The organism is Pseudomonas sp. KBN12P06040 (genome assembly GCF_037574965.1).
GTDB classification, from domain to species: Bacteria; Pseudomonadota; Gammaproteobacteria; order Pseudomonadales; family Pseudomonadaceae; genus Pseudomonas; species Pseudomonas aeruginosa.
Map to the genome: position 1 here is coordinate 169,375 of NZ_JBBELS010000002.1, position 50,875 is coordinate 220,249.

Annotated in this window: 77 protein-coding genes (2 of these 77 running past the window's edge); 9 read left to right on the plus strand and 68 right to left on the minus strand. The window is 56.5% G+C overall.

Annotation, left to right across the window (positions count from 1 at the left end):
• The 13 genes from VQ067_RS31255 to VQ067_RS31315 all read right to left on the minus strand — a co-directional run.
• On the minus strand, window positions 1-396 hold the beginning of the coding sequence (locus VQ067_RS31255; protein ID WP_010792613.1) for a hypothetical protein. Its footprint begins 981 nt before the window's first position; only the first 396 of its 1,377 coding nucleotides appear in the window; it begins with the start codon at window positions 394-396; its stop codon lies beyond the left edge, outside the window.
• 105 nt (window positions 397-501) lie between these two features.
• A complete protein-coding gene (locus VQ067_RS31260; RefSeq protein ID WP_010792614.1) occupies window positions 502-714 on the minus strand; it encodes a PRTRC system protein C in 213 nt (70 codons plus the stop codon).
• Between the two features lie 11 nt (window positions 715-725).
• Window positions 726-1,220 (minus strand): PRTRC system protein E, encoded by a 495-nt coding sequence (locus VQ067_RS31265; protein WP_010792615.1) that lies wholly within the window; start codon window positions 1,218-1,220, stop codon window positions 726-728.
• Window positions 1,221-1,253: 33 nt separating this feature from the next.
• Window positions 1,254-3,086, minus strand: coding sequence for a PRTRC system ParB family protein (locus VQ067_RS31270; protein ID WP_340080969.1), 1,833 nt, complete (start codon window positions 3,084-3,086; stop codon window positions 1,254-1,256).
• A gap of 147 nt (window positions 3,087-3,233) precedes the next feature.
• Window positions 3,234-3,647: a hypothetical protein gene (locus VQ067_RS31275; protein WP_038405153.1), complete on the minus strand. Its 414-nt coding sequence runs from the start codon at window positions 3,645-3,647 to the stop codon at window positions 3,234-3,236.
• 384 nt (window positions 3,648-4,031) lie between these two features.
• Complete coding sequence (locus VQ067_RS31280) at window positions 4,032-4,496, minus strand: hypothetical protein (RefSeq protein WP_010792618.1); 465 nt, start codon at window positions 4,494-4,496, stop codon at window positions 4,032-4,034.
• A gap of 8 nt (window positions 4,497-4,504) precedes the next feature.
• Window positions 4,505-4,867, minus strand: coding sequence for a hypothetical protein (locus VQ067_RS31285; protein ID WP_010792619.1), 363 nt, complete (start codon window positions 4,865-4,867; stop codon window positions 4,505-4,507).
• Entirely contained in the window at window positions 4,864-5,499 is a 636-nt protein-coding gene (locus tag VQ067_RS31290) for a hypothetical protein (protein WP_010792620.1), read from the minus strand. The genes VQ067_RS31285 and VQ067_RS31290 overlap by 4 nt, the downstream gene beginning before the upstream one ends.
• A gap of 303 nt (window positions 5,500-5,802) precedes the next feature.
• Window positions 5,803-7,314: an IS66 family transposase gene (gene tnpC / locus VQ067_RS31295; protein WP_023105887.1), complete on the minus strand. Its 1,512-nt coding sequence runs from the start codon at window positions 7,312-7,314 to the stop codon at window positions 5,803-5,805.
• A gap of 63 nt (window positions 7,315-7,377) precedes the next feature.
• Window positions 7,378-7,713: an IS66 family insertion sequence element accessory protein TnpB gene (gene tnpB / locus VQ067_RS31300; RefSeq protein WP_340080970.1), complete on the minus strand. Its 336-nt coding sequence runs from the start codon at window positions 7,711-7,713 to the stop codon at window positions 7,378-7,380.
• Complete coding sequence (gene tnpA, locus VQ067_RS31305) at window positions 7,710-8,045, minus strand: IS66-like element accessory protein TnpA (protein ID WP_023105889.1); 336 nt, start codon at window positions 8,043-8,045, stop codon at window positions 7,710-7,712. Before tnpA ends, tnpB begins: the two co-directional genes overlap by 4 nt.
• A 286-nt stretch (window positions 8,046-8,331) precedes the next feature.
• Window positions 8,332-8,664, minus strand: coding sequence for a hypothetical protein (locus VQ067_RS31310; protein WP_021018441.1), 333 nt, complete (start codon window positions 8,662-8,664; stop codon window positions 8,332-8,334).
• Window positions 8,661-9,059: a hypothetical protein gene (locus VQ067_RS31315; protein WP_019484869.1), complete on the minus strand. Its 399-nt coding sequence runs from the start codon at window positions 9,057-9,059 to the stop codon at window positions 8,661-8,663. Before VQ067_RS31315 ends, VQ067_RS31310 begins: the two co-directional genes overlap by 4 nt.
• A 787-nt stretch (window positions 9,060-9,846) precedes the next feature.
• Here VQ067_RS31315 and VQ067_RS31320 point away from each other — a divergent pair.
• Window positions 9,847-10,017, plus strand: coding sequence for a hypothetical protein (locus VQ067_RS31320; RefSeq protein WP_153274580.1), 171 nt, complete (start codon window positions 9,847-9,849; stop codon window positions 10,015-10,017).
• Between the two features lie 1,004 nt (window positions 10,018-11,021).
• On the opposite strand, the gene VQ067_RS31325 is transcribed toward VQ067_RS31320, so the two are convergent.
• Complete coding sequence (locus VQ067_RS31325; RefSeq protein WP_155362354.1) at window positions 11,022-12,116, minus strand: replication protein; 1,095 nt, start codon at window positions 12,114-12,116, stop codon at window positions 11,022-11,024.
• A 131-nt stretch (window positions 12,117-12,247) separates the two neighbouring features.
• On the opposite strand from VQ067_RS31325, the gene VQ067_RS31330 reads away from it, so the two are divergent.
• A complete protein-coding gene (locus VQ067_RS31330; protein WP_121784796.1) occupies window positions 12,248-12,607 on the plus strand; it encodes a histone-like nucleoid-structuring protein, MvaT/MvaU family in 360 nt (119 codons plus the stop codon).
• Between the two features lie 47 nt (window positions 12,608-12,654).
• On the opposite strand, the gene VQ067_RS31335 is transcribed toward VQ067_RS31330, so the two are convergent.
• Window positions 12,655-13,089, minus strand: a complete 435-nt coding sequence (locus VQ067_RS31335) for a hypothetical protein (RefSeq protein ID WP_010792689.1) — start codon at window positions 13,087-13,089, stop codon at window positions 12,655-12,657.
• A gap of 157 nt (window positions 13,090-13,246) precedes the next feature.
• Here VQ067_RS31335 and csrA point away from each other — a divergent pair, with 157 nt between their 5' ends.
• On the plus strand, window positions 13,247-13,423 hold the full coding sequence (gene csrA, locus VQ067_RS31340; RefSeq protein ID WP_010792690.1) for a carbon storage regulator CsrA: 177 nt from the start codon (window positions 13,247-13,249) through the stop codon (window positions 13,421-13,423).
• A 940-nt stretch (window positions 13,424-14,363) separates the two neighbouring features.
• Here csrA and VQ067_RS31345 read toward each other — a convergent pair.
• The 17 genes from VQ067_RS31345 to VQ067_RS31420 all read right to left on the minus strand — a co-directional run bounded on the left by VQ067_RS31345 (window position 14,364) and on the right by VQ067_RS31420 (window position 23,096).
• Window positions 14,364-14,810, minus strand: a complete 447-nt coding sequence (locus VQ067_RS31345; protein WP_010792692.1) for a hypothetical protein — start codon at window positions 14,808-14,810, stop codon at window positions 14,364-14,366.
• Window positions 14,807-15,511, minus strand: coding sequence for a hypothetical protein (locus VQ067_RS31350; RefSeq protein ID WP_010792693.1), 705 nt, complete (start codon window positions 15,509-15,511; stop codon window positions 14,807-14,809). The genes VQ067_RS31345 and VQ067_RS31350 overlap by 4 nt, the downstream gene beginning before the upstream one ends.
• Window positions 15,512-15,517: 6 nt before the next feature.
• The gene (locus VQ067_RS31355; RefSeq protein WP_010792694.1) at window positions 15,518-15,763 is read right to left on the minus strand and encodes a hypothetical protein; all 246 of its coding nucleotides are present in this window, start codon (window positions 15,761-15,763) and stop codon (window positions 15,518-15,520) included.
• 45 nt (window positions 15,764-15,808) lie between these two features.
• On the minus strand, window positions 15,809-16,729 hold the full coding sequence (gene rdgC / locus VQ067_RS31360) for a recombination-associated protein RdgC (protein ID WP_010792695.1): 921 nt from the start codon (window positions 16,727-16,729) through the stop codon (window positions 15,809-15,811).
• A gap of 112 nt (window positions 16,730-16,841) precedes the next feature.
• Complete coding sequence (locus tag VQ067_RS31365) at window positions 16,842-17,069, minus strand: hypothetical protein (RefSeq protein ID WP_010792696.1); 228 nt, start codon at window positions 17,067-17,069, stop codon at window positions 16,842-16,844.
• A 12-nt stretch (window positions 17,070-17,081) separates the two neighbouring features.
• A complete protein-coding gene (locus VQ067_RS31370) occupies window positions 17,082-17,768 on the minus strand; it encodes a hypothetical protein (RefSeq protein WP_010792697.1) in 687 nt (228 codons plus the stop codon).
• 11 nt (window positions 17,769-17,779) lie between these two features.
• On the minus strand, window positions 17,780-17,989 hold the full coding sequence (locus VQ067_RS31375) for a hypothetical protein (RefSeq protein WP_010792698.1): 210 nt from the start codon (window positions 17,987-17,989) through the stop codon (window positions 17,780-17,782).
• 52 nt (window positions 17,990-18,041) lie between these two features.
• On the minus strand, window positions 18,042-18,452 hold the full coding sequence (locus VQ067_RS33560; protein ID WP_010792699.1) for a helix-turn-helix transcriptional regulator: 411 nt from the start codon (window positions 18,450-18,452) through the stop codon (window positions 18,042-18,044).
• Window positions 18,449-18,904, minus strand: a complete 456-nt coding sequence (locus VQ067_RS31380) for a hypothetical protein (RefSeq protein WP_019437999.1) — start codon at window positions 18,902-18,904, stop codon at window positions 18,449-18,451. The genes VQ067_RS33560 and VQ067_RS31380 overlap by 4 nt, the downstream gene beginning before the upstream one ends.
• Complete coding sequence (locus tag VQ067_RS31385) at window positions 18,901-19,617, minus strand: hypothetical protein (protein ID WP_019438000.1); 717 nt, start codon at window positions 19,615-19,617, stop codon at window positions 18,901-18,903. Before VQ067_RS31385 ends, VQ067_RS31380 begins: the two co-directional genes overlap by 4 nt.
• A 512-nt stretch (window positions 19,618-20,129) precedes the next feature.
• On the minus strand, window positions 20,130-20,531 hold the full coding sequence (locus VQ067_RS31390) for a hypothetical protein (RefSeq protein WP_010792702.1): 402 nt from the start codon (window positions 20,529-20,531) through the stop codon (window positions 20,130-20,132).
• A gap of 91 nt (window positions 20,532-20,622) precedes the next feature.
• Window positions 20,623-21,003 carry a WGR domain-containing protein gene (locus VQ067_RS31395; protein WP_121784795.1) on the minus strand — a complete coding sequence of 127 codons (381 nt, stop codon included), beginning with the start codon at window positions 21,001-21,003 and terminating at the stop codon, window positions 20,623-20,625.
• 130 nt (window positions 21,004-21,133) lie between these two features.
• Window positions 21,134-21,376: a hypothetical protein gene (locus VQ067_RS31400; protein WP_010792703.1), complete on the minus strand. Its 243-nt coding sequence runs from the start codon at window positions 21,374-21,376 to the stop codon at window positions 21,134-21,136.
• Window positions 21,377-21,523: 147 nt separating this feature from the next.
• A complete protein-coding gene (locus VQ067_RS31405) occupies window positions 21,524-21,979 on the minus strand; it encodes a hypothetical protein (protein WP_010792704.1) in 456 nt (151 codons plus the stop codon).
• A gap of 75 nt (window positions 21,980-22,054) precedes the next feature.
• A complete protein-coding gene (locus VQ067_RS31410; protein WP_019438003.1) occupies window positions 22,055-22,450 on the minus strand; it encodes a response regulator in 396 nt (131 codons plus the stop codon).
• Window positions 22,451-22,551: 101 nt separating this feature from the next.
• Window positions 22,552-22,773 (minus strand): hypothetical protein, encoded by a 222-nt coding sequence (locus VQ067_RS31415; protein WP_021018443.1) that lies wholly within the window; start codon window positions 22,771-22,773, stop codon window positions 22,552-22,554.
• Window positions 22,770-23,096 carry a hypothetical protein gene (locus VQ067_RS31420; RefSeq protein ID WP_010792706.1) on the minus strand — a complete coding sequence of 109 codons (327 nt, stop codon included), beginning with the start codon at window positions 23,094-23,096 and terminating at the stop codon, window positions 22,770-22,772. Before VQ067_RS31420 ends, VQ067_RS31415 begins: the two co-directional genes overlap by 4 nt.
• A gap of 150 nt (window positions 23,097-23,246) precedes the next feature.
• Here VQ067_RS31420 and VQ067_RS31425 point away from each other — a divergent pair, with 150 nt between their 5' ends.
• Window positions 23,247-23,579 (plus strand): MarR family transcriptional regulator, encoded by a 333-nt coding sequence (locus VQ067_RS31425; protein WP_019438004.1) that lies wholly within the window; start codon window positions 23,247-23,249, stop codon window positions 23,577-23,579.
• Between the two features lie 44 nt (window positions 23,580-23,623).
• On the opposite strand, the gene VQ067_RS31430 is transcribed toward VQ067_RS31425, so the two are convergent.
• The 13 genes from VQ067_RS31430 to VQ067_RS31490 form a co-directional block, all read right to left on the minus strand.
• The gene (locus VQ067_RS31430; protein WP_019438005.1) at window positions 23,624-24,196 is read right to left on the minus strand and encodes a hypothetical protein; all 573 of its coding nucleotides are present in this window, start codon (window positions 24,194-24,196) and stop codon (window positions 23,624-23,626) included.
• 34 nt (window positions 24,197-24,230) lie between these two features.
• Window positions 24,231-25,349, minus strand: a complete 1,119-nt coding sequence (locus tag VQ067_RS31435) for a tetratricopeptide repeat protein (protein WP_121784794.1) — start codon at window positions 25,347-25,349, stop codon at window positions 24,231-24,233.
• Between the two features lie 129 nt (window positions 25,350-25,478).
• On the minus strand, window positions 25,479-26,006 hold the full coding sequence (locus VQ067_RS31440; protein ID WP_019438006.1) for a DUF262 domain-containing protein: 528 nt from the start codon (window positions 26,004-26,006) through the stop codon (window positions 25,479-25,481).
• 101 nt (window positions 26,007-26,107) lie between these two features.
• Window positions 26,108-26,344, minus strand: coding sequence for a YheU family protein (locus VQ067_RS31445; RefSeq protein WP_019438007.1), 237 nt, complete (start codon window positions 26,342-26,344; stop codon window positions 26,108-26,110).
• A 76-nt stretch (window positions 26,345-26,420) separates the two neighbouring features.
• Window positions 26,421-27,476, minus strand: a complete 1,056-nt coding sequence (locus tag VQ067_RS31450; RefSeq protein ID WP_021018446.1) for a COG3904 family protein — start codon at window positions 27,474-27,476, stop codon at window positions 26,421-26,423.
• Between the two features lie 8 nt (window positions 27,477-27,484).
• Window positions 27,485-27,817 carry a hypothetical protein gene (locus VQ067_RS31455; RefSeq protein WP_010792712.1) on the minus strand — a complete coding sequence of 111 codons (333 nt, stop codon included), beginning with the start codon at window positions 27,815-27,817 and terminating at the stop codon, window positions 27,485-27,487.
• An 80-nt stretch (window positions 27,818-27,897) separates the two neighbouring features.
• Entirely contained in the window at window positions 27,898-28,413 is a 516-nt protein-coding gene (locus VQ067_RS31460; RefSeq protein ID WP_171886844.1) for a hypothetical protein, read from the minus strand.
• Window positions 28,414-28,721: 308 nt separating this feature from the next.
• Window positions 28,722-29,126, minus strand: a complete 405-nt coding sequence (locus VQ067_RS31465; protein ID WP_019484866.1) for a hypothetical protein — start codon at window positions 29,124-29,126, stop codon at window positions 28,722-28,724.
• A gap of 17 nt (window positions 29,127-29,143) precedes the next feature.
• Window positions 29,144-29,704 (minus strand): hypothetical protein, encoded by a 561-nt coding sequence (locus VQ067_RS31470; protein WP_019438011.1) that lies wholly within the window; start codon window positions 29,702-29,704, stop codon window positions 29,144-29,146.
• Window positions 29,701-30,042 (minus strand): hypothetical protein, encoded by a 342-nt coding sequence (locus tag VQ067_RS31475; RefSeq protein WP_010792715.1) that lies wholly within the window; start codon window positions 30,040-30,042, stop codon window positions 29,701-29,703. The genes VQ067_RS31470 and VQ067_RS31475 overlap by 4 nt, the downstream gene beginning before the upstream one ends.
• A 744-nt stretch (window positions 30,043-30,786) precedes the next feature.
• Window positions 30,787-31,242 (minus strand): hypothetical protein, encoded by a 456-nt coding sequence (locus VQ067_RS31480; protein ID WP_010792716.1) that lies wholly within the window; start codon window positions 31,240-31,242, stop codon window positions 30,787-30,789.
• 533 nt (window positions 31,243-31,775) lie between these two features.
• A complete protein-coding gene (locus VQ067_RS31485) occupies window positions 31,776-32,303 on the minus strand; it encodes a hypothetical protein (RefSeq protein ID WP_010792717.1) in 528 nt (175 codons plus the stop codon).
• A 1,224-nt stretch (window positions 32,304-33,527) separates the two neighbouring features.
• Window positions 33,528-34,169 (minus strand): hypothetical protein, encoded by a 642-nt coding sequence (locus tag VQ067_RS31490; RefSeq protein WP_121784793.1) that lies wholly within the window; start codon window positions 34,167-34,169, stop codon window positions 33,528-33,530.
• A 75-nt stretch (window positions 34,170-34,244) separates the two neighbouring features.
• On the opposite strand from VQ067_RS31490, the gene VQ067_RS31495 reads away from it, so the two are divergent.
• The gene (locus VQ067_RS31495; RefSeq protein ID WP_021018453.1) at window positions 34,245-34,946 is read left to right on the plus strand and encodes a YcbK family protein; all 702 of its coding nucleotides are present in this window, start codon (window positions 34,245-34,247) and stop codon (window positions 34,944-34,946) included.
• Window positions 34,947-34,961: 15 nt separating this feature from the next.
• Here the strand turns inward: VQ067_RS31495 and VQ067_RS31500 are convergent, their stop codons facing one another.
• The 4 genes from VQ067_RS31500 to VQ067_RS31515 all read right to left on the minus strand — a co-directional run bounded on the left by VQ067_RS31500 (window position 34,962) and on the right by VQ067_RS31515 (window position 37,447).
• Window positions 34,962-35,624 carry an OmpA family protein gene (locus VQ067_RS31500; protein WP_010792719.1) on the minus strand — a complete coding sequence of 221 codons (663 nt, stop codon included), beginning with the start codon at window positions 35,622-35,624 and terminating at the stop codon, window positions 34,962-34,964.
• A gap of 75 nt (window positions 35,625-35,699) precedes the next feature.
• The gene (locus VQ067_RS31505) at window positions 35,700-35,981 is read right to left on the minus strand and encodes a hypothetical protein (protein ID WP_010792720.1); all 282 of its coding nucleotides are present in this window, start codon (window positions 35,979-35,981) and stop codon (window positions 35,700-35,702) included.
• 18 nt (window positions 35,982-35,999) lie between these two features.
• Window positions 36,000-36,509, minus strand: a complete 510-nt coding sequence (locus tag VQ067_RS31510; protein WP_010792721.1) for a hypothetical protein — start codon at window positions 36,507-36,509, stop codon at window positions 36,000-36,002.
• Between the two features lie 86 nt (window positions 36,510-36,595).
• The gene (locus tag VQ067_RS31515) at window positions 36,596-37,447 is read right to left on the minus strand and encodes a hypothetical protein (RefSeq protein WP_010792722.1); all 852 of its coding nucleotides are present in this window, start codon (window positions 37,445-37,447) and stop codon (window positions 36,596-36,598) included.
• A 120-nt stretch (window positions 37,448-37,567) separates the two neighbouring features.
• On the opposite strand from VQ067_RS31515, the gene VQ067_RS31520 reads away from it, so the two are divergent.
• Window positions 37,568-37,855 (plus strand): hypothetical protein, encoded by a 288-nt coding sequence (locus tag VQ067_RS31520; RefSeq protein ID WP_170831735.1) that lies wholly within the window; start codon window positions 37,568-37,570, stop codon window positions 37,853-37,855.
• A gap of 9 nt (window positions 37,856-37,864) precedes the next feature.
• Here the strand turns inward: VQ067_RS31520 and VQ067_RS31525 are convergent, their stop codons facing one another.
• The 3 genes from VQ067_RS31525 to VQ067_RS31535 are packed head-to-tail and all read right to left on the minus strand — an operon-like array spanning window position 37,865 to window position 38,823.
• Window positions 37,865-38,251 carry a hypothetical protein gene (locus VQ067_RS31525; protein WP_010792724.1) on the minus strand — a complete coding sequence of 129 codons (387 nt, stop codon included), beginning with the start codon at window positions 38,249-38,251 and terminating at the stop codon, window positions 37,865-37,867.
• Window positions 38,244-38,543, minus strand: a complete 300-nt coding sequence (locus VQ067_RS31530; RefSeq protein ID WP_010792725.1) for a hypothetical protein — start codon at window positions 38,541-38,543, stop codon at window positions 38,244-38,246. The genes VQ067_RS31525 and VQ067_RS31530 overlap by 8 nt, the downstream gene beginning before the upstream one ends.
• On the minus strand, window positions 38,536-38,823 hold the full coding sequence (locus tag VQ067_RS31535; RefSeq protein WP_010792726.1) for a hypothetical protein: 288 nt from the start codon (window positions 38,821-38,823) through the stop codon (window positions 38,536-38,538). Before VQ067_RS31535 ends, VQ067_RS31530 begins: the two co-directional genes overlap by 8 nt.
• A gap of 168 nt (window positions 38,824-38,991) precedes the next feature.
• Between VQ067_RS31535 and VQ067_RS31540 the strand changes: the two genes are divergently transcribed.
• Window positions 38,992-39,813, plus strand: a complete 822-nt coding sequence (locus VQ067_RS31540) for a glycosyltransferase family 2 protein (protein WP_121784792.1) — start codon at window positions 38,992-38,994, stop codon at window positions 39,811-39,813.
• A gap of 46 nt (window positions 39,814-39,859) precedes the next feature.
• Here VQ067_RS31540 and VQ067_RS31545 read toward each other — a convergent pair whose 3' ends face one another.
• From VQ067_RS31545 to VQ067_RS31600, 12 genes are all read right to left on the minus strand, one after another.
• Window positions 39,860-40,057, minus strand: a complete 198-nt coding sequence (locus VQ067_RS31545) for a hypothetical protein (protein WP_010792728.1) — start codon at window positions 40,055-40,057, stop codon at window positions 39,860-39,862.
• Between the two features lie 33 nt (window positions 40,058-40,090).
• On the minus strand, window positions 40,091-40,756 hold the full coding sequence (locus VQ067_RS31550; protein WP_010792729.1) for a hypothetical protein: 666 nt from the start codon (window positions 40,754-40,756) through the stop codon (window positions 40,091-40,093).
• 58 nt (window positions 40,757-40,814) lie between these two features.
• Window positions 40,815-41,315 carry an Arc family DNA-binding protein gene (locus tag VQ067_RS31555; protein WP_019438019.1) on the minus strand — a complete coding sequence of 167 codons (501 nt, stop codon included), beginning with the start codon at window positions 41,313-41,315 and terminating at the stop codon, window positions 40,815-40,817.
• A 106-nt stretch (window positions 41,316-41,421) separates the two neighbouring features.
• Window positions 41,422-41,700: a DUF5983 family protein gene (locus VQ067_RS31560; protein WP_010792731.1), complete on the minus strand. Its 279-nt coding sequence runs from the start codon at window positions 41,698-41,700 to the stop codon at window positions 41,422-41,424.
• Window positions 41,701-41,760: 60 nt separating this feature from the next.
• On the minus strand, window positions 41,761-42,330 hold the full coding sequence (locus VQ067_RS31565) for a hypothetical protein (protein WP_010792732.1): 570 nt from the start codon (window positions 42,328-42,330) through the stop codon (window positions 41,761-41,763).
• A 23-nt stretch (window positions 42,331-42,353) separates the two neighbouring features.
• Complete coding sequence (locus VQ067_RS31570; protein ID WP_010792733.1) at window positions 42,354-42,818, minus strand: hypothetical protein; 465 nt, start codon at window positions 42,816-42,818, stop codon at window positions 42,354-42,356.
• A gap of 20 nt (window positions 42,819-42,838) precedes the next feature.
• Window positions 42,839-43,219, minus strand: a complete 381-nt coding sequence (locus tag VQ067_RS31575; protein ID WP_010792734.1) for a hypothetical protein — start codon at window positions 43,217-43,219, stop codon at window positions 42,839-42,841.
• Window positions 43,220-43,301: 82 nt separating this feature from the next.
• Window positions 43,302-43,583, minus strand: coding sequence for a hypothetical protein (locus tag VQ067_RS31580; protein ID WP_010792735.1), 282 nt, complete (start codon window positions 43,581-43,583; stop codon window positions 43,302-43,304).
• A 233-nt stretch (window positions 43,584-43,816) separates the two neighbouring features.
• The gene (locus tag VQ067_RS31585; protein WP_021018455.1) at window positions 43,817-44,446 is read right to left on the minus strand and encodes a hypothetical protein; all 630 of its coding nucleotides are present in this window, start codon (window positions 44,444-44,446) and stop codon (window positions 43,817-43,819) included.
• A gap of 287 nt (window positions 44,447-44,733) precedes the next feature.
• On the minus strand, window positions 44,734-44,988 hold the full coding sequence (locus VQ067_RS31590) for a hypothetical protein (protein ID WP_019438022.1): 255 nt from the start codon (window positions 44,986-44,988) through the stop codon (window positions 44,734-44,736).
• Window positions 44,989-45,029: 41 nt separating this feature from the next.
• A complete protein-coding gene (locus tag VQ067_RS31595) occupies window positions 45,030-45,626 on the minus strand; it encodes a glutathione binding-like protein (protein ID WP_010792737.1) in 597 nt (198 codons plus the stop codon).
• Window positions 45,627-45,711: 85 nt separating this feature from the next.
• Window positions 45,712-46,824 (minus strand): COG3904 family protein, encoded by a 1,113-nt coding sequence (locus VQ067_RS31600; protein ID WP_038405156.1) that lies wholly within the window; start codon window positions 46,822-46,824, stop codon window positions 45,712-45,714.
• 358 nt (window positions 46,825-47,182) lie between these two features.
• Here VQ067_RS31600 and VQ067_RS31605 point away from each other — a divergent pair, with 358 nt between their 5' ends.
• Together VQ067_RS31605 and VQ067_RS31610 are read left to right on the plus strand one after the other, a co-directional pair.
• Window positions 47,183-47,398 (plus strand): hypothetical protein, encoded by a 216-nt coding sequence (locus VQ067_RS31605; protein ID WP_010792739.1) that lies wholly within the window; start codon window positions 47,183-47,185, stop codon window positions 47,396-47,398.
• Window positions 47,399-47,406: 8 nt separating this feature from the next.
• The gene (locus tag VQ067_RS31610; protein ID WP_021018457.1) at window positions 47,407-47,607 is read left to right on the plus strand and encodes a hypothetical protein; all 201 of its coding nucleotides are present in this window, start codon (window positions 47,407-47,409) and stop codon (window positions 47,605-47,607) included.
• Window positions 47,608-47,732: 125 nt separating this feature from the next.
• Here VQ067_RS31610 and VQ067_RS31615 read toward each other — a convergent pair whose 3' ends face one another.
• From VQ067_RS31615 to VQ067_RS31630, 4 genes are all read right to left on the minus strand, one after another.
• Window positions 47,733-48,908, minus strand: a complete 1,176-nt coding sequence (locus VQ067_RS31615; RefSeq protein WP_010792740.1) for a phosphoadenosine phosphosulfate reductase domain-containing protein — start codon at window positions 48,906-48,908, stop codon at window positions 47,733-47,735.
• A gap of 73 nt (window positions 48,909-48,981) precedes the next feature.
• Window positions 48,982-49,593 (minus strand): hypothetical protein, encoded by a 612-nt coding sequence (locus VQ067_RS31620; protein WP_010792741.1) that lies wholly within the window; start codon window positions 49,591-49,593, stop codon window positions 48,982-48,984.
• Window positions 49,594-49,654: 61 nt separating this feature from the next.
• Window positions 49,655-50,236, minus strand: coding sequence for a hypothetical protein (locus VQ067_RS31625; RefSeq protein ID WP_010792742.1), 582 nt, complete (start codon window positions 50,234-50,236; stop codon window positions 49,655-49,657).
• Between the two features lie 3 nt (window positions 50,237-50,239).
• Window positions 50,240-50,875, minus strand: partial view of a hypothetical protein gene (locus VQ067_RS31630; RefSeq protein WP_010792743.1) — the 3' portion only. The gene runs 114 nt beyond the window's last position; only the last 636 of its 750 coding nucleotides appear in the window; its start codon lies beyond the right edge, outside the window; its stop codon occupies window positions 50,240-50,242.

Here is a 50,875-nt window from a genome sequence, read left to right on the forward strand (position 1 = left end):
GCACGCCAGCGTGGTTTGCGCTGCGGGTTGGAGTTCGTACGCTGGGGTTCCAATGAGCTTGGTACGTCGCTTGACTCCAGGAATCAGCCCGACCTTTGAGAACCCAATTCGGGATTCAATGGCCCCGATCACCTCGTTGGTGACCAGGTGCAAGCCATAGTCGTTTGGATAGGCGTTGAGCCAATCCAACTCCTTGTCACTGATCAGGCCGCCTTCATGCGCATCAAGACAGAAGGCAGCATGGCTCTTGCGATCTACAAGGTGGCTGTATTCGCCAAAAGCGCGGCTATGGGCCTCCCGCATGGCCGTGGTGACCTGCGGGAGAGCCAGAGGGCTCAGCGCGGAACTTGGGAATTGATAGTTCCGGGAGAAGCTGGAGAGTTCAAGAGCGCCCATAGCCGCCTCAACTGTTCGTTGGATAGATCGTGGTCGGGGTTGGTCGGGACGGAGCGGGCGGAGGAATCTCCGTCCGCCCACGCCATGAGGGTGGAGAGGGCGTCCTTAACCCTTGTCTCCGAAGCTGGCTTCACGGAATTCATAGACATAGCGGTCGCCCTCAGAGATAGGTTCAACAATCTTGGCGCCTACCAGTCGTGGGAACTGGCGGCTGTAGTGCTTCAGCACGTCGCTCGGCTCCATGCTCGGATCGGGATCGTCCAAGTCGCGCCCGGCATAACGGAACACTCGGTCCAGGGTGACGATTGCGATGCTCATCGTGTCGCTCCTCAGAATCGTTCAGCGAGATTGGCGAAGGGGGCGGGAGCCGCCGCTTGGGACGGAGCTGGGGAGGCGGACGGCTTGGTTGCCGGCTCAGAGCCACTTTCCAGATCGGAATCGTCGCTATCGTCCTCTGCTGCAGCGCTGTTCCCTTTCGCGGCGGTGGGTGCGCTAGGAGCAGGCTTCGATGCTTGCACTGCCGCCTCGCTCAGCTTGCGGATTTCGTCCAGGGCGGACATGCCGTGGTTCACTACTTCCGCATGACTGCGGACACGCTCGAACAGCGCGGTTTCCACTTCTTCCGGGGTGCCCGACAGCATCATCGGCTTGGCGATGGCTGCGCGCAGTTTGATCTCGGCTTCGGAAGCCTTTGCAGGGGTGGGGCCGATGTTTGCACTCAGCACCACTTTCACACGGCCTCCTTCGAGGCCGGAGACGTCGATGTTGATGCGTTTGTTGCTGTCGGTCAGCGCCTGGCTGATAGCGGTGAAGAAGGTGTTCATTTGAGCGGCTCCTTGGTTTCGATGAGGTTATTGTTAGGCCGAGCGACGTGTGCCAGAACCGGCCTGAACAGAAATCTCAAATGCTTCGGGGAGATACCCGGCCCAAGAGAATTCTTTGAATTCCAGTACCGCTTTGATCAGGGTGTCTGTTTTCTCGGTCGAGAGCTTGACGAAAGCCTTGTCGCCGTGGACCTCGTTGTACTTCGCCTCGAATCCCGAGCGCTTGCAGTCCGCGATAATTCCCGCTTTCACCAGAGATTTGAGGTAGTTCTCGCTCATCTGGAAATGTTCAACCGGCTGCATGCCTTCATGTTTGATGTAGGCAATCGACTGACTACCCGGCAGCGACTTCTCGAAAGAGTCGGCGCTATCGTTACGGAAGGTGGTGCAGGAGGCGAGATTGGTCAGCAGCTCCAGCAGCTCTGATTCCTCCAGCTTGGCCAGTTCTACCTCCACATTGCAGCGGCTGCTGTCCAGCATGGCTTCAGGCATGCCCAGCTTCTTCTTGATCCGGTTGGCCAGCTCGTGAGGCAAGCTGCTGCGCATCTCCAGGTACATGCTGACGACGGCGATGGCCAAGGCGAGCCTGCGATTGCCTTGAACTGCCTTGGAACCCATTTGGCCATAGAGGTTGAATGCCTCACGGCGAATGGACTTTTTCAACGCCTGCGGTTGTGCAGGCTTGTCCTTGCTCTTGCCCGCAGCTTGTTTCGATGCCGGAGTGGTGGCCGAGGCAGTTTTGGACAGCGGTTCAGTCGAGCGATTGTTAGCCGGCTCATGGGGGTTTTGCTGCCCAGCCGCTTCTGCGAGTGCGGCCTTGTAGGCTTCACGCATGTCCTTGTTGCAGTTACGGTCGAAGCAGTAGCCTCCTGCAACGGTCCCTTCGTGACCCGCTGTGGTACTCACGACGGCCCCATAGTTGGAGCAGGACAGGCAGGCCGTGATCTGGCTATCACCAACGCCATTCGGCCCTTTCGCTTCCAGTTGGACATAGCCGTCCTTTGGCAGTGTCAGGTCGGTATGCACTACCCCGAACTCGTCACGGGCCTCGATGAGTTTGACCTCGATCAGTTGGCTAGCTTTCTGATTCCAGCAGGTGGCGTTCTGGCATTTGGCACCGGCTACTGAGGTATCGAACAGGTCCACGTAAGCAGCCGAGTTGTGGCGGCATGACGCGCAGTCCTTGGTATCGAAGCGAGCGGACGAGATATCGCGGGCAATCGTAAAGAGACGGTCCTGGGTGTCTTTAACCGTCAGGTTTTGATCGATGATCTTGGCCAGGATGGGCGCCTGCTCGCTTTCCACCAGACGGCACAGCAATTCAGCGTGGCCGATCTTAATTTGACCTTGCAGCAGAGCATCGCGGACTTCCGGGCAGGCGCGGGAAAGCATGATCCGACTATCGAGGCGGGTACGGGACCAGCCAAGCAGCTTCATCACCTCCGCGTGATCGTTGCCACAGTCAGCCAGAACAACAACGGCATGCTGTGCTTCTTCAATCGGGGTCAAATCCGCACGTTGCATGTTCTCGATGGCCGCGATGATCCGTGCTTGAGCCTCAGTGAGGTCACGGATGATCGCTGGGATTGTCAGGAGTTCCAGATCGACGGAAGCCTGCCAGCGGGTGTTGCCTGCGACTACCTCATAGTCGAACTCGGGCTCATCAACCGGGCGGATGATGATCGGCTGCTGTACCCCATGCTGACGGATGCTCTCTTTGATCTGAGAGTAGAGAGCGGTGTTCCGGCCCTTACGGGGATCGACTGTAGGGTTGCGGCGAATGCGGGCAACAGCTACATGCTGCATATCGGCCTGTTCTGCGGAGGCTGCGTCTTGGGTGGGGATGTGCTGAATCACGGCGGTCATGGTGAGTGCCTCTGTGTGTTTGCGATGGGCAAACTTTCAGGGGTATCGGTGTGTGGCAGAACCGGGCCGCAATTATTTTCCGCAGGGCAGGGCCTAGCGGCTTGGGCTTTGATGTCCCCGCTTCCAAACCGATATGGAGGGTTGAACTTATCGGCGGCTGGATGGATTCCGTTGCATGAACTCGGGAAGGGTGACGCCTGAGAACGCTTCCTCATCGAGGAGCGGGAAATCGTCTATTCGCTTCCGGATGTGCTCGCCCCAACGATTTATCGCGGCCATCTGCTTTGGAGTGAGCATCCAGAAACGGTGGAGGTGCGTTTGCATCTGCTCCAGGAACTCGCGTCGATCCTTATTCGTGTGCTGAACCGCCTCCACAAGCCAGTGGTTGAGGCCAATGCAGCGTTTGACGTTGATTGGGCTCAGGACCGATTTGTTGGCCGCCGCGTTACGCATAGCGCCGCCGATCTGCTTGCGGAGATCATCTTCGATCTCTCCGCTTTGTTTGTACTCGTCGTGAGCCAGCTTCAACACCTTCGATACAGCGAACTTGAAGCCGTTCATTGCTTCACATCGGAGGCGAACGTATTGCACTACCTCGTCTATGGGCGGGAGAGGAGGGCGTTGTGGGCTAGAGGTTGGTGAACTTCCAGCCCCTATCTCTGGAGCTGGACTTGCCGGTGTTGGGGCCGATTCGTTGTGCTGCGCTGGTTCGTCAGCCACAACCAGTAGGGCCAGGCGCGATACATCAAGCAGCCGCTCTTCCGGCTGCCCCAGATGCTTCTTAGCGCAGCTGGGGCCAGCGAAAGCTTCGGTACCGACCTCATCGGTGATGACGATGCCCTTTTCACTGTGCAATGGCCGACGACAAAAAGTGCAAATGGCCAGGGGAGGGAGGAAGTCTCTACGCAAATAGCTCCAAGTCATCTCGATTCCCTCCCGTTTAGGTCAGCGCTGCATTTTGAGCAAGACGGTCCATTTGCCGTCTATGACCATTGGCTTGGTCTTGTTGGGCTGCAGCCGAACAGTGTCAGACAAGGCGGTGTTCGTCAGCTTGACCTCCTGATTGGTCCCGCACTTGAGTTTTGCGCCGTCATTGATGGCGCTGAGAGCGGAAACCATCCCCAACACCTCGATCGGCTGTTCAGTTCCTTCGATCGGAAGCGAACGCAGCTTCAGCACCAGTCCCGTCTTGTATTCACCATCACGGCAGATTTCGCGCTTCGTCGCCGGGTCGACAAATGCAGCGTGGTAGCGATGAGAATCACGGATGTCCAGCTCGTGAGCTTGGCCGTCGAACGGCACAATGAACACCTCCGGCTCATTGGTACCCACGATGACAGAGACTTGAGCTTGGCTTGCCTCGGCACTGCCAGCAATTACAAGAAGCAAGGGGAGAAGTCGCTTGATCACTGAGGTCCTCACAGTTTTTCAGCAAAGGTGCGGGTGATGAGACGCCAGGCCGCTTGTTCCATGAACGAGTCATGGTCCAGCTGGTCTTTGGGGGTTGCTTTCAGGTCTTCGGCTGAGACCACCAATACTTCCACCTGGGCAGGTCCCCAGCTGGTAATTGGTGCCAACCCATAGCCATCCTTCAGGATGTTGTAGAGGAATTCCTCCTTGCCTACCGGGTACTCGATGCGGATGAAGCTTGGGTGCAAACTCTCGTAGTAGCCCAGGATGTACTCCAGAAGCTCATTGGCAGTCAGTTTGCTGAACGGGCAAGCCAGTGCTTTACCTTCAAATTGCAGAACCGACTTTGTCGCCGCAGCGAGTTGGGTCATAGGGCCTCCGCAGACACAGTCACCCGAATCGGATCAACTGTCCCGAAGTCATACCGAACGACCTCACCACTCTCGCCGGCAAACCGAATATTCAAGCGATCCAACCGGATCAGTGGATTGGTGCTGCTGTTCAGGTCAGCCTGCGGTACGTACATCCGATCCACCCCGAGGCAGAAGCTGATCGTGTTGTCCGAGATCTGAGGGCTTGCAGCACGGATGAAGAATCCTTCGGGGTAATGGAAAAGTTCGCCTGTTTTCACCAGCCCATTTGTGTCGACACCCAGCAGCCAAGACCGCTCCTTCTGAAAGTCTTTCATGACTACCTGATGCCCATTGTTCGAAGGCAGAACGAAGTCCAGGTCCTGACCGTGGCTCGAATCCGAGCCGCTATGGAGATTCACTTTCAGCCGGAAGCCAGTCATTTGCTTCAGCCCGGTCGGTTGATACGGCTCCCCATCCCGCCAAAATTTGGGGCACTGATCCGAAGGACCATCAGTACGCTCGACAACCTGGACAGTCCCGGAGTGAGCCTTCGATTCGTAACTGTAGGAGGTCTCTTGCAACTCCTTGTTAGCGCAACCCGACAAGGCTACGGCCAGAGCAGCGAGAGGAACGAGCGTGATGATTCGCATAGTGGTCCTTTTCGAGTGCCAGGGCGGAATTGCCCGCTCCTGGATTGTTGGTTTCCGAAACCAGAACGATTTTAACGATCCAGCATATGGATTCACGCCAAAACGCGGGCTTGAAATCCAGGCTTGCTGATTGGCTTGAATGCGGCTGACGGGCTGTCAGAGTCGGAGTTTTCCGTAGAGGAGGGGACATGAGCACTCCGCAAGAAATGGCCTGGCTCACGACGATTTCTGTGCCCACGGTGCAAGCTGGAGAGAAGTATGTGCGCCTTACAGGACTACCCGATAACCGTAAGCGAACGGGCATCACACCTTGCCGGCGGATACCCAGTTGTGCGGCAGCAGCTCGGCCAGGGCGCTGGCCTTCTGCGTCGGCAGGCGCGTGAGCACGTCCTTCAGGTAGGCGTACGGATCGTGCCCGTTCAGGCGGGCTGACTGGATCAGCGTCATCAAGGCTGCGCCACGCTGGCCACTGCGCAGAGAGCCGGCAAACAGCCAGTTGGCACGCCCCAGGGCCCAGGGGCGGATCTGGTTCTCGATCCAGTTGTTGTCGATGGGCAGGTTGCCGTCATTCAGGTAGCGCACCAACGCTGCCCAGCGCTTGAGGCTGTAGTCGAGTGCCTTGGCGATCGCGCTGCCTTCCGGCACCTTCTGCCGCTGCCCAAGCATCCAGCTATGCAGGCCATCGATGATCGGCCTGGCTTTGTCCTGGCGCAGTTGCCGTCGCTGTGCGGCGAGCAACTCTCGCCCTTCGCGCTCCACCTCGTACAGCTGACCGATGTACTGGAGGGCCTGCTCGGCCAGTTGGCTCTGGTTGGCGGCATGCAGGTCGAAGAACTTGCGCCGTGCATGGGCCATGCAGCCGATCTCGGTCACGCCTTGCTCGAAGCTGGCCTTGTAGCCGACGAAGTCGTCGCAGACCAGTTTGCCCTGCCAGTCGCCCAGGAAGCTGCGCGCGTGCTCGCCAGCCCGGCTCGGCCTGAAGTCGTAGACCACGGCCTTGAGGTCGGCGAAGGGGCTGGGTGCATAGGCCCAGACGTAAGCCCGCTGGGTCTTCTTCGTGCCCGGGGCGAGCATCTGCACCGGGGTTTCGTCGGCGAGGATGACGTCCTGCTGGAGCAGGCAGTCGCGCAGGGCATCGACCAGGGGTTGCAGCTGGACACCGCAAGCGCCGACCCATTGCGCCAGCGTGGAACGCGCGATAGCCAGCCCGGCGCGGGCGAAGATCTTTTCCTGGCGGTATAGCGGCAAGTGATCGGCGAACTTGGCCACCATGACCTGAGCCAGTAGCCCGGCAGTCGGGATGCCCTTGTCGATCACCTGCGCAGGCACTGGGGCCTGGATCAGCGTTTCACACTGGGCGCAGACCCACTTGCCACGGATATGCCGCTCGACGGTGAAGGTGCCCGGGGTGTAGTCGAGCTTCTCGCTGACGTCTTCACCGATGCGCTTGAGCTGGCAGCCGCAGGCACACTGGGTGCTGTCCGGCTCGTGAAGTATCAGCGTGCGCGGCAGTTCGGCCGGCAGCGGCGCTCGCTTGGGCTGCTGCCGTGGCTCGCGCTTGGCGGGCTCTGGTCGGGCCGTTTCAAGCTCTGCCTCGATGGCGGCGATGTCGGCCTCGATCATCTCGTCCAGCAGATTGAGCTGGTCGGCATTGAGCTGCTCGCTGCGGCGGGCGAAGCGGTGGCGCCGCAGCACGGCGAGTTCGTGGTTCAACCGCTGGTTGAGCGTTTCCAGGTGATCGACGCGCTGACTCAACTGCGCGGCCAGTTGGCGCAGTTGCTCGGGTGTCAGGTGATCGAAAGCGGCAGGACTCATGGCGCCGAGTGTGCGGATTGTCGGCCCCCTCGGCGATAGGCCATTGGCCTAATTGCGCCCCGGCTACAGGAGTCTGATCTCGGCATTGGGCCCAAGACGCTGCCAAGGTAGGCTGACCACCAGGGCCTGCAACTGCTCGGGACTGAGTTCCAACTGCTGTCCCTGCCAATTGCCCGACCAGGCGAAGCGCCCTCGATTGAGCCTGCGAGCAGCCAGCCAGATGCCGAAGCCATCGTGCACCAGCACCTTCATCCGATTGGCGCGCTTGTTGGTGAACAGGTAGGCGCAGTGCGGCTGCGCCGCACCGAAAACTTGAACCACCCGGGCCAACGCGGTTTCGGTGCCGGCGCGCATGTCCAGCGGCTCGGTGGCGAGCCAGATGCGCTCGATGCGGATCACTTCAGTAGCTCGCGCAGAAAGCGGGCGCAGCCTTCAGGGTCCTTGCCCGGCCACTGCACCGACAGTTTGCCGGCCCGATGGGGAATTGCGATCTGGATGGCCCTGTCGGCCGCACTCGGGGTAGCCGGCACGCTCGGGACGAGAGGAATTGGAATAAAACCTGAGGGTACCGCGGGCAGCTGTGCCTGCTGGCGGCGAATCCACTTGTGCACGAGATTGGCGTTGAGGCCGTGGCTCAAGGCCACGCCGGCAACCGAGGCGCCGGGCTGGGTACACTCCTCGACGACCTGGGCCTTGAAAGATTTGGGATAGGAGCGGCGTTGGCCTGGCACGGGAGATCCTCCGCAAGGGGCTTGAAATGGTGTCCACCAAAAACAGGTGGACACCATGCCGCTAGCTGGAAGAACCGGGGAGGTGTGTTGGCCAGACGCTTACCGATAACCGTAGGAAGGACGCTTGGAAGACGATCACGAGTAACCATCCTGGGTTAGCGGATCTCCTTCGGTCACCTGAGCTAAAGGAAGTCGTCGCGTTCTTCGACGCAGACATTTACGTCGATGCGGAGGTGGTGCCTGCTTTGCCGGCGGAGCCACTCAAAGGGCGAAAGCAGGCCGTACCCTAAAACGGTCTTGCCAACTCATCCTTGAGCGCGTTGAAGCGAGCTCGACGTTCTTCAGGGGTCAGTGAAGCCTCCTCCCCATCTTCATTGGGTATGAGATTTCCTATATCGAGCTGAGCTGTAGGCGCGGGAACGTCAGGGAGTGACACCTCTGGAGGACTCTCCCCGAATTGCTTCATCAGCAATTGTATCGCGGCATGTAAGTCCTTCTGTCCTTCGAGACTTTGGCAACCTGCGAGTTGATGACAGAGGTTGTCGATGGATTGCCTGATTTCATCTGGCGATGGCATCTCACTCTGCAGCCATTGCTGAGCTTGACCTAGAGCGTTCATTGGGGCGACACCTGGCTGGGCCGGGCAAGCATTGCTCGGATGTTCTGAATTGCCTTGGCTTTCTCCTCCATGGTCAAAGGTGGAGTTGGTTGAACGTCAGGACAAAGCGGGGACAGATCTATCACCGAGGCCGTCGTCACGGCCGCTTTGTCGGTTTGGGCACCCTGGTGCTCTTCCGGTGCTTGGTACAGATCGAACATTTCACCGCCAGCGTCCACGTACCCTTCAATCAGTGCCTCGAGAGCTGTTCGACCGTCCTGCGGGTCGATCGACTTATCCTTCTGGGTTTTCTTGACCAGCCTCAAATGAGCGTCCTGGATTTCCTCGAGAGTTCGTGGAGCAGAAAGCCAGGTCTTTGCCCGGCTGGTGAGGGAGTTCTGGCTGTTGTTGGGCATGTGGTTCACCTCCTGAATTGGTAGGTGGATTCCCTCATGATGCTGCTTGTGCCAGAACCCTCAAGACAAAGGAAATATAAGGAAAAAGGAAGAATATAGGAGAGACTCGCAAATCCCTTTAGAAACAAGGGGTTGAGCGAAGAATCGTGAGGCAAACCTGCCTAGAATCATGAGCCAATCCTCACTATGCCTGGTCGGCCTCAAGAGAATCGTGGACCAAACCTTCACTGTATAGAATCGAATCGTGGAGCAGACCTGACTATGCCATCCCGAAACGTGGAGGAAACCTGAGTAGCCGAGCGGCTTTATCGACCCTAGCCCTGTAGATAAGTACCCCATAAAACCCCTGAGTGGAGCAAACCTCAGTACAACCGTGGAGTGAACCTGACTACTGGATAAACCGGTTAGGACGGATTATCCCGGTTGAGCGGATCAGGAATCGATCGCTGGAGCAGTGGGGATCGTGGAGTAAACCTCAGTATCTTTCGGTGGGCCCCCACGCTGGGAAATTTATCCGGTTGGTTACTGCATACGTGATGCTGCCGAGAACGAAGGGGAATCGTGGGCGAAACCTGAGTAGTAGGAGCCTTCATTAGCGCAGGGTATCGAGCTACATACCCGGTACTGGACCGTGGGGTAAGCCTCGGCGCCGCCGGCGGAAGGGGTAAAGGGCATGACTCAAATCGTGGACGAAGGCTGAGTGTATGCCGGAGGCTGACCGGGACCTGAATCATGGACGGAAGCTTCGTGCGCACCGTTGGCCAGGCCGCGGGCCCAGATCCAGATCATGGGCGAAGCCTCGGTGCTGGCGGCGGCCGAGATACAGGTCATGGTCCAGATCGTGGACGAAGCCGCGGTGTACGCCGGGGGCTGGTTGCGGGCCGGGGCCAGAATCATGGACGGAGCCTTCGTGTGCGACGTTGGCCTGGCGCGGGTCCAGGCCAATATCGTGGGGTGAACCTCAGTGTGTCCCGGGGCTGGCCCGTAAGGCTGACCAAACATCAATCGTGGACTAAACCTCAGTGCTCGATGAGTCCGGAAGTGATGGTGGATCAAAACCAGGAGTGGGAGAAAGGAGGAATCATGTTCCAAACCTCAATAGGGATGCACTAAGGTTTGGCTACCAACTAACGTGGCCAGTCATTCGACCTGGCTCAGAACCCATCGACCAGTCGGTAATGTGTTTGAGACCGGCAAGCGTCGAACCTGGAGCCATAACAACCGGTCTGACTGACCCTATCCCAATGTTGACGAGGTGAAGTACCGAGCCCAATCGCTCGAGCAATTTGCGTATGCCTCGGGTACCGATCCTGCGTCGTGAGCTTCTCCAGTCCGTCTCTGATAATGCGCGATCATTGCACATGCTCAGGATTGCATATCGGGCCTGCTCCAAGACCATCTTGGCCTCAGGGACCTCTAGGCACATTTCATACACCGCAACCCGACAAGCAGTGTCGAGGCAAAGCCATCCCGCTTCATTGAACAGCCGCTCTGAGGTACAAGTCGGATGAGTAGGAGACATTTCCTTATGGCTCCATTCCCCTTCCATGGAATTGAACTGTGGTGTTGCGTAGAGGGCGGACGGCCATTCACTGTCCACGCGGCCATATACGTAGCCTGGTCCGGTGTACTGGACAACTGTGTAGTAGTCCTGAATACGCTCGATCAGTAGGGCTGTCGCCCTACGGACATGGTCTGCAGTGACCTCGTCCACCAATCCAAACTGAGCGCGAATCTTCTTGCGGTTTAAAGGTGCTAGTGCCCCACATTCACGAGCACTAGCAATTGTTTGTGCGGGGGATGGCGCGGCCGACATCTACTTACCTCCTGAGCGATAGGCAGATTGTCTAAGAGAAGAATTGGTGCCAGAAGGTCGTTCCCAGGGGAAGAAACGTGGACTAAACCTGAGTAGTGGAAGGTCCAGCGGAGGTGCCGGCAGGTGAGCTGCCGGCAGACGACAGGTCAACGCGCCCGCTTTGCCATCAACTGAATTTCTCGACGAGCTTCCGCTTGGTGCCCTTTGATGATAGTGGAAACAAACTCATTAGTAGGCCAGAGTTTGTAGGTATAGTCTTTTGCTCCTTTCCCTTTTGATTTGGCAATTTTGGTGTGTTCGTAACGCTGGATAGCCTTCTCTTTAACTAACTGCTCCAACGCAATGTTCATTGCGCGAAAGTCTTCCGGCATGCGGTTTGAAAGTCCTCGGGCTGTGTTGGATAAGAAATCTACCAGTGAAAAAGTATACGGATGGCTTGGAGATGCGTTTCGCCATTTGAAGGAAAGCATCCTGTATAGGACACGAGCAATGCCATTCGTTAGCCCCATGGATGTTGTGTATTGATAAAGCCGGTAATCACCATTTGCGATGCTTCTTGAAATAAGCGGGTGAAGAACAGCTTTGCAAAGCACTGAACTCTCAGGGTCGTCATCCGGAGAGGGCTGCACGTATGCGGAGCTTCTTTTATTTCTACTACGAATAGCTAGGAAAGGAAGGTAGGTCGATTTAATGTCAATCACCTCGCCATCCGCCGTCCGAGTCTGGATAGTAAGAGGAGCTTCGCTGAGGATTTCTAAGGCTTCCCGGAGCTCTGCGTACGTATAAGTATGCTTCTGCGACTGAAGCTCTTTCTGTAGTTCATAAAGAGTAAATTGAACAGAGCACTCAGCCTCGTTAAATTTGGCATTGCCTTGAGTTGAAAATTTGCGAAGTGCCTCTTCAACGAACTCCTCACGAGCGCCGGGGAAAACACCAACATCTTCTACTTGCTTAGATAGCTTGCCATCCACCTTGAGCCGTTTCTGCATTGGAACGGCTTTAAGAATTACACGAAACGGCTCCCCGTTAATCGTACCTTCCTTAACAATAGTCATTTCGGCGACTGAACGTACAGTCTTCCCAGACCATGCGAACCGTGGAAGCGCATCGTAAATGCTCACCAGATTTCCCAGATCGTTATCATCGAGAGTGATCTGGTATGCCGAGAACAAGGGCAGGGTTGATGATGCCGCAGGCTCCTGGATTCTTTTTCCAGTAGCTTTGCTTCTGATGCTATTCAAACGGGCTACGACTCCCGTTTCTTTCCTCGAGAGGGATTGCGAATTACAATCGAGGCCTGTGAGCAAGTCGTTCTGTGATTCGATTACATCCATAGCGGCATGCCATTTACTACAACAGGAAGGGGTACAAAATGGTTTCGAAAGTCCAGCAGGTTGTAGCGATTGAAGCTCAGATCCAGGATCTTCAAAAGCAACGAGAAGAGATCATCAACAGCCCTGGATACCAATCCGAGGCCGAGTTCAACGGCAAGCTGAATGAGCTCCTTGGCTCCTACGGAAAAGGCTTGAAGGACGTCATCGCCATTCTTGATCCAGACCGGCGAGCGCCAGAGAAAGTCGATCGCAAAGGTGCTCGTCGTGCTCGCACGCTGAAGCGCTTCAAGAATCCTCACACCGGGGAAGTGGTTGAAACCAAAGGTGGTAACCACAAAACCCTGAAGGAGTGGAAGGAAAAGTGGGGCGCCGATACTGTCAAGGGCTGGGCACAGTAAGCTGCCAGTGACCGAGGGGCCAATTGAGGCCCCTTTTTCATTTCCCTTCACGGCGTTGCTCGATCGATCAGCGTCAGCACCCTGAAGGTGCAATCTGATACGCCTTCCGGTGCACTTAATGCGAGATCAACCGCTTTTTTGAACTCGACAGCATGGGAGCGCTGTGTGTCCAGCATGCGCGAGATGTCGATGTACTGATCCGCCGTTATCTCGTCCTTAGGAGAGCAAATGTGATAGCCCCCTTCGATGGTGACGTCCGACAGCCTTTTCGCCGCCGTGGAGATGTCGAACTTGGCGGGGGCCTTCAGAAAATCCTCCTGAATTGAAGCCTTCACGATCTCATCGCTCGACTCTGTGGAGGTGGTTACCGGCAACGCGCCTGGCGTTGTGTGGCTGTACTGAATCGCACCAATCGTAGCCGCGATAGAGGCTGCGAAACTCACGATGAGTATCAGTCGTTTGTGGGGGATTACCTGCTTCACATGCTGATCCGGCAAATGATGACTGGCCGAGATTAACCAGTGGGCGGATGATTCCAAGTCAAAACGCAGTCCTGAAATCCGCCCCCCCTCTTTGCTGGTACCAGGACTATTCAGTCGTTAAGGTGAGTCATGGATCAACCACCAAAGAAGGTGCCCTATGCTCATCCTGACCCGTACCGTCGGCGAGACCATCAACATCGGTGATGACATCACTGTAACCGTGGTGGCTAACAATCAAGGTCACATTCGCTTGGGGATCAATGCCCCGAAAGATGTGCCAGTCCATCGCGAAGAGATCTATCAGCGTATCCAGGAAGAAAATGTTGCTCGGTAATCTGATGCGTTCTTCTCTCATCATCTGGGCAGCTCTGGTGTCTGGGTGCGCCGCGGGTTGGATTCAGAGCCCGAGCTCAACCACACGTAACCTGGTCGAGGACCTCAAATTAGAGGGGTTCGTCTGCAAGGCGAAGTGGTCAGCGATAGAGTGCCGCCAGGAAACGCCATACGTGAAGAAGGCCCCCAAGATATGCACATCGGAAAAAGGGTGTGTAGAGCAGCCGGGTGAGCTGATTACCAACGTCTACTTGATCGAACAAGACGCCTATGGCATCCCAGCCGTAAGGCAGTGGGTGGAATCTGAGCCCTCACCAAATTGAAGAAATACGACAAAAAAGCCCGGCTCACTGCCGGGCTTTTTCCATCATGCAAGACGCCAAATCAGCGATACGGGTATCTGAGGAGAGGTGTTCCTCGTGCCACCGGCCATGCTCATCACATACGGCCCGAATGATCGAGAGCCTAAGCGGCGCACCCTCCGGCTGCATCGTGATTGTGAGTGCTCGGGGGCCAACCATCTGATCAGTATCAGGGGCCAGGCGAAAGCTGATTCGCAACGAATCTGCTGTGTCCCCGGCAAGGATGGTTCCGCGGTAATACCGACCCAGTTGCTTTGACAGGATGTTGAATAGCGGTACCGCGACTGTCGTTTTCCAGTCAGCTGCAGCACGATGCTCTCGATCAAGGTTGTCCCTTCGATGACGAGCAAGGCTTAGCCGGGTTTCCAGCCGACCACCTGAACGACGGGTGGATGATTCCAACCGTCGAATCTGGGTGTCGAGCTGAAGTGCATGTGACTGACGGCGCTCAACGCTATCGTTATAGCGATGAAGGAGTGCAGAGACTTTCAATTTCCCCTCGCAGCCGCGCGGATAGGAGGCGCGACAGTAAATGTGCGGACCCGTCAAAATGATCAAGTACGCATCGATTTTAAGTTGCTATTTGTCGGCAGTATTCACCGCCTTGTTGATGTAGGCGGTCAGCCCTGGCAGGTCCTCCGACATTGCATACACATCACGGTTAAGCCCCTTCATGTTGAACCGACCGTAGACTTTGCCGCCGGCGGGCATTTTGAGTGGGTTGGTCAGTGTGGCCATAGCCGTCACCTTGACCTTCTGTGGTTCCTTTTCCAGAACACATTCGCCAGCTTTCTCCAGGGCCGTGGCGGAGGCTTGGAAGTAGGACTGGAACGCATTCTGTCCGCCACCCTTCATCGCAAGCGTGCTCCCTTCGTAAAGCAGGAAAAGCGACTCCGGAGATTTGCAGAGAATAGCCTCTACACGCAGTTCCGAAGAAACCGGGTTCTTGAACTCAAGCAGATCCGCCGCGCCGGCTGCCATGGGACTAAGAGTCAAAAGTGCGGCAAAGGCCGCGCGCATGTTCATAGGAAATCGAATCCGCTGGTGGGTAGAAATGGGACGATGCAACCGCTGTGGCAGCGGTAGACGGTTGGGGAATAGCCAAGCTGCTTCGCTTGCTCAGCAGCTGAAAATGGACTGTTGGTATGCTCCAGCTCCAGGAGTTCTACTGAGTTTTCGGTTTGATGCCAGAGCTTGAAGTAGACCGAGCCACGCTGATCGTCCTTCGTGCTGCTATCCATCAGCATGACGAGGGCACACCGAGGGAAGCGCTCGATGGGAGCTGACATAGCGTAGGCAGCTGAGAAGTTCTGGACTGTCTCGATCCACGGGTAGGTGACCTCGCCGAAAGCGATATCGATCAGATCCTGTGCCGTGCAGTCCCAAGGCAAGTAGAAGTAGGTGATCTCACAGTCGTCGTGCGGCGTGGCGGACGGTTTGCATGCCATGAATTTGGCACCCACCATCACAGGAAAAACCGGCATGTCGGTGACACCCCTTGCCAGAGGTTTGAACCAAATAATCGAGGATTGATTACCACGCTCAAGCCTCAGTTCGAGCATGTCCGGTTCTGCCTCTTTCCACTCGGTGACATCGATACCGGTGAAATTGAATAAGACCTTCAGTCCTTGAACCACCTGGTTCCAGGCGATGATTTCCGTGCGACCTTTGGAAATGATCTCAAGCGCAGGCCGAGCGCACAGGTTTCTGGTGACGTCTTGAGTCATGGACTCTTAATCCTCATCGTTGGTAAGGGCCCGCTTTGCCACTAGAGCAGAGACCGGGTCCTTGGTAGCGCTTTCGATGTCAGCCAGTGCCTTACGCAGATCCCTGATGCGAGACTCGTCGAGGTCAGAACGCTGATCACCTGCTGCGGTATGGGCAGCTAGCAGAAGGTCCAGTACCTGCTCCATCGCTAGGGTGTCAGGTAGCTCGTCGGTACCGAGATGGTTCATTGCGAACTGCTTGGGGCTGAACATTCAGTGCTCCTGGAAAAATGCCCATCGATAGATGGGCATTCTAGGTTAGACGCCTTGCGGAACCTCGATACCGCCTAGTGCCTCGAAGAGTGCTGGTAGGAACTCGGCGAAAGTCAGCATCATCAAGGTGAAGCTGGCATCAAATTGGGCTAAGGCATCCTCGCCGCCGTCTTGTTCTGCTTGATCCTGCAGGAGATCTTCAAACCGGAGACGCTTGATAGCCATCTTGTCGTCAAGGATGAAAGACAGCTTATCCGACCAGGCCAGCGCCAGCTGGGTGACCAACTTTCCCGCGGACAGGTGAAGTTGGATTTCCTCGCTGGTCAAATCCTGAGCTTTGCATTTGACCGAGCCACCGTCTTCATGGGTATCTCGAAGCTCGCAGTCACTCAGGACATGGAAGTCACCGGCTGCCTTCTGAGTTTTAACCCAGTCAGTGAGGGTAGCGCTTGGGGCGACCTTGACGCTGACCGGGCGCACCGGGAGGGACCCGAGGACCTCGCGGAGTGTGGAAAGGAGGTCCTCCGCCTTTTTTGCGCTGGAGGTATCAACCAGGATCAGCCCCAGACTTGGAGCAATTGCCGCGAACGTGGTGGAGCGGCGCACAAACGCGCGTGGCAAGAAAGCCTGGATGATGTCGTCCTTCAGCTGATCACGTTCCTTCTTGTAGACCTTCCGGCACTGCGCAGTCTCGATTTCCTCGACCTTCTCTTTGACCGCATCGTTTACCACGCTGCCGGGAAGGATGCGTTCTTCCTTCTTCGCCGCTACCAGGAAAAAGCCCTGACTCGCGTGCACGAGCGGCGCATCAGGCCCTTTTCCCAGAGGGGCGGTAAAGCCGTAGGTAGTGAGTTCCTGATTCTCACAGGGGCGAGCAGGCTTGCCTTTCAATGCCTGTTCGAGAACCTCCGCGGTGAGTTGCAGGTCCTGGGTAAGGGAGTACGCAAGCAGATGCTTAAACCACATGGGGTTGCCTCATTATCAGGGGAGGCAGCCAGAGTAACGATGGCACTGATCAGTTCAACTCAACCAACGTGGCTGGAATTCTCATCAGTGCCGCCACGTAGCCATCGACAGGCTAAATTTTGGCCGCGTCGAGTTTCGCTTCTGCAAGGGAGGGGTGCCGATCGACTCTTCCTGATAAATGCTTCAGGACCCAATGAGGTCGGTTAAGCCCGCCGCCATTTTCCTTGAGAGCAGCCTTGTCGACGTAGTAGATGGTGGCTACACACGGGCCATCCTTAGTCACGTGGTAGCTTTTCTTTCCATTGATCACTCGATCAGTCATGAAAGTGATGCGAGCCATGTGAACTCCCGGTCAGGTAAGAAGGGTTAAGTCAGCGAGTACACCATTTGCGGCTTGCGGGCCGATGGCCTGTGACAGCCACTGCACCCGCTCGAATACCGTACGGTTGCAGATAGTGGCTCCGGTCTGACCGACCAGGCCCAGGATCACATCAGTCAAAAGGCTATCGATGTCGACATCATCATTTCGTGTCGCCAACTGAGCTTTCTGATACTCATCAATGGTGGCCTGGCTCCAGATCAACGACAGAGGTCGATTGTCCTCGAGCATTACCCAAAGAGAGACCTCGCGAATCATCGCTTTGCCGAAACTGCTTACTGCATGATTCGTGGCCATCTCGAGCTCACCGAGAATGTCCAGCGCAGCGTCGGGGCCCCGATGGGTCAGCACCCAACTGATCTGGCTCAACACCCCCTCATTGAGGGAGCTAGTTACCGACCGCTCGAGCTGGGTATGGATCGTCTCGTCCAGCCGGTCGGCATCGACCTGCAGACCAAAGAAGGACGGATCACTGCCGTGCTCAGCGCAGCTGAGCAAGGTCTCAGCGACACCCAGTTCCCGGGTACTGACTTCGTTGACCTTGATGGAAAAGTCAGCCAGAAATTGCATCAAGGCATGGTGAATCAGGTCACCAGGCACCTTTTGGTCCCCCAGGACGTCAACCGTAAACGTCGAACTGGTGGTTTTTGCCAGTGTCATCTCGGTGTCCTTCAGTGCACGGTGATGGTGGTGGAGGTGGAGGTAAGTTCGTTGTTGATTTGGATTGCTTCGAAGCGCATGCCGAACTTGGCCTCTGGGTCTTCGATCGCCTGGACCAGGTAGCCAGTCATGTGTGTCCGCGCGAAGTCCATCATGGCCACTGCAATATCGGTGCTGGCGTATTGAACGGTTGGGCCATTTGGGGTGCTGAGGGTGATCATGCTCTTGAATTCCTATTCGCTGTACCGCTGGCGGAGTGCCTTTGGGTTGTGCTCATTTTGTCGCGATGCGGGCGTGCCAGAAGGGGGCCTGTAACTGCAGCGAAAGGCCGATGAGCGCAATCGGTAACCAGGTGGGAGGAGTTTTGCTCTCCCAGGTTCGGACCGTTCGGACGTGAACACCTAGGTGACATGCCAGCTCGGCCTGCTCGAGGTTCAAGTAACCGCGGGCTGAAATGAGGTCCTCGGCAGTGAGCGCCGACACTGCGCTGCGAAGCACCAGGGTTGTAGGAATCCCCAGGCAGGCCAGGTGTAGCCAGTTGGGTTGGTTCCCTTTCTCCCAGTCGATTACGGTGGTTCGATGAACCCCCAGAATCTCGGCTACCTGTTGCTGGCTCAGCCGAAACGCCTCACGGAGTGCAGCCAGGTCTATAGGCGTTACTAACGGGCGACTCGGAGTGCTCATGCTGCAGCCCTCAAGCTCTGGCCAGGGAACTTGCGTAGGTACTCAACCAGGTCTGAAGGTCTTGCAGCATCATTCAGCGGCATGAACCAAACCCGCCGTACTCGTATTGCTGGATCGAATAGACCATCCGGCCCGGGAGGCATATCAGCAGAGGGTGGGGCTACCCTGAGCATCACCTTCAGGGTTGGAGATCCCTTGCATTCAAATATTCCGATTGAGAGCCCAACGTCTGGAATGTAAGCGCCGGAACGTGGCTCGTAGTAGTTCTGGACTACAGCCAACCCATCTTGAAAAGCCGAATGGAGACGGAATCCGAAATCAAGGAGTTGACCTGCAACCTCCTCGGCCGCGATCGCGACCAGACCGGCGGTTACTCCGCCATACTTCAGATCTGGGTGACCACTCCCCAAGAGATGCTGGATCACCTGGTGATTGACAGTGGATGTGGTCATTTCGATACCTCGATGTTCTTGAGGATCGACTCCACAGCTCGAATGACTGCTTTGCTGATCAGTCGAGCGTCTCCGCCAGCGATACGGCCCTCTCGCTGGATGCGCTTGATCCTTTTGGCGACGAATGCCTGCTGTGCTTCCTCATCGTCGGCCTTCAGTCCTGGTGTTCTCGGCAGATCCATAAGCTTGAACGACCAGGTCGAATCAAGCTTTCGTCCTTCGAAGATCGAGATCTGGAAGGTTGAGCCATCCAACACCACCTGGGCCTTGAAGGTATCGTCCGCGGCAACCCTTGCCGATGTCAGATGCAGCTTCTTCTGCTCCAAGTAGGATGCGAGCCGGCCCGTGAGTACGTCTTTCACATACTCCGGGGCGCGTTCCGGCAGCCGGGAAATTGGGGCATAGCGGAAACCCGGCCGACGGAGACCTTGTCGTCCATCCTCGCTTTCATAGAGTTCAGTGTGTCCGGTACGGATTGCGAAATCGATCAGACTTCGCCAGGTCGTGATCCCCTGGGAGAGCACGCGGTCGTCAACCACCATGTCACCAAGTTCTGCGCCGGCGCTGCGTTTACTTGGCGCTTGGACCTGGTCGTCCTCTTCAGCGCGAACCAGCGCTGGAGATCTGCTGTTGATGGAAACGTGAGTAGGTAGCTGAAAGCTGAAATCCAGGGCCATCTGTGGGGCCCGGACAATAGAGCGTGTGTTTTTCATGCTGGTGCACTCCTCTGAAGATGGCTCCATTGGAAGTGCAGGTTTCGAGTGGCAGAAGCGGCGTGCCTCAAAAATCTACGAATTCTTGGTACGCCGCCCAGGGAGTGTCATTCGATCAGAGGTGGATTTCGGAGTGGACGGTTGTGATCCGACCACGCGAACGCATATACGGCAGCCAGACACGCACAATGCCAAGCAGGTTCGTCAAGACGAAGCAAAGGTTGAGTAGGAGAATCCCGTAAGCGCCTACGATTAGGCCGTAGCTGCACAAGGCCAGGCTTGAGATCAAAAACAACCACCATCCCCAAGGGGATAAGCGAACGTTACTAGCGATCAACGCCGCCCCGGTGATTCCGCAAATCGTACCCACCCACTCGAAGATTTCGTTCATGGCTTCATGCTTGTCTGCAGTTGATTGACTCGCGGGGCTGAGATCCATAGGAGCCAGCTTGAGTGTCCCGCTCCCGAGTTGTAGGAGCAGGATGTGGTCCTAAGAGGTGTGCCAGAACCTGTTAGTTGGAGGCTGGAACTGGCACAGTTTTGAGCTCTTCGAGGCGCTTCAGGATGGCGATTGCCTCATCAGAGGTAGCGGGATTGGCATATGCGGACATGAAGCTGTCGAGCAAGGAGCGCAGCATCCCGCCGGTGCCCTCATTACGAATTACGGACATGAGGCAAAACTGCTCCAAAGGGACCGAGTCGACATTACTGAGGAAGTCTTCACCGACGGTGTTCCCGACGTCATTCATCAGGATGCGGAGGATGTGATCAGGACCTTCCACATTGCCTTCACTGTCGCCGGGAACATCCACGAATGATAGGAAGCGGCCTGAGGTGTGGCCGTGAGGGGTGTTGCGTAGCGCATTCAGATGCTGATCGATGCGCTCATTGAGGGTCGAGCCTCTGTTGGTCATGGTGTATCTCTCATTCACGATACGCCAAGGCTATCAGCCGAAATGCTGCGGTAGTAGCGAAAGCAGTGGGGCGCGCAGATGCGAAGCCCAACTACAACCAAAGACGCATTGGATCGATTTCAACGGCCCGAACTGGCAAGGCCTTGAGCTGGTCAAGTCGTTGTTGCCTTGCTGCTTGATCCTCAGCAGTCATCTCGGACTTGAGTTGCATTTTTTCTGCTGGGGCGTCCGTAGCGGTACCCACGAGCACGTAACCGCGTGCAAGCCTTTTTTTGCAAGCTGCCTCGAATGCCTCAAGAGCCGCGAAGTAGGAGCTCTGGGACTTCACAACCCGTTGAGTTCCGGCTGTCCCAGTACGGCCATAATGCGAGAGGACCACCCAACCACCCGAGGTGGAATTGAGCATCAAGGTGTAGAACTTATTGGAGCTACCTTGCTGACAAAGGTAGTTGTGGGTCTGATTCAGGTTCATGCGGGCTCCCGTTGCATGGGAGTGATGATCCTTCGTTCAGTGAGGTGCCAGAAGCTCGGCTTGGAATGGAGACTCCCGGCTGAGTATCCCCAGGAGGGCCCTGGTGCACTCAGCCGGAGATGGAGGGGAATTACACCGCTGGGGCCAGATCCGGAGCCGGGTGGCCTTTACGGTGGGCGCGGTGGAGATGAGTGGCCCAGGCGACCAGGAGCGCGAAAAGGGTGAACGCCATCCAAAGACTGCCGATGCAGAACCATGCGATCGGATTGAGGGTGGTGCCCTCACCGAACATGAGCGTGGTGGTGAGAGCGCAGGCCACGACAAACAGGGTCATGGCCATGAATGCAACGCGGAGGAAAGACTCGGTGATCATGTGGTAGCTCCTTCGCTAAACCGACATTACTGATTTGGGCTTTCGCCGGGCCAACCTGTCCGGCATGAGCAGAGGTATAACCAGGGTGAGTCTTGTTTCAAGGTGCAGCCTGAAAATACGAACCCCGCCGAAGCGGGGTCACTGTGACTATGGAGTTAGCCGGTCCACGTCGAGTATCGCGTTCAACTGCCCTTGCAGCTGTTTCAAAGCGCCCTCGATGTCACCTTGCTGCAGATTATGGAGTGCACACGATGCCGCAACATGAAGATCCACGTATGCATGCATGAGCGTGTTGTTAGTGGGGTAGGAGGACGCCGGGCCAGGCAGGGAGACCTCGATGTGCTGTGTGTCCTGCTCACTCCAGATGGCCTCACTCTTCAGGCAGGTATCTCCACCTTCAGTCACCAGGACCAACTGGTTGTTGATCTGCAGGAGCTCTTGGCCATTCCAGTTCACTAGGGTTTCGCTACCGTCCTCAAGAGTAATGGTGTCGCCTGTCTTGTGGATTTCACGGGGAACCCAAGCTGGGATCACTTCAAAAGTGCCGGCCAGACGATCACCCGAGATCGGGTGGTAGGGATATAAACGCGAGTTGCTCGACATTCTGTTTTGGCTCCTTATTGATGAACAATGGAGCCATTCTTGAATGCGTTAGGGGGTGCCACCAGCTGAGTGGTGTCAAACCTCAGGTTCAAATTGCGGGCAGTGTTTCCTTACCGCGGTGAGTAGATCGTCCTGGGTAAACGGTTTGGTGATGTAGTCTGTTGCGCCGTGTTTTTTGCCCAAGGCGATGTCAAACAGGCCATCCTTCGACGAAAGCATCACCACAGGAACTGACTTGAAACTGTCCCGGCTACGAATCAGTTGGCAGGTCTGGTAACCGTTGAGCCGCGGCATGAGGACGTCGATGAAAATGAGGTCTGGTTTAAAGTCCAGAGCTCGGCCGAGACATTCGAACCCGTCGACAACGCAAAGCACCTCGCATCCTGCCTTAGCGAGCATGACTTCGCCCGTTTTTCGGATAGTTCGGGAGTCATCGACAAGCATGACTCGCAAGGGGGATAGATTACTCATAGGGGTCCTCGGGATTACGTGCCATCAATGGCAAGACCGACGAATGTTCGCCGGTCTGTTGCTGATAATCCAGTGAAGTCAGTTTGCTACTTTTCACCGCATCAGAAACGCCGTATTTCCGGATCGAATTCCTGAGCAAGACGCATGGCGTCACTCATCGATTTGAAGCCCGATTGCCGCGAGCCATCGGAAAGACGTACTTCCCACTGCAGGGCCTGATTACCGGCTTTGGAAGGCGCGGTATGGCTCCAGATCCGCGCTCCTGTCTCGTGCTGATAGATGCCTGGCCGGCTTCGGTACCACCCTTGAACGGCCTTGCTCACGCCTCGCCTCCGGATTTCAGCGGGTTTCCAGTGGCAGCATGCATTAGCACCTTTCGCTTTGCCCCGCGCACCAAGCGGTAAATCTCCACTTGGCCTGCAGATATCGCATCTCGCAGGTCTTGCTCATCATGGGGCGTGGCTTCAACTGTCGAGATCGTGTCGACAACCTTGTGCATCTTTCCGTCGGACAGAATTGTGAACGTCGGGCCGGGACAGATCCTTGCGAAGGTACTGGAACTGGGACTCTGGCCAGCCTGGTGCTTCCAGCCATAGAGCACACCTTCTACGGTGTCCGAAAGTTGGGGGGTGTGATTGCGATTCATCAAATAGCCTCGTCAGCCAGGAAATTTCGGGGCTATTTGAACGTTCCGAGAGCTGTGCCAGAACCACTTGGAAAGCAGACCAGCATTTCGAGTTGAATCAGTAACTTTCTTCGATAAAGTCGGGGGTGTCCGTAGCAAAGTGCCTTCAGAATGACTCCTCTCACTCAGATCAAGATCGAACGTGGCCTGTTCAAGGCCCCCGCAACCCTCACCGAGGTGGATCGAAACGCTCTTGCCGTCATCCAGAACCTAGGTGGTGAGATCACGGACGCCGGTATGTTAGGCACGCTGGTTTCGACCAAAGTCGCTTCAGCAAGAAATCAAAGGTTGCTGGGGGGCCGATTAATCAAGCGATTGGAGGGGATGGGGCTGCTGGAGCGCCGGCGGAGTGACGAAAGTGTCTCCCGGTTCGCACTTACAGAATCCGGAGCCGAGCAGGCACGGGCTTCGAAGCTCCCGATCACTGCACGAATTCTGGCGTGACTGGGGGGCGCCTTTGCATAAGGTGCCCCAGTCGGAGAGCCCCTCTACTGGTTCGAAGAGCTCAGGACATTCGCGATAACTGCCAGGCCCAGTGCAGTGAGCTTGACGTCGAAACAACGATCATCAGAGTCGAGCCGGTCCGGCATCTCAGCGACGATGCCCTTCTTCATGCAGGAGAGCGCAACGCGATGCTCTTCTCGATCGCACTCCACTGATTCCGTTTCAGTCAGGTCGTTATCAAAGGACCGCACGAACCGCAGCTGAGGCTCAGTGAGCTTTCCCGCAATTTTGTCAGCGCGAAGCCCGATCAGGTGCGTATGGACCTGGTCTGCAGGGATTTCCAGTTTCGCCCAGGCGGCAAAAGAGGTACGGGTGCTGTTGCTCTCCTGTCCGATGTCGGTGGAGGACTTGGCGTTCAGGCAGCGAAAGCGCAGGCAGTCTTCATCTTCGACGCCGGCGTAGAGCTTGTATTGAGGCCCCTCATCAAGCACTTCCCGCAGTCCAACCTTGCCATCGCTGTAGAACCGACCTTTTCCGATTTCTGACTTTTTCATCAGCAGATCCTTGTTTGAGTGGATGTGTTGCAGTCGAGACTGCTCGTGGAACAGGGTCATCATCCGCCCATCTGTTCTGTGCCAGCAGCCGGGATGATTAGCCCTGGTCGACAGCTTCGTTCGTTTCCTGGATGCACTGATCCAGCTTGCCCGGGCTTTTTCGCTCCGAAAGGGTCTTCACTCCGGCCAGCGCGGATAGCTCAGCTGCTGCCTCTGCGTGTCCATGATTTGCAGCTACGGCATACCAGCAATACGCCTCGAACTGGCCATCAATTGAAGGGTATTTCCCCAGGCTTAGCCCCAGGGCAAACCGATACATCGCCTCTATGTCGCCGTTGTACGCCTTCTGCTTGAGAGACTCCGCTCGTACATCCGCGGGGTCTCCCTCCGTACGAGGCTGCACCACCAGGGAAGCTGACGCGCCCAGCGTGCGCGGTACGCTGAGGCCAGAATTCAACATGCTGAGAGCTCTAGCCGATTCAGAGTCTCCGGCGGCTGCGGCTTGACTCAAGAGATCTTTTGCTCGGGATGGATCGTTGAGGTTGGGTTGGTAAGTGTTATTGAGCAGCAAGGCGAATTCCCGTTTGGCCCTGACGCTGGTCTCTGCAGCTTTCTCCATCAGAGCGGTCCCATATGGGATGTCCTTGGTTACCCCTTTCCCAAGTAGATAGTCCCAGGCCAGCACCCGGGTAGACTCGACATGGCCAAGTCCGGATGCAGTGGTTAGATAAGCCACTGCGAGCTCAGGGTTAGCTGGCACTCCTTCTCCGTTCTGGTAGACCTTGGCCAGCCGGTACAGGGCATCCATGTTCCCCCTGAAGGCGCTTTGCTCCAGCAGTTCGATCATTGCCGTCGTGTCACCGGTGGTAGCTACCTTTTCCGCCTCGGCCAGCGCCTCACGGCCGGAGTCGGGTGCCGGTGTTACTGCAACTGGAACGTTCGGCGTAGAGGAAATCGGGGTCGGAACTGCACCAGCAGGGTAGACCTGAACGTCGGGTTCGATGTCAGCCGTCTGCCTGATCTGAGCGACGGGCAAATCGGCAGGGACTTGCCGCGGTGATGCTTTGAGGATGCGACCAAGTTCCGCGGCGGGTGCTTGGAGTGGTTCTCGCGCAAGAGGCTCGTCGAAGGGGTTTCCCTCCCGTGTGACTTGGGAGGTACAGCCAGATGCGATGAGCGTTAACAGGAAGGTGGTGGGGATGCTCAAGCGTCTCATGCAGAAGGGCTCCTAACCATAGGCTGGCAAGGATTACAGAATCAGCAGAGAGGCCCAACCGAAAGCCAGGCCCGCATTTTCGGGCCCGGCTCTAAACCATAACGGGAAGTATCTGAAGCTCGGTGGACGTTAAGCGTTGAGCAATTCGAGATCAGCCTCGGTGTGCGGGGTTCCACTGAAGTTCAGTCGGCGATACAGCTCCTTCAGGACCTTCTCGTCATCGGTGTAGTCCATCTCGATGCAGGGGAAGATCAGGTTGTTGAAGCGGCGGCGCTTGTCAGCCAGGCTCAAGTCCTGGAAGAAGATCCCCCCGAAGATGCTGATCTCCCCGTGAAAGAAGCGGGCGATCGCAGTGATTCGCTGTTGACCATCAATCAACCACCCAGACATGGGCTTGTCATGGCCCTGGTCGTCATAGTCGCGCCCATTGATAACGTAGTACCCGGTACCAAGGCCCAAGAAAATCCCCTCAATAAATTGGACCTGTTGGTCGAGGTTCCAGCTGGGCGGACGCTGCCACGGCGGAAGCACCAGGTTCAAAAGCTGACGCTCCTGATCAACGTTAGTGCGGGCCGGGGTCCCCTCCCACAGTGCGCTTATAGAATACGAGCGCTGGTTCCCAGCAAGGATTGGAGCAGGTAGGGCGAGAGAGGACATGGAGATCTCCAGTTGTTGAGCGACCAGGAAAGAGTGGATGCGCACATAATCTGGCAGGTAGGAGTGTGGCAGAAGCCCATCCGTTGAACTGCTGTAGATCGTCAGCTCCAGGCCTTAAGCATCTCGGCTGGAACCTCGGAGCGGAGAGTCAAAATACATTGCTGATAGGTCACATCGTAGAGAATGACCGCCTCACCGATTTTCAGCGCCCTCATCACTCGTTCGATCTTCACGGCCTCAGGAGTGTCGTCACCACCATCAGTTCCGTCCCTACTCACGAAATCGGCCATGAGGTTGTGAAGCGTTTCAGGCTGTAGCTGGTCGTAGGGAATGAGCATGGGATCACCTCTAGTTTGCCTTGAAGGGTGAGGTGATCCTCTGCTGTTGAACGGTGTGCCAGAACCCGCAGTATTATCAGTCCCGACTCTGGCAGTGCTGCACAAAACTTCTGATCAGATCCCGTTCGGACCTGGCGTCAATCAGGAAGCCGTAGAAGGAGTCAGAGCCTGTGGGGTGAAAGCCAAATCCAAGTTGTTCAGCGGACTGCATATCCCAAATCATGCTGGAGTCAGGGGTGAAGGTCGCCGTCAGATAATCACCACTGATCTTGGGAGCGGATTGCAGATGAGGGATGGGGAGAAACTGGCTGTTCACCCTCAGGGTGTAATTCCGCGCATTCCGCAAAATCTCTTGGTTGTTGGTGCCTGCATCGTATAGAGCGGAAATCTTGACGCCGTTGTGACTCGCGCAGGTGACGATCAGCTTGCCGGTACCGTTCCAGGTTTCCTGTTCCCCCTTGAGGTACACAGTTCCTTGCTTGCCTTCGATCCCCCACTGGGGCGATAGAATCCCGTTGTTCACCAATGACAGGCCAGAGGCTTCAGAAATTGGTAAAAGCTGCATCTTGCCGCCACCGACCTGGGCCATCTTTTCGAACAGCAAAGGGCTGACCCCCATACGGATCAGGTAGCTGGTGATGGCAGCGCTGACTACCTGCCCGACATCCAGGTCTGACGTCGAGGTGGTCCGGCGATAAAACCTGTGGATGCCAATACGGGCGTTCTGGTCTGCAAACCGGAAGTGGCCTCCACTGAATGTAAGGACGCAAGCGCTGTAGCAGATCCCGGGCAGAGGCTTGCCATAGTTACCACTGCTTTTTCCGATCGAAGTGTTGATGCCTCTGCGCCGGATCGCTTCACCCAGCTCCATTCCTGCGACCAGGTCCCCACCTGCAGAGTCCAGGTAGAGCATCGGCACCTTCCTGCCTATCTGGTCGAGGGCGGCCAGCATCTCCTGTTTGGTCGAGGTGGTTATTTCGCCTGAAAGGTACAGTTCTGCGGGCGCGGCGGTTCCATCAGGATATGTGCTTTGGAGCACTTTGATCGATGCGCCAGCGGTAGCAGGACTGAACATCAGACCGAGACTAAAGGCTGCGCCAAGAGCCTTCCCGGCCAAGTTTCTGATCTTCATCTGGCGCACTACAGGTCGAACCGTTTGAAGGTCAGCTTTCCTGCCGGAGTGTCTTGGGTGAGGTCTCCATTCTCCAGGATTTCGAAGCGAACGATGCGGTTGCCTTCTTGATCGAGGGCGGTAATTGATCCAGATTCTCTGCTCCAGCTGGACACCTTTACGTCCTGACCATCGGCGCTGATATTCCCTTCTTGGATCACCGCAATACCAACCGTCCTGGCCTGGCCTCCTTCGGATTCCATCGTTGCCTTGTAGGCACCGACAATTGAGTTGTCGCAGCCGGCGATCAGTGTGAGGGACATCACCAAGGCTATTCGTATAAGAGATTGCATGGAGGGCATCTTTGCTTTCCGAGAATAGGGTTTCTACAAAAAGCTAACGGGTTCCCCCGGCCATTCCAGTGAAAATGTATCCCGGAAATTCAGGGCCTACATTTCTGACGCGATCGTGCGGGTAGCGGCTTCGGAATGTCCTGTAGGCCTGCTTTCACCATCCTGCGGTACTGGTCACGTCGGGGAGGGGGAGCAAGGGGTATTTGCTCCGGGGGCGGAATTCCCTCGCGCTGGGCCAGACGAAGCACCGTTTCCTCGTAAGCATCTTGGTAGTTTCGAACGCCAATGCTGACCCTGATTTTAGGGGCGCCGTCGGCGGTTTGATTGGTTGCCCAGTGCGCGCGATAGGGTGGTGACTGGGAAACGATCAAGGAAATACTTGCGATTGGTTTGGAAGAACACGCGGCGCTATGGCTGCCTGGATCGATGCCTAGCTTCTTCTCTGTCAAATCACGCCAATCCATAGCTGCGCGTAGAGCTTCGCTGAGGGAGACCTCGGGGGTGATCTTGAAGGTCTGGTAATAGTCTCGACGATGCTCCTTCGTGCCTTGCTGGATCGTTGGCCTATATCCAACAATCTCGCCGTCCTGGTTCTTCAGAATCACGATCCGACGCATCTGGAACCGTTTGTCATCTCGCCAGCGGCGTTGTCGCATAAGGCGAGGGGCGGTCAGGCGGAGGGTATCAGCGGACGTAGAAGGTATAGGGGCAGGGGAGGCAGAGAGGGGCACTGGCAATGTTCCTTATCCATTGGCCCCACTCATATTGGGTAGGGCCATCCGAAGTTCGATATGTTCGCAAACATCGAGGGGGATTCAATGCCATTTGTCGGTCCGGAATTTCGGACACTGAGGCTCACCAAAGGAACGATGGCGGGCAAGCATTCTCCTTAAAGTGGAGCGAGATGCCGAGGCTACACGTCTATCTCAATGGTTTGCGCCTGGATAACGCCAATCAGTTGGTGAAGGCGATTAGCCAGGTCACGACGCGCATCAGAAGTGACAATTCGACCATCGCCGTATAGGCCCTGCATGATGGATTGAAGGCAGCGGAGCTGCTCACCTTCGAGAAAGAACCCCTTCATGCTTTCAAAGCTCGGTGGAAAGAGGTCTCGCCAGTGAGTGATCTGCTCGGTCACATCCCAAGCTGACGAGCAGGTGGTTTTCCATCGGCCGGAGCACTCATCTTCATCTGGGGGATACCACCTGACGACTGCCTGGGTTCCATCCTTGAATAGCCCCTGAAGTGCTTCAGATCGGGTCGTGTAGTGATCGGTGTTTGTGGCCGCTGGCGCGATGAGTACGCTGATCCAAGGCATGCTGCCTCTCCCGTGTATTAGGCCCGGCGTTTTGTCGTCGGAGATAGTTGTTCGAGGGCGTTCAGCAATCGCTGCGCATCATTCGTGCGGATCTGAACCACCTCTGCGCCACCGGCAATGCCGGCGCGGAGTTGGCTCGGTACTTTCGCTTTGAGCAGCGTACGGACTACTGCTTTTGCCGCGGCGACAGGGCGATCCTTGCGGGGCTTCCTCTGTCTGTCTTCCTCCTGAGCCGCTTCCTGAATCACAGCCATAACGTCCTGGCCTGTGGCCTCAGCAACACGCATTGCCTTGTGTGCTGAGGCAATGGACGCTTTTCGGTTGGCCACCATTTCCACCAGCCCAGTCGGTGCTTTGGAAAACTCAAGTAAGGTTTTCACATGCCGCAATGATCGGCCTGCGATCGCTGCGATCTCGATGTCCATACAACCAGCCTGGCTAAGGTTCATATACACCTGCGCAGCCAGGTGCGGGCGAAGGCCCGCAAGAGCTATCCGGAACGCCTGCACTACTGCTGCAGGAATCGACTCGCCGGAGGTCAGAGAGGTCTTGACCTCTTCATATGGCAGATCTTTCACGCCTCACCCTCCCGCGAAATGATATCGACCTTCGTGCCGGCGCAATCGACTACGTAGGTGTAGTCCTCACTGGTATCGGCGGAGGTGTCAAAAGTGCCCTTGAAGTCCTCGTCGCCGTAGCTACGAGAGCGCGGAACGAGCACCGGGTAGTAGTCGGTGGAATGACGGGTATCGCGGACACCGATCATCAGTCGCTGATCCAGGGTGATGAGCTTCTGCCTTTCCTCGTTGACCTTCACGAGCACGGCCTTCAGGTCGGCGGGCAGAATCTCCAGGTCGAACTGTTGGAGAGCTTCCAGTTGATCGAATAGGGCTTGGAGCTGGTTGGTATGGAACATGGGATTCTCCTTCTGGGAACGTGGAGTAATCCTCACGCCTGCGGGGCTGTGCCAGAACCCCCTTATGGAATGACACAAGGTGTTCTTTTTTCTGGAATTCAGGTCGTTAACTTCCTTAAGGCGAACTGTAATCGCGAAGGAGAGATCAGACTTTGAAGTGGACCTTGGTAGTGGTCACCTTTCTACAAGGTGGTTATGGCACTCCAGCAGGAGTGCAGTACCCCATCGTTTCCGTTACCCCGTACCAAAGCCAGGCCGAATGCGTAACGGTCCTCAACGCCATCATGGATATGTCGGGCTATCAATCTCGGGCGAAGTGCGTCCCGCCGCCGGCAAAGATTCCGGCGAAAGAGGCGGCCGTTAAGTAGATCGGAGTGCGAAAGGGGCCGCCCTTTGGGCGGTCCCTACATTTTCGTGATGTGAGACTGTCTCAGTCTAGTGGAGAGTGGCTGGCGCTCTCAGGATCGGTGCGTAGGGGCTCTCTGCGAGGGGTAGGCGGCGGCGTGTTTTCTTCGCTCTTCTGCTCTCGAGAAGTGCTGGCGTGCGCCGCTGATATTTCTTTGGCGACGATACGAACCATTACGCTATCGGTAATGAGTCCATAGAAGGTGCCGTGCAACTCCAGAGGATGTGCAATTCGATTCAAGAACTGGCTCCGTGTTTCTGATCTCCACAGGGACGAACATACAGCATTGGTGCATGGTCGCCCCTTCAAAAACGGCCACTCAAGGTAGCCCCGTTTCATCATGCTGCTTGGGTTTGGTTCTCAGTGGCACTGCCCTTGACTTTGGCCAGTTTGTCCATGAAACCAGCCAGGGGCATGTCCTGCAGATCGGAAATTCGATCGCGCAGAATCGACCAGCGTTCTTCTTCCTCCATGGCCATGTACTGGCTGCGATAGCGGCATCCATCCAGGATGAGTTCAGTCGCGGTCGCGCGGTCGACTACGAAGACGACCTTGCCATCAAGCTTCAGGTTCTCCCTTGCAAAAACCTCAGAGATGCTGTCTTCCGGGTCTAGCGTGGCGTAGAAGCGGCCGCGGAGAAAGTCACCTTGGAACGTGGTCTGGCCCAGTAGTGGGCGAGCTGCATTCATCAAAATGTGCCCTGAGGGTGTCTCGGTTCCGTGATCCAGGTTGGTAGTAACCGCAACCGGAGCATGGGCCAGGAAGGAAAGCAGGTTGGATTGAGCGTATTGCATGGGGAGGTCCTCTGTCTGGGATAGGCCCAGTATCAGCAGGGAAGGGCTGTGCCAGAACCGCTGTCAGAATTTCACAGGGTCAACTTGACGTGCATCGCTCAAACGCTTCTGTACCTTGGACACATCACTGGTGACGCCAGATCCTGGCAAAGAGAGGCCCCCTTGATACGTCGACTTGCCGTAATGGCAACCCTTACCATCGCTGCCGGTTGCAGCTCCCACGCTACGTCGGAAACTCCCACGTCCTTGAATGGCCAGGTATCCGCGCAGCCCACTCCCTTGACTGCAAGCCAAGCCCGTTCGTTGGCATTCGATGACTGCAATTACATCGTCGACCACCTGGCTAGCACCCACAAAGATTCCGCACGGGCTCGAGCGTTGAATTACTGCATGGGCGTGGACGTCGCTAAGTTCGGCATGAACTGATCTGGTAGATCAGCCAAGAAAAGAAAACCCCGCACCTGTGAAGGTAGCGGGGTTTTTGTTGGCTCCAACTTTGAAATCCAGCAAACCGAAAGGCCAGCTGGTGACATTCAAGCAGCGGATGCGTACTTGGCGTCGATGTTTTGGAACTGATCCAGCATTTCCCGGTAGCTGATCTCGCCGCAATTGTGCCGCGTGATGAACTCCAGGCGCTCGCACCCTTTCTTCCACTCGACCGTAGATGCAACCCGATCGAGGGTATCTGGAGATGCCACCATACGAAAACCGGCGCAGAAGGCGTCTGATACGACTTCGTCCAGAGTTGTGCAGGTGTGATGGGTAATCCAGCCGTGCAGACCGAAAGCCTGGTAGCGGAATTTACCGGGTTCTGAGGCATCAGGAAGAACCAGCGCCCATTGGTTCCCGGACCAATGTTTGAGGATCAACCCTACGCCAACCCGATCCAGTTCGTTGTACAAGGCGGTCAGGGCTTCGTGCCGCTCCATACTTTCCCGGAGCATTTGGCGGACCGAAGGCGATAGACCAGCTTGATCGGCATGGAGGTCTTCGCCATCCCCGAAGGTTTGGCGGACCGCCCTTGCCTGCTCGATGAAGCGATTTCGAAGGTCTTTATCCATGAGAACTCCAAGGGAGCACTCAAGCCCAGGGCATGATGTGCCCCAGGTTGGGTTAGAGGACGCGCCGGCGGATGCCAGGGCGCTCGAACCACGCTATGCGCGGTGTGCTGCTCCTGGCCAACCAGGTTGTCTTCATCCACAGATTGACTTCACGACATGGCCGGCCGGAAAGGCGCACGTCATCAGGCGAGCAGCTTGAGAGTTGCCCGACAGGTCTCACTTCGAGGATTTGAGTAAGTCGACTGTAGTCGAGTCACTCGGTGTGCACGAATGTGCAGTGGTTGGAGCCAGCGGTGACTCCCCGATTGAAAACTGAAACTCAGGTCTCAGCCGGGGCCAGATGAACACCCTAGAGTTCTAGCGCGTACATCTGGTGCTTAAAGTCCAAGGACTCAAGCAGGAAGCATGTTTTTTGTATCACCACGCCCTACCCATCGCAAGTCAAACTGAGGCCTATTTTCTTACTCTAACGCGGTCGAGCCCGGTTTAGAGGTATGTACTGCGAGTGTTCGTCTCTCAGTACCCGGCCGAGGCTCCATCCTTCCTCAAGCGAAGCCAGGTCATCCCAGGCGATCGGGGTCAGACTGGCATTCCACCCTGCCTTAACGTCGCTGGTGTAATGGAGCGATCCATCGGGATGAAGCCGGACTATCAGTGCGTCTGGCGGTGATTGGATGTTGTGTCGACGAGTGAATCGGAAGCAAGCCGAGCATTCACCGCCGCCGGAGCACACATCGAAATGACTACCCCACTGAGCAATGGCCGTATTCATCGATTCCCGAAGCCCTGCAAATGTCCGCGGCCGGAGTGCGCAGCGGGGTTGAGGGTCAATCGAATCGATGCGTAAGCGATTCCTTCCGTCGCCATCAGGGCCACGCGGATCGTAGCTTGGGCCTTCCAGGTATATTGGCACTGTGGTCTCCTCAGGCAGCTGTGGCAATGGTGCTGGTTGGGCAGGAGCGCTCTGCCAGGCGCAGCTTGCGTGCTAGATCCTTGTCCGCTCGCCAATCGCTTGGCGTGTACGAGGCGAACACCGGAGGGCAGCCTGGACGGCTGAAACGTAAGTGTGTTCCCCGGGTGATGGAGATTTCCCAGAGAGGATGTGCTTTCTGTAGTTCTCGGAGACGTTTCATGTGATGGGATTCCAGTTTGAGTACGCCCATCGTGATGCTCGAGGATCTGTGCCACCAGCTGATAAAAATCAGGCCCCGAAGGGCCTGACATTCAGAAGTCGATCGGTGATTCTTGGGGGCAGCGCGCCAGATGCAAGCCGAGTTGAATCGAAGCGATCTCGGCCAGGTCCTCTTTCGTTAGGGGGGCGTCGCCAATCGCCAGGCCAGAACGAAGTACGTGTGCACCATTCTTTGCCTGCCAATCGATCGCGACAAAATGAAGCCCTGGAACTTCGTTGAGCGGAGGAGCAAGGCCCCAGGTCTGCGTGGTCCGCGCGAAGCTGGCCAGGCAAGCGATTACCGTATTTCTCTTGCCTAGATCTCGCTGAGATGCCTCCGGAAGGGAGTCGAATTCGGCGACTGTGCCGAGATACTGCTCGAACGGCTTGTGTTTCGGATCTTGTCGAAGCAGTTCCGCGATGATCCCATCACCACTCACTACAGAGCGATAGAGATCCTGGGAAACCATTGCGGCCACTCGAGGACCGCGGTGAATGTTCACAGAGTAAAACCAGCATCGAACCGCAGAAATGGCTGGGGTTTCTGGGTCCATCTGCCAGCCTGATTTCTCCATAGCGGCCGCGACACGCTTCCGCATCGCTTCATTAAGTTGGTGCATCGAGGTACCTATCATCTGTTTGGGAGCACCGATCTTGGCATTAACCAAGTGTGCCACCAGCTCGGGAAAAGCCACGGTCGTTTTGAGTTGAATGACGCGATGCGCCAGCTATCGTGGGCTCCGACTTTCGGAGTTCATCGGATACAGGCGTTGAAACCATCGACCATTACCCGACGGCAACTGCTTGCAGCATTTCTCGCCGCGCCAGCCGCACTCACATTGAGCCAAGCCCTCGGCAGTGTCCCCTCAGGACGTAAATACGATTGGCGTGTGGTAGCGCTAAACCGAGATCGTTGGCTTGATCTTGAAAGGCCTGATAGCGGTGAGAAGGCATCTTTCTGCTACTTTCGCGGAGGGAAGGGCTGGGACGTTGGTGGATACCAGAAAGCCTGCAGCATTCTGCGAGACGTGAAATTCAAATCAACCGTTCGCATGAGCCCGAAGCTACTTGATCTGCTTTACCTCATCCAGGTCTGGTTGAGGATCAACCGATTGCCCTACAAGATCCTTGTGAACAGTGGGTACCGCACCCCACAGCACAACTCCAAATTGGAGGGCGCAGCCAAGCAATCACTTCATATCAAGGCGATGGCCGCGGATATTCGCATACCAGGCTTGTCCGTCGACAACCTGGGAAAGCTGGCCCAGGCTATTGGCGTCGGAGGTGTGGGCTTCTATCCCACGAAGGGATTCATCCATGTCGACGTCGGCAAGGTTCGAACCTGGCGCGTGGCCGAATCGACCGTCCTGGAGCCAGAACACTGGATTGTGGAGCTACTCGATCCTTCGACCGATGCTCAGTGGCTGGCCAACCTTGCGCCTGATTGGCCAGAACTTGAAATGCTCGCTTGACCTTCAGCAGCCGCCCTAGATCGCGCTTATTCGCAACTCCACCCGGCGATTGGCTTGGCGACCGGCGGGTGTTTCATTTCCTGCGACCGGCATCGAATCGGCCACCCCGCGAATTGCAATCCGGTCAGCCTGAATTCCACCTGCGTAAAGGAACTGTCCAACCGCCTGCGCTCGGTTGTAGCTGAGACGAAGGTTATTTTGGAACGGACCGGTGTTGTCCGTATGGCCGGTGATTTCAATGCGAAGGTTACCTTGGTTCCGCAGCGATTCGGCCAGTCGCGCTAGGGACGGGAAAGCCTGACTTTGCAGATCTGCCGATCCAGTGCTGAACGTAATGTCCGCGGGCGCGCTCACCACGAGTGCCTGGGTGGTGTTCGCATCATCCACCTGCTTTTCAACGGTGAGGCCTGTCCCTTTCAGCTTTGCCTCTAGCTCGCCATGCTTACGGTCGAGGATGAACCCGGTGCCACCGCCGATACCAGCACCAATTGCCGCACCAATGAGGGCTGCACGACTATCGCCGATCGCCGCGCCAATTAGGCCGCCTGCAACAGTCCCTACTACGGCCCCGACGGCGGTCCGGTTAATTTCACGCTCACCGGTCATGGGGTTGGTCGCACAGCCGGCCAGGCAAGCGAGCATTACGAGGACGCTGAAGGGTTTGAGCAGTTTGTTCATGCTGGAGCTCCTTGAGATGGAGCTCCATGTTGATGGTAGGCAAGGTGTGCCAGAAGCAGCCCCTTGCAATACCCCTCAGCAGCCGATTCCTTGCGCCAGGCGATTGCAGCGCAATGCCAGCTTGTGCTGGTAATCGGTCCCGGTGCAGGTACTCTCAAGTCGAATGAGTTGCTCCAGAGTGACTGCCTGGTTACCCGCTTTGTGGACCGCTTCGGTCAGGCTGGTGCACATCCTCACCACGTAGTTTGGCGCGCTGTACTGGGGATGGCGCGAAAAGTCGTCCGCATCGTGGCCTCGTTTGGTCAACGCTTGCTGGATAATGCTCGAGTACGGTTCGTTTACGGATTGAGTGCTCATGGATTGAGAGTCCTGGAATCAGCCAGCAAAGTGAGAGTGGGCCGTAGTATCCACCACACGGTAGGCCACGATTTGAGCGTGTGGGTTGTAACCACTGTGGTTCCAACCGAAGGCCTGTGCACTGCCGGTGTGCCGCTGGCCGTTGCGGAAGATCACTTCGACTTGGCTCGCTTCACTGAGCCCGTGTGGAAGGTGAGGACCTGTGACAGGCGATCCACCCCAGGTTAGGTATCCATCCTGCAGCGCAGCTTGCAGAGCTTGCTCGGCGATTATGTTCTGCACCAGGTCGAACTCGGCGCGTGCTGCTCCATCTCGAGTCTCAAAGATGAAGTCGCCTTCCTTGCCCAAGTCGGTGCGGCGGCGGTCACAGACAATACGCCACTTACCGTCCGGATAGTTGTTGCTGACGCAGCCGCAAGCCCCGCTTGGGTAACGAAGATTGGATACGTACCAGCCTCCATGACGCCACTTCGAATAAAACGGTGTCCAGCTTTGGTCTTGGGTTTGGTCTCGTTGAATCGGTTGCATTATCTACCTCAGATGAAGGCCTTGTTGGATGGAGTAATCCTGAGGGTGACGGTTGTGTGCCAGGGTCCTCAGCACAACCAGAGCGTCTAACGGGTTAGCTTGAAGGGCCACCCGCAGTCGAAATCTGTCTCACCCATTGGCTTCGCCTGAGGTGAAAAGAAATCCACCTGCCGTTCTGCATGATCCAGGGCGGCATCAAGTCTGGGCAACGTTTTGGAGAAACGGGTAGCACTGGTGCCATCGAACGAATGCGCGCCCGCGGCTGCGCAGAGGTGGATTCGTTTCGCGCTGTTCACCCGGCCAATGTGGTAGTAGCAGTTCCTTCGTCTTGCCAGGACACCCCATGCGTTGGCCGTTGCCAACTTCCACTCCGTCGACCCACCAAGGAAGATTCCGCATGCCGGGTTGAGATACTCTCGTACATCGTCGGGCTCCATGCCATCTTGCACCGCCAGCAAAGTCAGGGTGGGAATCCCTGAAAGTCGTTCCTTCCATTTGAGGCTGAACTCCAGTGATCTCATCCCACCGGCCACAATGTCAGGCAGGATGAAAAAGTCGCTTCCCTCGCCGAGCAGGTCGATTGCTCGCCCAAATGCGCGCTCATCAAATGGACGTCCTTGCTGAAATGCTGTCCAAGCGCCGTTGTCCAGGCAGTACCGGAAATCTTCCGTCCGTAATACTCCAGTTGGACTCACCAGCAGTCGCCAGCCAGCCTCACGCATGGCGGCAAGATTCTGCTTGGTACCAGTTCTGCTTGCGTAGGAGACCATCTCGCGGCGATGTACGGGCAGCCGCTCCTCACATTCCGGTTCCAGATCAGCACTGCCATCGAGGTTGTAGTAGTCGGCATAGGCCATAACAGCCTGGGAGTACCCGACTCGGCTTCCCTCCTTGTAGGGGGTCATCCAGCTTGGCGGGGTGAAGGCGGCGTCTTGCATGTTGAGCTCCATGAGCAGAATTCATGCAAATGGTGACTCGCCCTGAGTGTGCCACCAGCCGGTTATGATCAGGATTCGTATGGTTTTGAGGCTGCAAATATGCGCTACCCGAATTCCCTCATGACAACCTATTTCAACGGCTGCGCCGGCGGGCAATCTGAGCCATGCGTCGTTATTTTTCGCGACGAAGAGGTGGTAATCGAATACACCCGCAAGGGGCAACCCTCCACATATCGGGGACACCTGAAGGACGGCATCTACTCTTTGCGGTACTGGCCAGAAGCAGATGGATTTGTTGGGGAGGCCACCCTATGCGCACCAGAGGGGAACCTCATGGACGGAGACTGGTGCGAGCAGGAAGGCGGCAGCAAGGATGTGGGCACCTGGGAAATCGAACTCAGAAGGTAGGGCCGCCGATCAGCGGCCCGGGTGATGCCTCCGGTTCCACTCTTTGATGATCCCTTCCGGAACCTGAGCACACTCAGCAAGATCGTCGATTCCGAGACGTTGGGCGAATCGTTTGATCCGCCAGGACTCGCTCGGGTAGCTTGCTGCCGTGTACTGGGGTTTGAGCCAGTTCAGGGCCTGGGCGGCATTCTGAAAACAACGCCGCCCGCTATAGCCCAATGCCGGGCCGATCACCACGGCTGTGATGGCCAGTCTGTCACGTGGATTGATCGACTCCAGTAGCGTGATGAGAGGGCTTTCCGGCTTCTTGAACTCAGGTACACGTCCTGTCCGAACATACTGGGCGTGAAGCCTGGGATTCCGTGCCATCAGGTGCAGCGCTTTTCGATCAACCATGATGGTCCTCTTCGATCAGATCCTGGGTCGGCAAAACGGTATTCAGGTTCACCCAGCGCACCATCTGAGCGTCGGGAGATTCCCCACCGTAGACTCGCTTCCTCCAGGCCGGGAAAAGGAATTCGCCGCTCTCCTGATCTTCCTTCTCCTCCGCCTGGAGCCGATCAACCTCTGTGTTGGCGATGTACACGATTGTGTTGCCATCTTTCAGGGGCCGGCCGCGGAGCGCCTCGATACCCTGCTGTGCAATCAGTTCAGCTGCGGAGCCTGGAGCTGGGGTCCTCTTAACCATTGAAGTGCCCCTCGACTACATCAAAGCATCCTTCATGGGAGTAAACGTTCACGCTGTTGCCGTTGGGGAATGGCTCGCCCTGGAGGACGATTGCGCATCGCCAGTTTCCCGCGGCGGTGCGCAGAGTGTTCATTACTCGTCCACGAATTGTCGGTTTCAGCATGGACTTGTCATGAGGTGTGAAGATCACGTGGTCCATAGGCTGGACTGGACATTCAAGTGCTGGGACAACGCCGGAGGATTTCAAATCCCTGGGGAGGGTGAGGCTGATTTGCTGCATGTCATGGCTCCTATTTGGTCTAGCCATGATCAGGGGGTTAGGGGAGTGGCAGAAGCGAAGAGTGGTACACCGGGACCGCGAATAGGTTGGAAAACAGCACACCTACTTGGCGTGTAGCAACTAGGTAGTTTGTGGACACTTCCGTTGCCGGCCTAAGCCGGGAACTGAATGGGGAATACTGTGTTTCGACGCCTTTCTTATCTGATCGCTGCATGTGAGGCGGAGGAGTGGCTACCAGGGCTTATCAGCAAACTCCTGGGCCAGGATCACGCCAACGAAATCGAGGTCGTTCTCGCGTCTGATGATGGTGTCGACCTACGTACCAGGCTGCCTAGCGATCCTCGTCTTGTACATTGTCCGCCAGCATTTAGAACCGGGCCGGCCGCGGCGCGCACAAGAGCACTTGTAGCTGCGTCAGGAAGTCACGTTGTTCAGATGGACGCAGATGATGATGTATCGGATGGGTTCGTCGAGGCCGTGATCTCGGCTTTGAAAGTAACCCCTGCTGTCGCTCTAAGGACTGTGTATGTCCGAGGAGGGGAGGAGGTGAAGCGCTTTCAGTCCCCAACGCTGGAGCTGGGCTCACTGTTGGATTTTTATGGCAGCGTCATTTGTGCGGCTCCCAGGAACTGGATCAGGCTCTATCCAGCGGCGATTGCTGAAGACGTAGTTGCGAGCATCGCATTTTTGCACCTAGCGGGAGGGCGGCTGCCAGTAGTGGATGCTGACTACAGAGTGAGGCTCCACCCACACTCCTTCTGTGCCCAGAATGCTTGCTCCTTCACCTCGGCTTATCGGCCAGGAGTGGTTCGTGCGGGTTGGCTGGCACAGGAAGTCGGCTGCCCAGGAATTGAGGCTGCACTGATCCGAATGTACCGCTCGCGGATTGCCATGAGCCGGGCCTACGATACGTTCTTGTTAGGTGGGGGAGAGGGGGACTATCACGACTTTGTGCAACAGCACCAAAATCACCCGGTCATGCCTGCTTGAACGATTAGGGGAGTGTGGGGCTCACGCCCCACAAGAACATGCCCGCTTACCCTTCTTTACGCTTGCGGGCGGCCTGATCATTCAAGGCTGACAGTCCACCGGCGAAGAACGCGCAGATCAGGGCAGCAATGGAGATGCCGACGATAATGTTGGACTCTGCCCAGTGTCCGTACTCCACAACGAAGAATTGAAGGCCGGAAGCGAGTAGGACAAAGGCGATGACAGCGAGAACGCGCAGAATCATGGGGTAGTACCTCTGTAAGATTTATCGAAATTCTCAAGCCGCTGCCGGTGTGCCAGGAGCACTCTCGTCATCATTTTTCACCGCCTGCCTGACCGCCCCTTCGTAGAAGCTCAATGCATCGCCTAGCGCCTGGATTCGAGCCGCCACCCGGGCTTCCCACCCGCCACATCCCTCTGGCTTGGTTTTGAGGAGGTGCAACGTTTGGACAACGAGTTCGCTGGACGACAAGTGGTCAGAGTTTTGATAGGAGAAAATCATCTTGTTGCTGAGCAGCAGCGCTTCCATTCGGTCATCGCTCACCTCAAGAGGAACTATCGGACCTCGAAAAGCAGGGTCAGGTCGGTAGAACGAAGCGATGCCGGCTACAGGCACTGCAGGAGTGCTCGTTACGCGCATTGTTGGGTAGATGCTTTCTGCGTAGACCAGCAGCGACTCCGGTGATGCTTTCGGTCCAGCGATATCATTGCCCAAGCAAACCAATCCGTTGCCGTCATAGGTTGCGACCTGAAGCACCTCTTGGCCGTAGTCCATCCAAACGAAACCGGAGGATTTCTGCCGTGCAGCGATATCGATTACCCGCGCTGGGATCGTGTTGATCTCGACAATTGGCTGGTCATAGGAAGGGCCAACAACGAAGTTTCGACGGAGGGCAAGAGCGGCGCTTTGAGTGCGGGGGCAGATAGAGCGGGAGGATGACATGAGGTGGCTCCAGTGAGTGACTGGAGCCATTACCCCATGAGGTCAGGCGTGGCAGAACCTAGGCAGCGGATCGAGCTGGTTGATCGAGCAGTTGAGCTTGGAGTGCTCCTCCTTGGTCAATAATCGCTTCAAGCAATGCGTTCACCTGGCGCGAGACATTCACCCACCACGCCAAGGCTGTGAGCAGCATGCTGTGGACACTCACCTCATGGGATTTGGCTTGCTCTGCCATTCGGTCCCGAATGTAAGGGGTGTAGCGCAGCATGGTCGAAATCTTGTCCGAAGCCAGGCCGGGCTCTTCGGTGACGACAGGCAGTTTTGCCAGAAGCACCGCGACGTCCGCTTCATCAAGTTGAGAAATCAGCATCTTGCGGATCACTGCGCAGCGTTTCTGGTGGTCAAGCCAAGAGATGAGGCCCATGACGCATTCTGCATTCATGCTCCTCCCATGCTGTTGGGCGAGGTCGGTGAGGCCTTCATGGCACTGGCTGTTGAGGCGGACCATGACTTTGGGGGCGGTACGGGAGTTGCTGTCCTTGTTCTTCATCGCTTCGTCCATACTCCTACTTCTGTGGTACCACGGCCAAGGGTGGCCGTGGTACGCATTGTGCCGGTCGAGCTGGCGGAGTGCCCGCCAAACATCTGAGCTGTAATCCAGGCTGAACTTAGCTCTGGTCGTAAACGGCGAGTCCTTCCACGGTATCGAACTGCTCGTCCAGGCGCACCCATCCGAGACGATTATGCGTATTGAGCCAGTGGCGGATGTCGCGCAGAGCTTGCGGGACGGTCTCAGGCAGGTCTTCGATGTAGAGGAACATTCCGTCCTGGTACACCGCACATACCAGCCAATCATTGTCGTCGCCGTGCTTGGCAAGCACGTCGAAAGTTTCCTTGTCCAGGTGCAGGCAGGATAGGCGCGTGACTTGAATTGTTGGTGCAGGCATCGGGCTAGTCTCAGTTGTTGGTTGGAGAGCAAGGGTCTTGAAAACCTTGTCTATGGAGGGTCAGTCCTGAAGACAGGGTTCCTTCTCAATCAGGCCCCCAATCGCATCAGCCACCCGCTGTTCTGCAAAGCTGTCTTTCGGCAGATGCTCCCAAATCTCGTCGAGTAGAGGGATGCAGGTCTTGACGTACGTTGGCTCGTACTTCCGGGTGGCCCGGAGGTGGAGGTACAGCGCTGAATGAACCTCTGCGACCTTGGGACTGGTGGATGCCAGGTTGGCCAGAGCTACCTCGAGCAGCGGCCGCGAGACAAGGATTGTTCTTGGACCTTGATCACTTGCAAGAGATGCAGTGATCTCCGAGTGGGCTGCGAGTAGCTGAGCGTTCAACCAGTCAGGATAGGCTTCCCCGGGCGGGCAATCCTCTCTGCGGAAACCTGGAGTGAGGATGTCGATGTTCCGGGCGGTTTTGTCCATCACGGCTGCAGGGGCATATCCGCAAACCGCGAAAGCCTGATTGATCAGTGGAAGGTTCGAACCGAACAGAAGGAAATCGCCATCCTCGTCTTGGTTCATCGCATCCACCAGACCTTGAAGCACCTCAAGGGCCAAATTCGACTGCGTTGCATTCATTGCGAGTGGTCCTTGCTACTTGATCAGAGGTGCTGGTGGTGAATTTCTACGTAGCGCTGCAGGTAAGCCTGCTTGCGGGTGGAATCGAGGCTTGGGAAGTGAGACTGATAGTGCAAGCCAACCCACTCTTGAAGTGCTTCTTCGCCGCCTCCCACGAATGAGTCATTGGGGGCGTTTACGGTGATCTCGATGTGATCGCCGCTATCGTCGAGTGAGTCCTCGGTCTTCAGCGACATATTGGTCGTGACGAAGCCATGCGCCGCAGCGAAGCTTGCAGCCCCGGCATGGCAGGCGCATTGGCTGAGCCCATACTTCTTGGCATTGGGGTAGCGGTAGAAAAACTGAATTGCGGCTGCGCCCCGCAGCTTCTGGGTATCGACCAGGACCTGGGCAGGGCCATCGGGAGTCAGCACATAGGCTTCAGCCATGACGGCATCATCGAGGCCGTCATCAGTGTTGAAGACGAGCGTGATTGGCGTAGTGGTCATCATGCCTCCTCTGGAGAGTGTCAAGCAGCGAGGCGCTGCAACAATGCGTTCTGAAGATCGGTTTCGGCTCGGATCACGTCTCGGATCGCCACCCTGGACGAAGGGCGGATGAATACGTGCTCAATGGCGGAGTGGATCAGGAAGTAAACAGGCTCCCCGCGGTAAACGCCCTTCCAGTAGGTGACGTGGTAATCGTCCCGCAGACGCAGTCCACGCCCGTAACCGAGCTGTTGCTCAAGTTCCTCAAGGCCGGTGACGTGCTTCGCCAGCGATTTGAAGGTGATCTTGCGCGCAGCCTCGACCAAGTCGCTGATGGCTTGTCCTTTTGATCGTGCGGACTCGCCGTCATGAAGGTCTATGCACCGCGTGTAGTATTCAAACGCCTGGTTGCTGGTGGACATGGAGATGCTCCCTTATTGGATTGGAGACATCTTCAAGCGCGTCAGGGCGTGCCAGAACCCCAGGCGGCTGAGCCGGGGGGACTCAAAGTTGAGTGATCGTCTGGTTCTCCACCTTGAGCCTTCCGGCGACGTTACCTCGACCGGAAATCCGGATTAGCTCCCAAACTTCGGAATGACTCGAGCTACTGGCATCGTCATCCAGCCTGTCGCAACGACCTAGGTAGAGGTTTCGGCTACCCAGGAACTCGGCGGTAACGGACTCGGCCGTGCGCTGGATGAAATTTCGAACCTGGATGCGTTCGCCGGCGAAGTCCAGGGATGAACCATGCTGTGCCACATAGGCTTCGAGTTGTGTGGAAGGCATTGAAGCTCCGGATAACAGTACGTACTGGCGGTGGCCAGTGTTCCGATTGTGGGAAGGGATTCAAGTGAAGTGAGGGTGCTGAAATTCAAGGCGGCCCTCATCCCGATGAATATCAAGGGTGTGATTGAGGAGAGTTGGCCAGGTTTGGTGCAGAACCCGGCCATTAGGGGAGGGGAAAATGCAGGGGGCAACAGCACGCGCTTGCTGCCCAAATGCATGTCAACACGCCAGAGTTAGTCCCAGCCGGCGTGCTCCACGGCCTTGTTGAAAGTATCCGCGACCAGGTGGGCCAGCTCCTCGTGCGTGTCTGCCTTCGGATGCTGCAGGCCGTCTGTAACGATGGCCTTGTGTTGCCAGGCCCAGGCCTTGCCCTTGTCGGCGAAGATGATTGCGCGAGCTTCGGCGATCCAGAATCGGAACTCAGCTCGCACTTGCTTGGGATCGTCATTGTCCGGAACCTTTGGAACCACCCAGGCGGAGAATTGGCGACTCCGGATCGAATCTACCCAGCGGAGGTCGTCCTCGATGTCCATTCGGAACAGGTAGGTATCAGGCAGGACAAGCTTCTGTTCCAGGATCGATTTGATCTTGCCGGCAACATAGCGCCCATGATCCTTGATGTTCCCCTTGAGTGCGTCACGAAGCTCCTGCTTCGAAAATCGGCCTGCCATGTGCGCAACGCACTGGCCATCCCGCATGACCGTAGTAAACCGACCGTCTTTGTTGAAGACGATGCGCGCTTTCTCATAGCTGTCGTGGAAATGGTCGCCGCAGATTGCTTCCAAGGCTGCGTAGGTGGCCTGCATGCTGGACAGGCCGATCATGTCCGCTTCCTTCTCGGTGATAGGTGCAGGTACGTTCATCTTCAGGTTCCCCGTGGTGTGTAATTGGAACCATCTTCCCCGCCGGTTGAGTGTGCCAGAAGCACTGTAATGGCCCGTTTTCCAACCCCTGTCTACCGAGGCAGGCGGTTGAAGATTGCACGTGAGCAGAGCGGGGGATGTTCTAGTCCCAAATGGGGAAGTGAACGGCAGGTTCAAATTCAGGCCCCCAAAGCAGGGACCGGAATGGCACGGGAGCCGCCAGGAAAGCATCGCGGAGTCGAGAATTGGTTCAACCTCACACAAGCCGACTCATTGAACCCGCTTGGTCACTTTTGATTGAACTGGTGTAGAAGGGCGCGGAGGTGGGCAGCCGCCTTTTGCTTCAGTGCCGAGAATTTGCATCGAAGGATGTGCAGCGGCAGATCGCCGATCAGACCGTCAATGAAAGCCAAAATCCAGTAGCGAATGTTGTCACACGAGGTCGGTGGCGGGTCTTTGTAGTGGCTATGGACTTCGGGGGCTACAGCAACGGCGTGAGCTGCATTGTCGAGAGCAAGGTGTAGCTTCTTGCAGATTTTCATGGCGGCACCAGTAGTGCGGCCTCAGAGAGGCCGCATAGGACTTAAGCCAGCTTTTGCTCTTGCTCGGAAAGGCTGGCGATGAAGCTAGGGCGGTTGAATATGCGCTGGCAATATTCGGAGATTCCGCGAACCTTTGTCAGGTTTATCCCAAGGGACTTTACCCGCCAAAGGAGAGGGGCGAGGGTGCAATCAGCGACCGAAAGTTCGTCGCTCATGAAGTATTTCTTCTGCTCAAAGAGCGGTGCCAGCGCCAGCAGAGTGCTTGCCAGTTCCTTGCGCGAATCGGAACAACCATCTTGGGTTTTGTCCAAGAGCGGATAGAGTTCCCGGTGGATACGGCGAGCCAGCATGCGGGTATGGGCGCGGGCAACGGTGGTGCTGGGTAAGAGCGCCGGATGCGGGTAGCGCTCCTCCAGATACTCGACAACCATGTCCACCTCATGAAGTGCGAGGTCGCGCTCAGCCAGCGCGGGTGCCTGCATCGTGGAACCGAACTGAGCCATCAATCGTGCATTGGCTGGTACTGCGACATCTAAGATGCGAGCGTCGATTGCCTTTTCTGCCAGCACCAATCGAACGATATGGGAGAGGTAGCAGGTGCTGTTGGAGAAGAAGGTTAGGGTGTTCAGTTTGCTCATGGCTTTTCCCCGAGGTGTTGTTTGCGATGGGGAAATTTTCAGCTTGGTTGGTGTGTGCCAGAACCATCCGCGAAAAATAATCCAATCAAAGCCGGGCAGCCAGTCGTAGCCTTTTCCCTTGGCAGAGCTGAATAAAGCTACCGATCATGGACGAGGCGCCATCCACCTCAACGTCGAATCCAGCCCGAAGATCAGTCCCGGATTTGCCGTACCGGAACCCAACAGTCCTGGCTCGCGAAATTGCCATCAATTGCTCTGCGGAAGGTTCTGTTGTGAATGTCAGGAATCCGTTCCGGAGCTCAGGATTCAATTCGGCCAAGGCTTGGCCGGTCGGAGCCCCATCGACAGTGAGTGTGATGGTATCCATTCTCCGGAGCAGCGAAGGGGAGTACCAGGACTTGAAAAGGGCAGCTAGTTCGACACTGGCATCTTGACTGCAGGCCAAGGCGATCTTACCTGTACCCTGCACCTTCTCCTGAGTCCCCACCAGTACGATGGCTCCCTGGACCTCTTCGATACCCCACCGCGCCGGCAGTTCACCCGCATTGATCAGGCCCAGGTCATAAGCCTCCTGCGGAGTCAGATACCGCATGCTCTCACTACCAGCCGAGACCATACGGTCCATTAGACTCAGGCTAACTCCCATTGCGCTGAGGTGAGTTGCGATCAGTGTCGACGCGACCTGCGCCAATGACAGGTCGTTTGCTTGCTGCCCGGCAGCCCGATAGAAACGGTGTACGCCCATCTTCGAATCCTCATCCAGGAAGCGAAAGCGCCCCCCAGCGAATGCAAATGGGCAACCGCTCTCACAGCGACCAGGTTGTGGAGTGCCCGCAGAGCCTCGTCGGCCTACTCTCGTTGAAAAGCCTCGTTCTCGAATGAGTTGGCCGAGTTCAATTGCGGCAACCAGGTCCCCGCCGAGCGAGTTGAAGTAGACCATTCCCAGGCCTGCCCCATTGAGATTGCCGACGCGCTTGAATGCTTCCACCGTTGGCTGATGGATATAGCCGTCGATGTAGATTTCAGGGAATCCGCCATCCTCAGACGGTTTGAGGAACGTCACTGCTGCAGGCTGAAGGCGCGGATCGTCCGCCGGCACCGGAGCGGGGGAGGCAGCCAAGTTGATGGAGATGCCGGCTAGAAGAATGGCGATGATGCTTTTCATGTTGTGGCCGTAGTAATTGATCGCATTCAGCATGCGTGCTTACGGCCAGTGCCAGAAGCGTAGCGATCCTGCCATTCAATACCCGGAAGCCCAAACCAAAGCCGCAGTCTGGAATCCATACCCTAGTTACCGTTGCCGACTGACATTCGGGTAGGAGTTGTCGGTGTCTGGAGCCTTGTTATGAGGTTGCATTCCCTATCGCTGTGAGATGATCGGTACATGGAGTGGGGACTGGGCGAACAGCCGTTATCCTGGCTCCCAGTTACTGAGGAAACCGCCGACTACTGACCCTCCAAGTCGCTGCCGAGCATGTTCAGCGAAATGCCTGGAGCGAGGCTTCTGGCAGATCAAGGTGGCACTCTCGGCGATCTCATCACATAGGAAAAAGCCAATGAGCATCGAGCGTGAAGAATTAGATGGTTTTGAGGTCGCTTACAGCGTACAGGTCGACAACAGTCGGATGCTTGAATTGTTAGTTGACGAGATTGAAACAGGTGACTGCTTCTGGCAGATCACGAATTCCTGCGGACAGATTCTGGACCGCTCCGATCGTTATGAGGATCAGGCGCACTGCCTCCGTGACGGTCTGAACAAATCGTTGGCATAGGAAAGCTCATGAGCACAAAAGAACCCGGATCTCTGGAAACCGAGGCATCACAGGCCGCGAAGGAATTGAGTTCAGTGTTGGCAATTGGTGGAGCTCTCACCATCGGCGATTTACCGATAATTCGCCGTCGATTGGATGAGGTCATCCAGGCAACGAATGCTGCCATTCAAGCGTGCGAACAGCATCAATCCGGCCAAACCGTAGAGTAGAAATTTTGACAGCCCAGCCTGGCCCCATCGAAAGTCGATGTAAGAGGATCTACCGAATGCCTGAACAAGCCAGCGGTTAGGCTGACTTTCGAATGCCAGTGGCCGTTGAGATAGGGAGCCTGGCCTCAGAAGGGCCAGGCGTGTTCTTGTGCATCGATCTGCTGAACAGGAATCAGCAGGCCTGAGGCTTGCTGTTCGAAAGTAGGGGAGAGGCCCTTACCCTTCGCCGCGGCCTTGGCCATAAGCTCCTCGTACCGGACGATGATGCTTTGTGCATCTCGATAGTTGATGGCCAAGCCAAGTTCATCGGCAACAGTGCATCGCACCTCGGCAAGCAGTTCGGCCTCCCCGTGGGTAGGTACCGCAACAGGCCATCCCTTCACATACAGCAAGTGCTTCGGAAGGCGAGCCTCCGCATTTTGGCGGGTGATGGCCTTACGCTTTGCATCCTCCAGAGCCTGGCGCATGTCTAGCGTCAAGAGATCAGGCCTCACGTCTCCCAGCCATTTACCGGATTGGAACGAGAAGGTGGATGCGATTTCGAGCCCGACCATTTCCCTGTAAATGTCGTGGTTCCCTTCATACCCAGTCGACGACTTCAGGTCCCCTGCCGAAGCAAGCACGCAAAATGCGCAACTAATCCTGGTCATGTTGTAGGTGGTGTAGCCGACGTGCCTGGCCAGTCCGTATGACTCGATGAAGTCGATCACCTCGTCCCGCTTCATATCGATGATCGCGTTCCAGGTCGCCCCCTCCTTACCCCGGGTGACCAGCGTGCTATCCGGCTTGCTTACGGGTTGCTTTGCCCGGTTCGCGCTTTCTTCGCGTCGCACACCCACCACGTTGATTACGTCCTGGCCGGGAAATCGTTTCTTGAGGGCGCTCGCAATCGGTTTTGCTTTCTTTTCGGAAGTGCAAAAACGCATCGAGGCAGTAGACCAGGGCAGGATCATCTGAACGCACTCGAGGTCGATGTAGCGCCTCACGTTGTTATCAAAGCGCGTCAACCAGCGATCCATCATGTCGCCGCTGCCGGTACGCACGACCAGAAGCTCCCATCCCAGGAACTCTGCCATCTCCTGGCACTTCGGAAGGCTCTGATCCCATTCAACACGGCCTAAGTCCGCATGCACGGCAATGCGGGGGCCGGTATGGCCGATCGAATTGAGATGTTCGTGTACGGCCAGTTGGCAAGCCTGACTGTCTTGGCCACCGCTGACTCCGACAGCAACTGCAGCATTCGCTGCCAGCAATCTGTCGATGTCAGGGGTGGTGCTGATGAAGCGGCGCAGGAAGGACATTTCGTTGATCCTGTGATGAAAGTGTTGGTCACAGGATCAAGGGGTTGGAAGTGTGCCAGAAGCAGGCCAGGGTTCAGACTGGCGTTTCTTCCTCGCCAGGTACCGGGATCGCGTCGATGTCCCTCGCAGCAAGAATCTGTCCCGATTCATCCATGAGAACTACTTGCGTGGGGGTCACCACAAGGCTGCCTTGTGGAACAGGCCGGTACCACAGGGTATCGTCGGGCGAAATCTTCATGAACCCGTAATGTCTGGGCTCAACCTTAAAGCGCCCACACTCGCTGAGCGTTGGGTCGCGGATCTCGAAGTCATCATGTTCGAAGTACAGGTCGCTGACCTCCCCGTAGGGTCTTAGGCGAATGTCGATGAGCTCAGGCTTGTTCAACTGCCGAACAACCCATCCCTCTCCTTCAAAGTCCCAACCTCGGGGATCTAGGCACCCGATCTCATCAACGTCGATCAGACCATCTTCATGGAGTGGTGCAGAGCAGACTTCACCTCCAACCATGAAGTTGACCTCTTTGAAGTGCGGGCTCTCTGGGCAGCGCAGGATGAGCCCGCGCCCCGGCCGGGCAATCAGAATGGCTTCGTTGCCCTTCCAGTAAGCCCGGAAATCCATGGAATCAGTGGTTAGAGGCGGGACAGAATGTGGTTCGCTGGAGTTGGGAAGTCTGTAGAACGGCATGGTCTAATCCTATTGGTAAGAGGCCAACAGGATCTCCCGCAGCTGCATGTGCCAGAAGCGGCTAGGCCACTCGCTCGAACGGATGTTCTGGGTCGCTTCCAAGTCCATCGTCGCCCACATATTCGGTGCCCATTATCAGCGAATAGGCAAGACGTGCGCGCTCGATCCTAGCGTCGGGCATTTCTAAAGTGTGGCGCTCACCAGTTGGGCTGATCAGCACCAGGGGATGAGCAAACGCTGGTAGACCGTAGCTGTCGGTCATCTCTTCCAGCTTGCCTCGACGCAGCATCCAGCCCTGGAACTGAACGATCCAGCCTTTCTCCCCGGTCTCATAGATCTGGCTGGGAGTGATATCGTCCAGGACGAATTCCCGTCCTAGCTCTACACGGGCAAGAAATTCATCCTTCAAGTCGAGTGAGTCGAACAATGGATGGCTGCTCGCATTGATGCTCTGCCGTCGACAGTAATCCGCAAGTTCCTGAATAGCCTTTCGAGCCAGGTCCAGGGTGGAGTAGTAACCTTGTAGGCGAGGCTCATACAGGCTTCCCGTCCCAAAAAGGTCAGAGTAGATCGCACGGCAGACGCGGAGCTGGGCACTGTGTAGTGCGGCGTTGAGCAACAGCGAAAATAACGGGCTGGGCATGCTTCACACCTCCTGCAGCGGCGTTGCGCAAAGATGAATCGACGTTACCCGATCTGGATAGATCTCTCGAACCTTGCGAACAATGCGCATTGCGCCTTGTGTCGTATCACATCCGTGGAACTGTTCGATTTCCGTGAGGTGGTAAGCGACTCGCTCCCTGCGGGCCTTTTCGCTGGGAGCGCAGGCTCGGATCAGATCGGCGTCATATCTTGCGGAAATGATGTCGTACCAATCCACCAGCTGGAACTCGAAAGCGACATCGACTGCCCTGCCGGTGGGTAGTGCCTCATCCCACGCATCTCTCCTGGTGTCCCACTCAGCTTCGCTGATTGTGTCAGGCCTGTCGGTTGAGTTCTGGTAGTGGTAGTCAGTGAATCCCGCGTCTTCAATCAGGCGAGCGAACGGCGCATGGTTGCGCCAATACGTCAGCATCAGAACATCACCGCGGAACGGCAAAACTGATACCGAACCTATGAAGTCCCAATTCATGGTTTTGATCGTATTGTCCTGATTACGGTAGGCGTCCTCGATCTGGCCTAACACATGGTTTCGGGACCAGCGATTGCGGTCCTCATCGACAAGGCAGTAGTTCTCCGCCAGGTCCCGGCCGAAGGCGAGCTTTCGAGCAATGACGGTAGC

Excerpts from the sequence above, each read along its gene's own strand:
- VQ067_RS31260 (WP_010792614.1), bottom strand. The coding sequence starts at position 714 with ATGAGCATCGCAATCGTCACCCTGGACCGAGTGTTCCGTTATGCCGGG.
- VQ067_RS31265 (WP_010792615.1), bottom strand. The coding sequence starts at position 1,220 with ATGAACACCTTCTTCACCGCTATCAGCCAGGCGCTGACCGACAGCAAC.
- VQ067_RS31270 (WP_340080969.1), bottom strand. The coding sequence starts at position 3,086 with ATGACCGCCGTGATTCAGCACATCCCCACCCAAGACGCAGCCTCCGCA.
- VQ067_RS31275 (WP_038405153.1), bottom strand. The coding sequence starts at position 3,647 with ATGAACGGCTTCAAGTTCGCTGTATCGAAGGTGTTGAAGCTGGCTCAC.
- VQ067_RS31285 (WP_010792619.1), bottom strand. The coding sequence starts at position 4,867 with ATGACCCAACTCGCTGCGGCGACAAAGTCGGTTCTGCAATTTGAAGGT.
- VQ067_RS31290 (WP_010792620.1), bottom strand. The coding sequence starts at position 5,499 with ATGCGAATCATCACGCTCGTTCCTCTCGCTGCTCTGGCCGTAGCCTTG.
- tnpC (WP_023105887.1), bottom strand. The coding sequence starts at position 7,314 with ATGAGTCCTGCCGCTTTCGATCACCTGACACCCGAGCAACTGCGCCAA.
- VQ067_RS31310 (WP_021018441.1), bottom strand. The coding sequence starts at position 8,664 with ATGAACGCTCTAGGTCAAGCTCAGCAATGGCTGCAGAGTGAGATGCCA.
- VQ067_RS31315 (WP_019484869.1), bottom strand. The coding sequence starts at position 9,059 with ATGCCCAACAACAGCCAGAACTCCCTCACCAGCCGGGCAAAGACCTGG.
- VQ067_RS31320 (WP_153274580.1), top strand. The coding sequence starts at position 9,847 with ATGGGCGAAGCCTCGGTGCTGGCGGCGGCCGAGATACAGGTCATGGTC.
- VQ067_RS31330 (WP_121784796.1), top strand. The coding sequence starts at position 12,248 with ATGGTTTCGAAAGTCCAGCAGGTTGTAGCGATTGAAGCTCAGATCCAG.
- csrA (WP_010792690.1), top strand. The coding sequence starts at position 13,247 with ATGCTCATCCTGACCCGTACCGTCGGCGAGACCATCAACATCGGTGAT.
- VQ067_RS31345 (WP_010792692.1), bottom strand. The coding sequence starts at position 14,810 with ATGAACATGCGCGCGGCCTTTGCCGCACTTTTGACTCTTAGTCCCATG.
- VQ067_RS31350 (WP_010792693.1), bottom strand. The coding sequence starts at position 15,511 with ATGACTCAAGACGTCACCAGAAACCTGTGCGCTCGGCCTGCGCTTGAG.
- VQ067_RS31355 (WP_010792694.1), bottom strand. The coding sequence starts at position 15,763 with ATGTTCAGCCCCAAGCAGTTCGCAATGAACCATCTCGGTACCGACGAG.
- rdgC (WP_010792695.1), bottom strand. The coding sequence starts at position 16,729 with ATGTGGTTTAAGCATCTGCTTGCGTACTCCCTTACCCAGGACCTGCAA.
- VQ067_RS31365 (WP_010792696.1), bottom strand. The coding sequence starts at position 17,069 with ATGGCTCGCATCACTTTCATGACTGATCGAGTGATCAATGGAAAGAAA.
- VQ067_RS31370 (WP_010792697.1), bottom strand. The coding sequence starts at position 17,768 with ATGACACTGGCAAAAACCACCAGTTCGACGTTTACGGTTGACGTCCTG.
- VQ067_RS31375 (WP_010792698.1), bottom strand. The coding sequence starts at position 17,989 with ATGATCACCCTCAGCACCCCAAATGGCCCAACCGTTCAATACGCCAGC.
- VQ067_RS33560 (WP_010792699.1), bottom strand. The coding sequence starts at position 18,452 with ATGAGCACTCCGAGTCGCCCGTTAGTAACGCCTATAGACCTGGCTGCA.
- VQ067_RS31380 (WP_019437999.1), bottom strand. The coding sequence starts at position 18,904 with ATGACCACATCCACTGTCAATCACCAGGTGATCCAGCATCTCTTGGGG.
- VQ067_RS31385 (WP_019438000.1), bottom strand. The coding sequence starts at position 19,617 with ATGAAAAACACACGCTCTATTGTCCGGGCCCCACAGATGGCCCTGGAT.
- VQ067_RS31390 (WP_010792702.1), bottom strand. The coding sequence starts at position 20,531 with ATGACCAACAGAGGCTCGACCCTCAATGAGCGCATCGATCAGCATCTG.
- VQ067_RS31395 (WP_121784795.1), bottom strand. The coding sequence starts at position 21,003 with ATGAACCTGAATCAGACCCACAACTACCTTTGTCAGCAAGGTAGCTCC.
- VQ067_RS31400 (WP_010792703.1), bottom strand. The coding sequence starts at position 21,376 with ATGATCACCGAGTCTTTCCTCCGCGTTGCATTCATGGCCATGACCCTG.
- VQ067_RS31405 (WP_010792704.1), bottom strand. The coding sequence starts at position 21,979 with ATGTCGAGCAACTCGCGTTTATATCCCTACCACCCGATCTCGGGTGAT.
- VQ067_RS31410 (WP_019438003.1), bottom strand. The coding sequence starts at position 22,450 with ATGAGTAATCTATCCCCCTTGCGAGTCATGCTTGTCGATGACTCCCGA.
- VQ067_RS31420 (WP_010792706.1), bottom strand. The coding sequence starts at position 23,096 with ATGAATCGCAATCACACCCCCCAACTTTCGGACACCGTAGAAGGTGTG.
- VQ067_RS31425 (WP_019438004.1), top strand. The coding sequence starts at position 23,247 with ATGACTCCTCTCACTCAGATCAAGATCGAACGTGGCCTGTTCAAGGCC.
- VQ067_RS31430 (WP_019438005.1), bottom strand. The coding sequence starts at position 24,196 with ATGATGACCCTGTTCCACGAGCAGTCTCGACTGCAACACATCCACTCA.
- VQ067_RS31435 (WP_121784794.1), bottom strand. The coding sequence starts at position 25,349 with ATGAGACGCTTGAGCATCCCCACCACCTTCCTGTTAACGCTCATCGCA.
- VQ067_RS31440 (WP_019438006.1), bottom strand. The coding sequence starts at position 26,006 with ATGTCCTCTCTCGCCCTACCTGCTCCAATCCTTGCTGGGAACCAGCGC.
- VQ067_RS31445 (WP_019438007.1), bottom strand. The coding sequence starts at position 26,344 with ATGCTCATTCCCTACGACCAGCTACAGCCTGAAACGCTTCACAACCTC.
- VQ067_RS31450 (WP_021018446.1), bottom strand. The coding sequence starts at position 27,476 with ATGAAGATCAGAAACTTGGCCGGGAAGGCTCTTGGCGCAGCCTTTAGT.
- VQ067_RS31455 (WP_010792712.1), bottom strand. The coding sequence starts at position 27,817 with ATGCCCTCCATGCAATCTCTTATACGAATAGCCTTGGTGATGTCCCTC.
- VQ067_RS31465 (WP_019484866.1), bottom strand. The coding sequence starts at position 29,126 with ATGCCTTGGATCAGCGTACTCATCGCGCCAGCGGCCACAAACACCGAT.
- VQ067_RS31475 (WP_010792715.1), bottom strand. The coding sequence starts at position 30,042 with ATGTTCCATACCAACCAGCTCCAAGCCCTATTCGATCAACTGGAAGCT.
- VQ067_RS31480 (WP_010792716.1), bottom strand. The coding sequence starts at position 31,242 with ATGCAATACGCTCAATCCAACCTGCTTTCCTTCCTGGCCCATGCTCCG.
- VQ067_RS31485 (WP_010792717.1), bottom strand. The coding sequence starts at position 32,303 with ATGGATAAAGACCTTCGAAATCGCTTCATCGAGCAGGCAAGGGCGGTC.
- VQ067_RS31500 (WP_010792719.1), bottom strand. The coding sequence starts at position 35,624 with ATGAACAAACTGCTCAAACCCTTCAGCGTCCTCGTAATGCTCGCTTGC.
- VQ067_RS31505 (WP_010792720.1), bottom strand. The coding sequence starts at position 35,981 with ATGAGCACTCAATCCGTAAACGAACCGTACTCGAGCATTATCCAGCAA.
- VQ067_RS31510 (WP_010792721.1), bottom strand. The coding sequence starts at position 36,509 with ATGCAACCGATTCAACGAGACCAAACCCAAGACCAAAGCTGGACACCG.
- VQ067_RS31515 (WP_010792722.1), bottom strand. The coding sequence starts at position 37,447 with ATGCAAGACGCCGCCTTCACCCCGCCAAGCTGGATGACCCCCTACAAG.
- VQ067_RS31520 (WP_170831735.1), top strand. The coding sequence starts at position 37,568 with ATGACAACCTATTTCAACGGCTGCGCCGGCGGGCAATCTGAGCCATGC.
- VQ067_RS31525 (WP_010792724.1), bottom strand. The coding sequence starts at position 38,251 with ATGGTTGATCGAAAAGCGCTGCACCTGATGGCACGGAATCCCAGGCTT.
- VQ067_RS31530 (WP_010792725.1), bottom strand. The coding sequence starts at position 38,543 with ATGGTTAAGAGGACCCCAGCTCCAGGCTCCGCAGCTGAACTGATTGCA.
- VQ067_RS31535 (WP_010792726.1), bottom strand. The coding sequence starts at position 38,823 with ATGCAGCAAATCAGCCTCACCCTCCCCAGGGATTTGAAATCCTCCGGC.
- VQ067_RS31540 (WP_121784792.1), top strand. The coding sequence starts at position 38,992 with ATGGGGAATACTGTGTTTCGACGCCTTTCTTATCTGATCGCTGCATGT.
- VQ067_RS31545 (WP_010792728.1), bottom strand. The coding sequence starts at position 40,057 with ATGATTCTGCGCGTTCTCGCTGTCATCGCCTTTGTCCTACTCGCTTCC.
- VQ067_RS31550 (WP_010792729.1), bottom strand. The coding sequence starts at position 40,756 with ATGTCATCCTCCCGCTCTATCTGCCCCCGCACTCAAAGCGCCGCTCTT.
- VQ067_RS31555 (WP_019438019.1), bottom strand. The coding sequence starts at position 41,315 with ATGGACGAAGCGATGAAGAACAAGGACAGCAACTCCCGTACCGCCCCC.
- VQ067_RS31560 (WP_010792731.1), bottom strand. The coding sequence starts at position 41,700 with ATGCCTGCACCAACAATTCAAGTCACGCGCCTATCCTGCCTGCACCTG.
- VQ067_RS31565 (WP_010792732.1), bottom strand. The coding sequence starts at position 42,330 with ATGAATGCAACGCAGTCGAATTTGGCCCTTGAGGTGCTTCAAGGTCTG.
- VQ067_RS31570 (WP_010792733.1), bottom strand. The coding sequence starts at position 42,818 with ATGACCACTACGCCAATCACGCTCGTCTTCAACACTGATGACGGCCTC.
- VQ067_RS31575 (WP_010792734.1), bottom strand. The coding sequence starts at position 43,219 with ATGTCCACCAGCAACCAGGCGTTTGAATACTACACGCGGTGCATAGAC.
- VQ067_RS31580 (WP_010792735.1), bottom strand. The coding sequence starts at position 43,583 with ATGCCTTCCACACAACTCGAAGCCTATGTGGCACAGCATGGTTCATCC.
- VQ067_RS31585 (WP_021018455.1), bottom strand. The coding sequence starts at position 44,446 with ATGAACGTACCTGCACCTATCACCGAGAAGGAAGCGGACATGATCGGC.
- VQ067_RS31590 (WP_019438022.1), bottom strand. The coding sequence starts at position 44,988 with ATGAAAATCTGCAAGAAGCTACACCTTGCTCTCGACAATGCAGCTCAC.
- VQ067_RS31595 (WP_010792737.1), bottom strand. The coding sequence starts at position 45,626 with ATGAGCAAACTGAACACCCTAACCTTCTTCTCCAACAGCACCTGCTAC.
- VQ067_RS31600 (WP_038405156.1), bottom strand. The coding sequence starts at position 46,824 with ATGCTGAATGCGATCAATTACTACGGCCACAACATGAAAAGCATCATC.
- VQ067_RS31605 (WP_010792739.1), top strand. The coding sequence starts at position 47,183 with ATGAGCATCGAGCGTGAAGAATTAGATGGTTTTGAGGTCGCTTACAGC.
- VQ067_RS31610 (WP_021018457.1), top strand. The coding sequence starts at position 47,407 with ATGAGCACAAAAGAACCCGGATCTCTGGAAACCGAGGCATCACAGGCC.
- VQ067_RS31615 (WP_010792740.1), bottom strand. The coding sequence starts at position 48,908 with ATGTCCTTCCTGCGCCGCTTCATCAGCACCACCCCTGACATCGACAGA.
- VQ067_RS31620 (WP_010792741.1), bottom strand. The coding sequence starts at position 49,593 with ATGCCGTTCTACAGACTTCCCAACTCCAGCGAACCACATTCTGTCCCG.
- VQ067_RS31625 (WP_010792742.1), bottom strand. The coding sequence starts at position 50,236 with ATGCCCAGCCCGTTATTTTCGCTGTTGCTCAACGCCGCACTACACAGT.